We start from the raw sequence: 55,000 nt of genomic DNA, 5'->3' as shown, positions 1-55,000 counted from the left end.
CGTCATCCGCGCTCTCCTTCAGGGGTTTCTTCAACAGGACCAGACGCCGTGGGCGCCTGCTGGTGCAGCTGGGCGGCGAGCTCCGCCAGCTCCTGCGGGAGCCTGGTGGACTCGCTGCGGCCCAGGCCCGCCATCTCGACGACGGTCACGCCGTCCTTGCCGGTCACCGCGCGGACCCAGATCCGCCGGCGCTGGATGAACAGCGATCCGGCCAGGCCCGCGATGGCGGCGATCGCACCCGTGAGGGCGAGGCCGCTGCCGGGCTGATGGGTGACGGAGAAGGTGGCCCAGCGCTCGATGCCCTCGAACTTCACGGTGCCCGCGCCACCCGGCAGGGTCATCGTGTCGCCGGGCGCCAGCTTCTGCTTGAACTGCTGGCCCGACTCGTCCTTGAAGGGCTCCATCTTGGTGGTGGTGAGCCGGTAGACGTTCTGCGGCAGGCCCGAGTCCACGCCGAGGCTGCCGTGCCAGGCGTTGAGCATGAGCTGCGGGTTCAGGAGGGCGGGGAACTGCGAGAACATCGTGCCCATGCCCTCACCGGCGAAGCTCGGCACGAAGACGGCGTTGAAGCCGAGCTGCTCCTTCTTCCCGTCCTTGTCCTTGTAGCCGTCGGTGACCTTGACGGCTCCGGTGGAGGTGAGGTTGGCGTCCTGCGGCAGCATCGGCACGGCGTCCTTGAAGATCACCTTGCCGGTGGAGTCGGTCACCGAGACGATCGGCGCGTAGCCGTGGCCGAGCAGGTAGACCTTGGAGCCGTCGACCTCCAGGGGCTTGTTGACCTGGATCTCACGCTTCTGCGGAGCGCCGTGGGCGCCGTCCGAGAAGGTGACGTACGCCTTGAAGTCGCGCGGGGTGCCCCGCTGCGGGCCGGTCATCTCGTACGTCGCGTCGAACCGGTCCAACGTGAAGCTGAACGGCGGCAGGTCGTCCGGCTCGAAGAGGGTGCCGGACTTGAAGTCGTCGTACTGGGTGAGCGTGTTCGAGAAGCCGGTGCCGCGCAGGACCAGTTTGCCGCCCTCGGACTTGAAGTACTGGCCCCAGGCGAAGGCCACCAGCATCACGATCAGCGCGACGTGGAAGATCAGGTTCCCGGCCTCGCGGAGGTAGCCCTTCTCCGCCGCGACGTGGCCCTCGCCGGCCTCGGTGCGGAAGCGGCTGCCGCGGAGCACCGTGCGCGCGTACGAGAGGACCTCGTCCGGAGTCTTGTCGGTGCGCCAGGTGGTGTGGGCGGGCAGCCGGTCGAGGCGCCGGGGGGCGGCCGGCGGGCGGCCGCGGAGCTGGCCGACGAACTGCCAGGAGCGCGGCACGATGCAGCCGATGAGCGAGATGAACAGCAGCAGGTAGATCGCGGAGAACCACACCGAGCTGTAGACGTCGAAGAGCTGGAGCTTCTCGGCGACGGTCACCCAGGAGGGGTTGTCACGCTTCCAGTCGACGACCTTCATCGCGTCGACGTTGTTCTGCGGGATGATCGACCCGGGGATGGCACCCAGGGACAGCAGGAAGAGCAGGATCAGCGCCACCCGCATGGAGGTGAGCTGCCGCCAGAACCAGCGGGCCCAGCCGATCACGCCGATGCCGACGGCCGGCCCGGTGGGGCTGTCCTCCAGCGGGGCGGTGGAGAGCTGGGCACCTGCTGCGGCGTCGGTGGGGTCCGCCTCGGCGGACGTGTCGGTGCTCGCTTTGTCTGTCGTACTCATGTGCCTTCAGTCCTCAGATCCCCACCGTGAAGCCTTGGGTCCCGCTCTGCCTGTCGCTGACGATGCTGTCCCACGAACCTGTGATGCGGAACTTCCGCATCGCCCACGAGATCACTTCTCCGCGAGGACCGGGTCGACCATCGACCGCAGCTGCTCGTCGTTGACCGGGGCCAGGGTGCGGGCGGCGATCTTGCCGTCCTTGTCGAGGACGATCGTGGAGGGGATGGCGTTGGGGTTGAGCGTGCCCTTGGGGAAGCGGAGCATCAGCTTCCCTGCGGGGTCGTAGAGGCTCGGGTAGGTGATCCCGTAGGTCTCTTCGAAGGCGATCGCGTTCTGTTTGCTGTTGTCGCGGGTGTTGATCCCGACGAACGCGACGTCCTTGCCGGCGTCGGCGTACTCCTTGGAGACCGTCGCGAAGTGGCCGGCCTCGGCGCGGCACGGCGGGCACCAGGAGCCCCACACGTTGAGGACCACGACCTTGCCCTTGAGCGTGGTGGTGTCCAGGGTCCCGTCGTCGACGGTCTCGCCGTCGAGCCCCGGGGCCTCGGCGCGCTCCTCCTTGGACACGGTGGAGATGCCGCTCGCACCCGTGACGTAGTTGCCGCCGGACCCGCTGACCGGCTTGCCGCCGTCAGGCCCCCCGCACGCCGACAGCGCGAGGGCGCCTGCCAGGGTCGCCACGGCCAGCAGGGTGGCACGGCCGCCGGTCGAGCGGCGGCTACTACGACGGATACGCGCGCGGCTAAGGCTCATGTGAAAAGTTTCGCATGAGCAATTCGCGGATCTTCCGCACCCCCCGGAGCGATGCCCGGGCCCTGGTCAGGCGCTGCTGCGCCGTCCCGTCAGGCGGCGGTCAGGTACGCGCTCCAGCCGCCGGCCGGTGACTGGCCCGGGCCGAGGCCCCGGAGCCTGGCGAGCACCTTGGGGTCCTGGACCTCCAGCCAGTCGGTGAACTGCCGGAAGGACACGAGCCGTACGTCCCTTTTGTCCGCCATGCCCTTGAGTGCCTCCTCGACGGCATCCATGTAGATGCCGCCGTTCCACTCCTCGAAGTGGTTGCCGATGAACAGGGGCGCCCGGTTGGTCTCGTAGGCCCGCCGGAAGCCGCCCAGGTAGGTGGCCGTGGCCTGGGTGCGCCAGCCCGGGTAGTTGGCGGGCACGCCCCTCGTCGTGCTCTTCGACTGGTTGGCGAGGATGTTGTAGTCCATCGAGAGGACCTCGAAGGAGTGCCCGGGGAACGGCAGGGACTGCAGCGGCAGGTCCCAGATGCCGGACCTGCGCACCGGCCAGACCTGGAGGCCGCCGGGCGAGCTGGAGTCGTAGCTCCAGCCCAGCCGCTCGGCCGTCGGCAGCAGGCCGTCCCGGCCGAGGAGGCAGGGGGTGCGGGCGCCCTTCAGCTCCTTGGCGTAGTCGAAGGGCAGGGGTTCGAGGTCGGTGAATCCGGTGTTCGTGCGCCAGTTGGTGACGAAGGACACGGCCTGGTCGATCTCACTGTGCCAGTCGTCCGGCGTCCACCTGCCAACCGAGCCGGAGCCCGCGCAGAAGTGACCGTTGAAGTGCGTGCCTATCTCGTGCCCGTCGAGCCAGGCCTGGCGCACGTACGTGAGGGTGGAGCGGACGTTCTCGTCCTTGAGGTAGCCGATGTCCGAGGCCCCGACGGGGTTGTTCGGCGGCCGGTAGAGGTGCCGCTTCGACTCGGGCAGCAGATAGATGCCCGAGAGGAAGAAGGTCATGGCCGCGCCGTGGTCCTTGGCTAGCTTGAGGAAGCGCGGGAAGAGACCGTTGCCGATCTCCCCCGCGCCGTCCCAGCTGAAGACGACGAACTGCGGCGGGGTCTCGCCCGGCTGCAGCGGCACGGGCGCGTCCGGCTGGTTCGGCTGCGGGCCGGTGTCGGCGGTGGAGCCGTCACCGATGGGCCTGGCCGCCGGCTTCTCGCCGGGCTTCGGGTTCTTCGGGTTCCTGGCGGGTCCGGGAGCGCCGGGACCGGACGTGTCCGATGAGCCGCAGCCCGCGATTCCCATCGCGGCGGCCGCACCGAGTCCCAGTCCCAGCAACCCCCTCCGACTGACTCCCCTGATGTCGCGCATGTCACCGTCCCCACTGTCGACCACCCATACCGACCCGAAATCCATATAAACGGACAATCAGATCGGACATGCGAGCTGACACGGTGATTCCCGCGCGACTTGTATTTAGTTGGGCCGAACCGTAACGGCCTGTAACAGTCGGTCGATCAAGACCCGATCAGGGAACGGCACCCGGCTCGGGCGCTCAGGGACTCAGGCGCCGAACGCCTTGGACGCACCCTTCACCGGCTTGGCCCCGGCCAGCAGATGGGCCGGGACCAGATCCCGGGCCGGCTCGCTGTAGCCCACCGACACCAGCTTGTCGCCCTGGAAGGTGAAGGAGGTCATCGAGGCGAGCGTGCACTGCCGGCGCCGCGGGTCGTGCCACAGCCGGCGCTTCTCCGCGAAGCTGCGCACGATCCAGATCGGCAGCTGGTGGCTGACCGCCACCGCCTCACGGCCGCGGGCCGCGTCGCGCGCCGCCTCCAGCGCACTCATCATCCGGACCACCTGCTCGACGTACGGCTCGCCCCAGGACGGCTTGAACGGGTTCGTCAGGTGCTTCCAGTTGCCGGGCTTGCGCAGCGCGCCGTCACCGACACCGAAGGTCTTGCCCTCGAAGACGTTCTCCGCCTCCAGCAGCCGCGCATCCGTCGCCAGGTCCAGGCCGTGGACCTTGGCGATCGGCTCCGCCGTCTCCTGCGCGCGCTCCAGCGGGGAGGACACCACGTAGGCGATGTCCCGGCCCTTGAGGTGCTCGGCGACCCGGTCCGCCATCTGCCGGCCCAGCTCGGAGAGGTGGTAGCCGTCACGGCGCCCGTAGAGCACACCCTCGGGGTTGTGCACCTCACCGTGGCGCACCAGGTGCACGACGGTGAGCTCGGGGGTGGCGGGGGTGGCGGGCGTGGCGCTGCTGCTCATGCGGTGGCCTCCGCGGCGGCTCGGGCGGCGGCCGGCAGCGCCGCCGCGATGCGCTCGATCGCCTTCTCGTCGTGGGCGGTGGAGACGAACCAGGACTCGAAGGCGGACGGCGGCAGGTAGACGCCCTGCGCCAGCATCGAGTGGAAGAACCCGTTGAAACGGAAGCTCTCCTGCTTCTTGGCGTCGTCGTAGTTGCGCACCTCGTCCTCGGTGAAGAAGACGGAGAACATGTTGGACGCGGTCTGCAGCCGGTGCGCCACGCCCTCCTTGGTGAGCGCGCCGGTGACCAGGCCCTGGATCTCCTTCGAGACCGCGTCGACCTTCTCGTACGCGGCCGCGTCCAGCAGGCGCAGCTGCGCGAGACCGGCGGCGGTGGCGATGGGGTTACCGGAGAGCGTGCCGGCCTGGTAGACGGGACCGGCGGGGGCGAGGTGGCCCATGACGTCGGCGCGGCCACCGAAGGCCGCGGCGGGGAAGCCGCCGCCCATGACCTTGCCGAAGGTCATCAGGTCGGGCTTGACCCCGTCGACCCCGTACCAGCCGGCGCGCGAGGTCCGGAAGCCGGTCATGACCTCGTCGGAGATGTAGAGCGCGCCGTTCTCCCGGCAGAGGTCCGCGAGCCCCTGGTTGAAGCCGTCGGCAGGGGTTACCACGCCCATGTTGCCGGGCGCGGCCTCGGTGATCACACAGGCGATCTCGCCGGGGTGCGCGGCGAACGCCGCCCGCACCGCTTCGAGGTCGTTGTAGGGGAGGACGATCGTGTCGCCGGCCTGCGCGCCCGTCACACCGGGGGTGTCGGGAAGCGCGAAAGTCGCCAGACCGGAACCGGCGGCGGCCAGCAGCGCGTCCACGTGACCGTGGTAGCAGCCGGCGAACTTCACGACCTTGGCGCGACCGGTGAAGCCGCGGGCCAGCCGGATCGCCGACATGGTCGCCTCGGTGCCGGAGGAGACCAGGCGGACCTGCTCCACGGGTTCGATGCGCGCGACGATCTCCTCGGCCAGCGCCACCTCTCCCTCACCGGGCGTACCGAAGGAGGTACCGCGGGCGACGGCCGCCTGGACGGCCTCGATCACCTCGGGGTGCGAATGGCCGAGGATCATCGGCCCCCACGAGCACACGAGGTCGACGTACTCACGACCGTCGGCGTCGGTGAGGTACGGACCGGTCCCGGACACCATGAACCGGGGCGTACCGCCCACGGCGCGGAAGGCGCGCACGGGAGAGTTCACGCCGCCGGGGGTCACGAGGGAGGCGCGCTCGAAGAGCGTCTGCGAAACTGGGGCTTCATACGGGTACGGGTAGCTCACACCAGCCATGGTCTCAGAGGCCGCGACAGACTTGCGGACGGGCGTTTCACCGCGTCGCCGCGGGGGAGGTCACTGCCATGATGATCAGGCTGCGTGGCGGGGGCCACGGGGCCGGGGCGAGCAAGACCAGTCGGGTGGAGATATGCAACGCGGTGGTGGACCGGGCGAGGGAACGGACGGCCTCGATCCGCAGCGCGCCCGCGAGGCCCGCCGCCGGGGCAAGCACCGCCGCCACGGCATGGAGGCGGCCGACGCCGTCCCCGGGCCGGCGGCCCCGTCCGAGGACCTGCCCAAGGGCCGCGGCATGGGAGTGACGTACAAGTACTTCGGCGCCCCCGACGGAGCCACGGCGGCCCGCGTCCCGGTCACGATGCGGCCGGAGGAGCTCGGCGGCGACGAGCTCGGCATGGGCGGCCTCTTCACCAAGATCAAGCCGGAAACGGTGGCCGCGATGGTCCTCACCGGCATCGAAGGCATACCCCTCCACAAGGTGCCCCCGCTGGAGCTGGTCGTCCTCCACCCCGACTACGCGGTGGTCAAGCTTCCGATGACCGTGGTCGACCCGCTGCGCGGAATCGGCGAGGAATCGGTGGGCGCGGCGGCCTTCATCTGGTCCACGGTCCCGGACCGCGGCGGCCCGAGCGACGCCTTCAACGTCTACCAGCTGCTCCACGAGTGGCAGGATTTCAGCCACCGCCTCCACGAGGCCGGACACCAGCCGTACTGCCTGGTCTGGCCCTGACCGGCAGCTCCCGGACGTCCGCGCGCAGCTCCCGCGACAGCGTCCACGCCTTCCCCGGCACCGACCACCCGGCGTCCAACGCGGTATGCCGGCGGGCCGGCTTCGAGTACCTGGGCGACGTCGACTTCGAGTACCCGCCCGGCGTGCCCCACCCGAGCTGCGACTGGCGCTACCGGGTGGGGCGTCCGCAGGGCGGCGTCACGCCGTCAGGATGATGCGGCCGCGGACCCCGGGCGTACCGAGGTGGGCGTGGGCCTTCGCGGCCTCGCCGAGCGGGAAGGTGTCCGCGACCCGCAGGGTCAGCGCGCCCGCGTCGACCAGGGCCACCAGGCGGGCCAGGTGCGCCCCGTCCGCCGCGACCTCCTGCTCCACGACCCGGACACCGCGCTCGGCGGCCGGGGCGTGGTTCGGGATCAGGCCCACGTAGACCCCGCCGTCGCGGACGGAGCCCAGCGCGGCCTCGCCCAGCACCGCCGCGTCCAGGACCCCGTCCACGGGCCCGGCCGGAGCCGCGCCGCGCGGGACGAACCCGGTCGCGCCCAGGGACCGTACGAACTCCTCGTCCTCGGCGCCCGCCAGGGCCGTCACCTCCAGGCCGGCCTGCACGGCGAGCTGGACGGCCAGCCCGCCGACGACGCCCGCGGCCCCGGTGATCAGCACCGACGAGCCGGGGGCGAGCCCCAGCAGGTCCACGGCGCGGGCGGCGGTGAGGCCGGCCAGCGGGAGCCCGGCCGCGGCCACCGCGTCCACGGTGACCGGGGCGGACGCGACGGCGGAGGCGTCGAGCACCACGTACTGCGCGTGCGTGCCCAGCGGCTTCACCGGCCCGTAGTGCAGTCCCACGACCCGGTCGCCGGTGTTGCGGCCGGTCACGCCGGCGCCGATCTCGTCGATCTCCCCGGACACGTCCCAGCCGAGGCCGAGCCGCTGCCCGGCGCCGCCGAAGATCCCGGCGCGGACCGCGCCGTCCACCGGGTTGAGCCCGGCGGCGGTGACCTTGACGCGGACCTGGCCGGCCGCGGGGCGGGGCACCGGGACCTCGGCCAGTTCGACCTGCTCCGGGCCGCCGAACCCGGTCACCACGGCCGCCAGCATGGTCTGCTCGCTCATCTTCATCTCTCCCTTTCGCCGATGCGCTCGTGCGCTCGCGCTCACTCGTCCACGTGTTCGCGCGTTTCCGATGAGCACTAACTTAAGGAGAGGTACTCTCTTTTCGTAAGTACGCACTCGAAGGTGCGTACCCGACCCGGAAGTGGGGTACCCATGGCCACCAGCACCGCCGCGGCCCGCCGCGAGGAAGCTCGTTTCGCCTATGACGCCTTCCTCAAGGAGTGCCCCACCGGCCAGCTCCTGTCCCGCATCAGCGACAAGTGGGTCGGCCTCATCGTCAGCGCCCTCGGCCAGGCCGAGGACCGCTCCATGCGCTACAGCGACCTCGGCCGCAAGATCCCCGGCGTCAGCCAGAAGATGCTCACCCAGACCCTCCGCTCCCTCGAACGCGACGGCCTCGTCACCCGCACCGTCACCCCCACCGTCCCCGCCCGCGTCGACTACCGGCTCACCGACCTCGGCAGCAGCCTCGGCTGCCTCCTGTCCTCCGTGAAGCTCTGGGCCGAAAACCACTTCGACGAGGTCAGCGCCCACCGCGACACCTACGACCAGGCCACGGCGACGTCATAATTCCGCCGCGGCCACCACCGCGGAAATGGCATGCTGAGCACGTGAACGGACCCGCCATTCAGCTCACCCTCGCCCCCGAACTGCGCCTCTTCGCCCCGCCCAGCCGGCGCGCCGAACGCGTACCGACCACCACCGACGGCGCCTCCAGCCTCGGCCACGTCGTCGAATCGGCCGGCGTCCCGCTCACCGAAGTCGGCCGCCTCCTCGTCGACGGCCACGAGGTACCCGTCTCCTACGTGCCCCAGGACGGCCAGAACGTCGAGGTGTACGGCGTCGAGCGGCCCCAACAGGTCCCCGGCGCCCCGCTCCGCTTCCTCCTCGACGTCCACCTCGGCACCCTCGCCCGCCGGCTGCGCCTGCTGGGCGTCGACGCCGCCTACGAGAACGAGGACATCGGCGACCCCGCCCTCGCCACCCGCTCCGCGGCCGAACGGCGCGTACTGCTCTCCCGCGACCGCGGACTGCTGCGCCGCCGCGAGCTGTTCGCCGGCGCGTACATCTACAGCGACAACCCCGACGAGCAACTGCGCGACGTACTGGGCCGGTTCGCGCCCACCCTCGCGCCGTGGACCCGCTGCACCGCCTGCAACGGCCCGCTCCACGAGGCCGACAAGGAGAGCGTCGGCGACCGCCTGGAACACGGCACGCACCGTTCCTACGACGTGTTCGCGCAGTGCACCGAGTGCGAGCGCGTCTACTGGCGCGGCGCCCACCACGCCCGCCTGGAACGGATCGTCGACGAGGCCCTCGTGGAGTTCGGCACCGCCTGAGCCGTGCCCGGGCGGAGGGGGCGGACGGACCCGGCGGGCGGACCCGGTCCGGTCGGATCCGGCGGTCGGACCGGACCGGGCGGACCGGACCGGGCGGACCGGACCGGGCGGACCCGGCGGGCGCGCCTAGAACGCGTAGGCGTCGCCCGTGTCCAGCGCCAGCACCACATGCTCGTTGTTGGCGTGGTTCCGGTCCATCGCACCGCCGTTCCACCACGTGTCGACCCGCACCGCCACCTCCGGCACCCGCTCCCGCAGCTCCAGCATCAGCCCGATGTGCCGCCCCCGCCCGTGCAGCGGCAGCGGCCCCGTCTCGCACACCACCTCGCGCAGACCCGCCCGCGCGCAGCCCTCCGACAGCTCCTGCCGGTCCGCGAGCTCCGCCGACAGCCGTACCCGCACCGTCGCGTTCGGCAGCGCGGCGGGCCCGTCGTTCTCCGGGACCAGCCAGATCCGCAGCCGCGCCCCGGACAGGGCCACCCGGCCGTGGTAGGCCACATCGGCCTCCGGCCCGTCCCCCGTCGATGCCTGCGCCGACCCGGGAACACCCGCGCCGAGCGCCAGCAAACCCGCCACCACCACACTTCGTACGGCACCACGGCGCACCGACACCACCTCCTCGCGCGGAGGCTAGCCACCGGCACCCCCGGCCGGTCGGACCATCACACGAACGAGGGCGCGCCCACCCCCATCTGCCGTGCGTACCTTTGAGCCATGCCGATCACCCTCCTGGCCCGCTCCGCCGCCCTCTTCCTCCTCGCCGCACTCCTGGAGATCGGCGGCGCCTGGCTCGTCTGGCAGGGCGTCCGCGCCCACAAGGGCTGGGCCTGGATCGGCGCCGGGGTGATCGCCCTCGGCCTCTACGGCTTCGTCGCCACCCTCCAGCCCCAGGGCGACTTCGCCCGCGTCCTCGCCGCCTACGGCGGAGTCTTCGTCGCCGGATCCCTCGTATGGGGCGTCGTCGCCGACGGCTACCGCCCCGACCGCTGGGACATCACCGGAGCCCTGGTCTGCCTCGCCGGCATGGCCGTGATCATGTACGCCCCGCGCGGCCGCTGAGCCGCGCCTATGCTGGCGGGTAATCGCCCGTACGAACGACCGAGGAGCCCGCACATGAGCACGGCCGCCACCCGAACCGCCGTAGTCACCGGCGCGAGCAGCGGCATCGGCGCGGCCACCGCCCGACAGCTCGCCGCAGCCGGCTACCACGTCGTCCTCACCGCCCGCCGCAAGGACCGCATCGAAGCCCTCGCCGCCGAGCTCACCGAGGCAGGCCACCAGGCCACCGCGCACGCCCTCGACGTCACCGACCGCACCGCCGTCGACGCCTTCGCCGCCTCCCTGGCCCGCTGTGACGTACTCGTGAACAACGCCGGCGGCGCCATCGGAGCCGAGCCCGTCGCCACCGGCGACCCCGCCGACTGGCGCACGATGTACGAGGTCAACGTCATCGGCACCCTCCACGTCACCCAGGCCCTGCTCCCCGCCCTCACCGCCTCCGGCGACGGCACCGTCGTGGTCCTCTCCTCCACCGCCGGCCACTCCACGTACGAGGGCGGAGCCGGCTACGTCGCCGCCAAGAACGGCGCCCGCGTCCTCGCCGAGACCCTGCGCCTGGAGATCGTCGGCCAGCCCGTACGCGTCATCGAGATCGCCCCGGGCATGGTCAAGACCGAGGAGTTCGCGAAGACCCGCTTCCGCGGCGACTCGGAGAAGGCCGAGAAGGTCTACGCGGGCGTCGCCGAACCCCTCTCCGCCGACGACGTGGCCGACACCATCACCTGGGCCGTGACCCGCCCCAGCCACGTCAACATCGACCTCCTGGTGGTCCGCCCCCGCGCCCAGGCCTCGAACACCAAGGTCCACCGCGAGCTCTAGGGGCAAGGCACCCCTGGTGCTGTGACCGGGAAGGTTCACCGGGTCACGACGCCCGGCACAGCACTAGAGAACCCCCGCCGCCTTCAGGTGCGGCATGAGGGCCGCCGGCTTCAACCCGGCGGCCCTCGCCGCGTCCAGAGCCCGCTGGAGGTCCGCCGCCAGCGTCGGCGTGAAGTGCAGCAGCACGATGTCCCCGGCCTGCAGCCGCGGCGTGGGCGGGGTCTCGCCCCAGGTGGTGAGATCGTGCGTCCAGGTGATCAGCGCCTTCACCCCGCACGCCTTGGCCGCGAGCCGCACGTCGTCGTTCACCGCCCCGTACGGCGGCCGCAGCAGCTTCGGCGTCCGCCCGAAGACCGCCTGGAGCTGCTCCCCGGCCCCGCAGACCTCGGCGTCCTTGCCGGCGGCGTCGAGCGTCGTGAGGTCCGGATGGTTGACGGTGTGGTTCTCGACGCCGACCCGCCCCTCCTCCGTGAGCCGGGTGAAGTACCCGGTGTCGTACGAGGCCGCCCCGGGCAGCAGGAACAACGAGGCGGGCACCCGCTTCTCCAGCAGGATCCGGGCCGCGGCCGGATCGTGGTTCCAGCCGTCGTCGATGGTGATGAAGACGACCTTCTCCCGGGTCGGCACATGCGACACGACGGGCGGCAGCCCCGCCTTCGCCTGGGCGGACCCGACGGCCCCGAGGGCCAGTGACAACGACGCGAGCGCGGCGGTCAGCACGCGGGATCTCCACATGCGGCACATTTTGGTCTAGACCAACTTGCGGGTCAATCCTCTTGCCCCAAACGGAAGTTGACGCCCCTCATCCCTGAGGCCCGTATGGGTGAATGCACACGGAATGTCGACGGCCACGGCTACGCTCCGAAAGCGTGGACCCCCAGAGGGAGGAAGCTATGACTGTGATGCAGCACGAGACCACGATCGCCGAGGCCGCCGATCGTCTCTCCAAGGAGCTTCCCGGACACCGAGTGGAGATTCTCCAGGGGAGGCTCACCGTGACACCACCCGCCGACGGAGCACACTCGGAGACACTGACCTGGCTCATCGAGGAGTTCGCGGCAGCCGGAGCCAGAAAGGCCGGACTGAAGTACCTCCAGACCATCGGTATCGCGCTGCCGACCGGACCGGACGATTTCGCCATCCCCGACTTCGCACTGGTCGAAGAGGACTACAAGAGCACCAGAACGGCATACAACTGCTACTCCCCCGAAGCCTTCCGCCTGATCATCGAGGTCACGTCGTCGAACTGGTCCGACGACATCGGCGTCAAGGTCGACAGCTACGCGAAGGCCGACATCCCGGTGTACGTCATCGCCGACCGCCACCACGACGAGGCCGTCCTCTGCTGCGACCCCCGCAACGGCGCCTACCGCGTGCGCCGGACCTACAAGCGAGGCGAGTCCATCCCCCTGCCCGAATCCATCGGAGTGTCGGTGGAACTCTCGGTGGACCTCCTCCTCGACGGCGACGAGCACTGACGCACGACGCGCGGGAGCCCGGACCGTCACCGGACGCTGTTGGCCAATTCGGGCTCTGCATGACGTCGGCTCCCACAGGTCCCGCCGCCCAGCAGCCCGAGGGGCCCGCTCCCAGGGGCTGGCCAGGTCCTGTCGGTGAGCCCTGCTAGCTTCCGGGCATGGCAGATTTCACGAACAGGCGGCAGATCACCTCGGTGGCGCAGCTCAATTCCATCCAGGCCGAGCAGGTCGTGCTCTGCGGTGCCGCCTACGACGATGAGGATCTCCCGGCTGACCGGCGCCTGTCCTCGGACCCCGAGGACGAGTCGGTGCTGAACTTCTGCGAGCTCTGGGACGTGGCGGCCGACGGGTCGCCCGTCTACGAGGCCTGGTTCTACCAGGCGGACAGCGGGTCGATTTTCCTGGCCGGGACCACCGAGATGGTCGCGCAGATCATCCAGTGCGGCCTGGAGTGCGCGGACGAGGAGCGCGAGCTGGAGCTCGGCACAGCCATGGTGAGGGCTGGCCTGCTGCCGCCAGGGGACTCTGCGTTCGAGCGGTTCCGCCGGGCCGCCGCCGAGACGCTGTAGGCCGTCGTTCCGTCCGGAGGCCGACACAGGCCCTGTTGCTTCGCCAACAACGTCTGACCTCAGGACCACCACCGGGTCTTCGGGTCAGACATCACGTAGAACCTGAATTGACCAACAGTGTGCCCGCAGGGTTCCGGGCCTTCCGCTGCTGCTTCGGCAAACCGCCGGCTCAGCCCTTGACGCAGATGACCTGCTTGAGCTTGGCCACGACCTGCACCAGGTCGGTCTGCTGGTCGATGACCTGCTCGATCGACTTGTACGCGCCCGGGATCTCGTCCACCACACCCGAGTCCTTGCGGCACTCGACACCCTTGGTCTGCTCTGCAAGGTCCCGCGCCGAGAACCGCTTCTTCGCCGCCGTCCGGCTCATCTTCCGGCCCGCTCCGTGCGAGGCCGAGTTGAAGGACTTCTCGTTGCCGAGCCCCTTCACGATGTACGAGCCCGTGCCCATGGAGCCCGGGATGATCCCGTAGTCACCGCTGCCGGCGCGGATCGCGCCCTTGCGGGTGACCAGTAGGTCCATGCCGTCGTACCGCTCCTCCGCCACGTAGTTGTGGTGGCAGCTGATCTCCCGGTCGAAGGAGACCTTCGCCTTCCGGAACTCCTTGCGGATGACCTCCTTGAACAGGCTCATCATCGCGGCGCGGTTGTACTTCGCGTACTCCTGAGCCCAGAAGAGGTCGTTGCGGTACGCCGCCATCTCGGGGGTCGCCGCGAGGAAGACCGCCAGGTCCCGGTCGACCAGGTTCTGGTTGTGCGCGAGGCCCCGGGCCACGCCGATGTGGTGCGCGGCGAGCTCGTTGCCGATGCCGCGGGAGCCTGAGTGCAGCATCAACCAGACCGAACCTGACTCATCAAGACAGAATTCGATGAAGTGATTGCCGCTTCCGAGCGTTCCGATCTGCTTCATGGCACGTTCGTGACGGAATTTGACCGAGTCGGCGAGGTAGTCGAACCGGCTCCAGAGGCCCTCGTACCCCTCCACCGAGAACCCGTACAGCCGCGACGGGTCCACCGCCTCGCGGTGCATCCCCGCCCCCACCGGAATCGCCCGCTCGATCTTCGACCGCAGCCCCGACAGGTCCCCCGGCAGGTCGTTCGCCGTCAGGGACGTCTTCACCGCCGACATTCCGCAGCCGATGTCCACGCCCACCGCCGCCGGGCAGACCGCGTCCTTCATGGCGATCACCGAGCCGACGGTGGCTCCCTTGCCGTAGTGAACGTCCGGCATGACGGCCAGGCCCTTGATCCAGGGGAGGGTGGCGACGTTGCGCAGCTGCTGCATCGCGCTGTCCTCGACCGACGCCGGGTCGGTCCACATCCGGATCGGGACCTTCGCCCCGGGTACCTCTACATACGACATAAGGAATCAATCCCCCGAAAATCACAGAAAAGTCAGAATGCGCAAAAGCCTCGCTCTTGATCCCAAATACGACAGGGGACCGGCGCCAGCACCAGCGTGTGCGATAGACATTGTGTCCAGCCGCGCCCAAGTCGCGGCAACGCATTTTCCTGACCGTCGGGGGGCCCGCCGGTCGAAGGGAGCCAGTGGACGTGCAGCGCAAGGCGGTACGGCGGCGAGTCCTGCCAGGCATCGCGATGCTCACCGCGCTCGCGGCCGGGGCGGCCGGCCTGACCGGGTGCACCAGCGGGAGCGAAGGCAGAAGCACCAGCGACTCGAAGGCCGGCGGCAGCTCCGCCGCGCCCGCCCAACCGGGGAAGTACCGCAGTCTGCCCGCGCCCTGCAAGGCCGGCGCCGACAGCAAGAAGCTCAAGGGCATGCTCCCGGCCGGGGACAGCCTCACTCCCGAGCAGCGCGACCAGATGTACGCCGGTGTCGCGGACGCCTCGTACGACGGCGACCGGCACGTCGGCTGCCGCTGGAACGGGCAGAGCCCCGAGGAGACACGGCTGCTGTCGGTCGCCTTCGAGCGCGTGGTCTCGTACGACCGGACCGCCGCCAGCGACGACGACAAGGCCAAGCAGGTCTACGTACGCCGGCTCACCGACGCGAAGCTGCCCTTCCCCGGCCCGGCCGCGAACCCCACCCCGACGGCGCCCACCCCGGCGGCCCCCACCCCCGCCGCGCCCACCCCGGCGGCCGCGGTCCAGGGCGCTCCCGCCTCCGGGACGCCCGCCTCCGGAACGCCGACGTCCCCCGGCGCGAGCCCGTCGGCGCCGGTCGAGCTCGGATCACGCGTCCTGGAGGACCTCGGCAGCGACGCCTTCCTGGAGGACAAGCTCAGTCCCGCCGGGGCCAGCGCCGCGCAGTCCCGCACCGTGCGCATTGTGTTCCGCACCTCGAACGTCATCGTCACCATCGAGTACAGCGTGCAGCCCGCGCTGCCCGGCACGGTCCCGCCCAGCACCGAAACCCAGGTCAAGGCACGGCAGTTGGCGCAGGCCCTGGCCGAGCGTTTCAGCGAATGAGCGGTGCGCGCCGTCCTCTCGCGTGACGGCGCGCACAGCAGGCGGGTACCGGGTCGGGCTACCGTTGCCCGGGTCCCGCGTCCGAAGAACAACCGACAAACGTACTGAAGGAACCATGCACCGATCAGCCTCGCGCCTCACCCGCGTTCTCGCCTGCGCAGCCGTCCCGGTGATCCTCACCGTCGCCGGGTGTTCGTCCGACTCGGGCAAGGACACGGGCTCGAACGGCGAGAAGAAGTCCGGTTCGTCCTCGTCCGCCAAGCCCAGCCCGAAGTCCTCCAAGACCCTGGAGAAGGCGGCCTTCGCCGTGCTCCCGGACCCGTGCAAGGCGCTCCAGACGCCGACGATAGACACGCTCGTCCCGGAGGCGAAGGACAAGAACGGGGCGGCGCCCAAGTCGAACGACGTGGCCACCCGCACCAGCTGCTCCTGGAACGGGCTGGACGAGGACGGCCTGAAGGGCTCGCAGTACCGCTGGCTCTCGCTCTCCTACTTCCGCTACGACTCCCAGGCCACCCTCGGCGACGCCAGCAAGCGTGCCGCGGAGCAGTACAACAAGGAGGTGGAGGCCGCGAAAACCGCCGAGGGTGCGCAGGACCCGAAGGCGGAGGCGGTGGCCGAGATCGGTGACCAGGGGACGTCGGTCGTCTACAAGGTGAAGAAGGACGGCAACGACCACTTCAACACGACGGTCGTGGCGCGTACCCAGAACGTGGTGGTCACGCTCGACTACAACGGTGCGGGGCTGGAGGGGGCCGCCGCGCCGGACCAGGCGAAGCTGCTCCAGGACGCGATCACGGCGGCCAAGGAGGCTGTGACCTCGGTGGGCGCGGCCAACAAGGCGCCGGCGGAGCAGTCGCAGTCCCCGCAGCCCCAGTAGGGACGGGTGCGGGTCGGGGCCTCCTGGAGCGCTGACATCCAGTCACCCGTACGCTGTGCCTGCCGCAGCTCCGTAAGGGCGCGGTAAGTACCCAGTACTGAGCATCAGCACGCTGCGCTCGGTATGTGCTCGACAAGGGGAGGGGATCGCGGGTGGCCGCGATGCAACTGACTCGTACGCACCGGATTCTCATAGGCGTGGTGGTCGCGGGTGCCGTGGTCATCGCGGGGATCGGGTTCGCGGGCTCGTACTCCGCGGTGCGTGCCCTCGCCCTGCAGAAGGGGTTCGGCAGCTTCTCGCTGGTGTTCCCGATAGGTATCGACGCGGGCATCTGTGTGCTGCTCGCGCTGGACCTGCTGCTGACGTGGCTCCGGATCCCGTTCCCCCTGCTGCGGCAGACGGCGTGGCTGCTGACGGCCGCGACGATCGCCTTCAACGGTGCGGCTTCGTGGCCGGATCCGCTGGGTGTCGGGATGCACGCGGTGATCCCGATGCTGTTCGTGGTGACGGTGGAGGCCGCCCGGCACGCCGTGGGCCGGATCGCGGACATCACCGCGGACCGGCACATGGAGGGCGTGCGCATCACGCGGTGGCTGCTGTCGCCGGTACCGACCTTCAAGCTGTGGCGCCGGATGAAGCTGTGGGAGCTGCGTTCCTACGAGCAGGCGGTCGGCATGGAGCAGGACCGGCTGATCTACCAGGCCCGGCTGCAGGCGCGGTACGGGCGTTCGTGGCGGCGGAAGGCTCCGGTGGAGGCGCTGATGCCGCTGAAGCTGGCCAAGATCGGTGTGCCGCTCGCGGAGACGACCGCGGAGGCGCTGGCGGCGACGGGGATCGAGCCGGCGGTGCTGCCGCCGGTGGAGCAGCAGGTCCTGCAGCAGTCCCAGCAGGAGCTGCAGCAGGCCCCGGCGCTGGCGCCCGCGCCCGGGCTCGCGCAGCAGGCCCAGCAGTCTCAGCAGGCCGCCCAGCAGGCCCAGCAGGCCCAGAACCCGGCCGGTGTTCCGGGTGTTCCCGGTGCTGTGCAGCACACCCCGCCGCCCTTCGCGGTGGATCCGACGGCCATGCCCGCGGCCCACAACAGCGCCTGGTTCGCCGCGCCGCTGGCGCCGCAGGCGGCGTACGAGGGCGGCTACAACCCCCAATACGTGGAGGGCCTGGAGCCGACCCCGGTCCTGCCCCCGATGGGTCCGGACGAGGAGCGGTCCGCGCAGCAGGAGGTGTCCATCCCGGCTCCGCGCCAGGAGGAGGCCCAGGCCGAGGGTCCCGAGACTCCTGACGAGGCCGAGTTCGCCGAGGCGGCGTACAAGGTGTTCTGCGCGCTGGTCGACGAGAAGCAGGACTACCCGTCGGCGGAGGCGCTCGACATACACCTGTCGGACGGTTACGGCGTGACCCACCCGCGCAGCGGTTCGCTGCTGCGCCGGATGATCCCGGCGTTCAAGCAGCGTTACCACAAGGACCGTGAGGCCGAGCACATCGCCTGACGGCCACGGACAGCGGGAAGGGCCCGCACCCCGAGGGGTGCGGGCCCTTCCGCGTGCCGGGCCGGACGGGCCGGCCGGCCGGGTCAGACGGCGAGCAGCTTGCGCACGCGGTCGGCGCCCACCGCCAGCAGCAGCGTGGGCAGGCGCGGCCCGGTCTCCCGGGTCACGAGGAGCCGGTAGAGCAGCGCGAAGAAGGTGCGCTGCGCGACCTTGAGTTCCGGCGTCGGCTTGGCGTCGGGTTCGAGGCCGGCCATGACCTTCGGGACTCCGTAGACGAGCGTGGTGAGCCCGTCCAGGGACCAGTGCGAGTCCAGTCCGTCGAGGAGCAGTCGCAGCGACTCGCGGCCCTCGTCGTCCAGGGACGACAGCAGCTCGGTGTCGGCGTCCTCGCGTACGAGGGTGCGCTGGTCGGCCGGGACCTGGGTGGTGATCCAGTTCTCGGCGCGGTCCAGGCGCGGCCGTACCTCGTCGAGGGAGGTCAGCGGCTGCGTCGGGTCGAGGTCGGTCAGGATGCGCAGGGTCTGCTCGTCGTGGCCGGCGGTGATGTCGGCGACGGAGGCGAGCGTCCGGTACGGGAGCGGGCGCGGGGTGCGCGGCAGCTCGGCGGCGGCGGTGCGCACGGCGCGGGTGTGCGCGGCCGCGTCGGCGGGCAGCACGGAGCCGTCGGCGACCTTGGCCTCCAGCTTGTCCCACTCGTCGTAGAGCCGCTGGATCTCCTGGTCGAAGGCGATCTTGAAGGACTGGTTGGGGCGGCGGCGGGCGTAGAGCCAGCGCAGCAGCTGCGGCTCCATGATCTTCAGCGCGTCGGCCGGGGTGGGGACCCCGCCCTTGCTGGAGGACATCTTGGCCATGCCGCTGATGCCGACGAACGCGTACATCGGTCCGATCGGCTGCTCGCCGCCGAAGATGTGCACGATCTGGCCGCCGACCTGGAAGGACGAGCCGGGCGAGGAGTGGTCGACGCCGGAGGGCTCGAAGATCACGCCCTCGTAGGCCCAGCGCATCGGCCAGTCGACCTTCCAGACCAGCTTGCCGCGGTTGAACTCGCTGAGCTTGACCGTCTCGGTGAACTCGTCCTCGGTGCAGACGTAGGTCATCTCGGTCGTCTCGTCGTCGTACGAGGTGACCTTGGTGAAGTCCTTGCCGCACTCGCCGCAGTACGGCTTGTACGGGAAGTACCCGCCCTCGCCGGTGCTGCCGTCGTCCTCGGCGGCCGCGCCGGAGCCCTCGGCGGCCTCCAGCTCGGCCTCGTCGACCTGCTTCTGCTGGGGCTTCTTGCCGCCCGGCTTCTGCTTGGTGCGGTACTGGTCGAGGACCGCGTCGATGTCGCCGCGGTGCTTCATCGCGAACAGCACCTGCTCGCGGTAGACGCCGTTCGTGTACTGCTCGGTCTGGCTGATCGGGTCGTACTCGACGCCCATCTCGGCCAGTGCCTCGACGAAGGCGGCCTTGAAGTGCTCGGCCCAGTTCGGGTACGCGGACCCGGCGGGGGCGGGCACGGCGGTCAGCGGCTTGCCGATGTGCTGGGCCCACGACTCGTCGATGCCGGGCACGCCCGCGGGCACCTTCCGGTACCGGTCGTAGTCGTCCCAGGAGATGAGGTGGCGGACCTCGATGCCCCGGCGGCGGATCTCGTCCGCGACCAGGTGCGGGGTCATGACCTCGCGGAGGTTGCCCAGGTGGATGGGGCCGGAGGGGGAGAGTCCGGACGCGACGACGACAGGTTTGCCGGGTGCTCGGCGCTCCGCCTCGGCGATGACCTCGTCCGCGAAACGGGAGACCCAGTCGGTCTCGGTGCTGCTCTGAGCCACGACACGTCCTTCTATCTCGAATGCTGGCTTCAGCCATTCTCCCAGACGGAACGGGTCGCTCTGAGGTTGCTTCCGCCCAGTGATATCCCGCGAAACGGATGGCGCCCGCGTGGGATACTCGGCACTTGTCGGAAGACCCAAGTACAGCCCACGTACAGAACCTCACAGGAACGGCAGCTCATGGCCTCGGTCCCTTCGCTCGCTTCGTCCGTCAACCAGCGCGTCGCCGACGCCCTTGCCTCCGCCCTGCCGGAGGCCGGTGGCGCGGACCCGCTGCTGCGACGAAGCGACCGGGCCGACTTCCAGGCCAACGGCATCCTGGCGCTCGCGAAGAAGGCGAAGGCCAACCCGCGCGAGCTGGCGACGACCGTGGTCGAGGGCATCCCGACCGGTGACCTGATCCAGGAGATCGAGGTCTCGGGTCCGGGCTTCCTCAACATCACCGTCACCGACAAGGCGATCATCGAGACCTTGGCGGCGCGTGCGCTCGACGACCGTCTCGGTGTGCCGCTCGCGGAGAACCCGGGCACCACGGTGATCGACTACGCGCAGCCGAACGTCGCCAAGGAGATGCACGTCGGGCACCTGCGGTCGGCCGTGATCGGTGCGGCGATGGTGGAGATCCTGGAGTTCACGGGCGAGAAGGTGGTCCGTCGCCACCACATCGGCGACTGGGGCACCCAGTTCGGCATGCTCATCCAGTACCTGCTGGAGCACCCGCACGAGCTGGACCACAAGTCCGACGAGGAGGTCTCCGGCGAGGAGGCCATGTCCAACCTCAACCGCCTGTACAAGGCCTCGCGCGGCCTCTTCGACTCCGACGAGGAGTTCAAGACGCGGGCCCGGGCGCGGGTGGTGGACCTCCAGGCGGGCGAGCCGGAGACGCTGGCCCTGTGGCAGCGGTTCGTGGACGAGTCGAAGATCTACTTCTACTCCGTCTTCAACAAGCTGGACATGGACATCCAGGACCCCGACGTGGTCGGCGAGTCCGGCTACAACGACATGCTGGTGGAGACCTGCAAGCTGCTGGAGGAGTCGGGCGTCGCCGTCCGCTCCAACGGCGCGCTCTGCGTCTTCTTCGACGACGTCAAGGGCCCGGACGGCAACCCGACCCCGCTGATCGTGCAGAAGTCGGACGGCGGTTTCGGCTACGCGGCGACCGACCTGTCGGCGATCCGCGACCGCGTGGCCAACCTGGGCGCGACCGAGCTGATCTACGTGGTCGACGCGCGGCAGTCCCTGCACTTCAAGATGGTCTTCGAGACGGCCCGCCGCGCAGGCTGGCTGAACGACGAGGTCAAGGCCGTGCAGCTGGCCTTCGGCACGGTCCTCGGCAAGGACGGCAAGCCGTTCAAGACCCGTGAGGGCGAGACGGTCCGGCTGGTGGACCTGCTGGACGAGGCCGTCGAGCGGGCAACGGCCGTCGTACGGGAGAAGGCCGAGAAGGTCGGCCTGACCGAGGCGGAAATCGTCGAGAACGGCCAGTACGTGGGCATCGGCGCGGTCAAGTACGCCGACCTGTCGACCTCTGCCGCGCGCGACTACAAGTTCGACCTGGACCAGATGGTCTCGCTGAACGGCGACACCTCCGTCTACCTCCAGTACGCGTACGCCCGGATCAAGTCGATCCTGCGCCGGGCCGGCGACCGCAAGCCGGTCGCGCACCCGGAGCTGGAGCTGGCCCCGGCCGAGCGGGCGCTGGGCCTGCACCTGGACCACTTCGGCGAGCTGATCGCCGAGGCGGCCGCGGACCACGCCCCGCACAAGGTGGCGGCGTACCTCTACCAGCTGTCCTCGCTGTTCACGACGTTCTACGAGCTGTGCCCGGTCGTGAAGCCTGAGCCGGAGCTCGTCGTGGGTGAGAACCGGCTGTTCCTGTGCGACCTGACGGCCCGCACGCTGACGAAGGGCATGTCCCTCCTCGGTATCCGCACTCCCGAGAAGCTCTGACCCTGCTCGATCCGCCCAACCCCCGCCAAATGCGTACGGCCCCGGCAGCTGCTGCCGGGGTCGTACGCATTTCGTGATCTCCGCGGCCGCCACAATCCAGCCACCCCCACTAACCTGATCGTGTTCAAAACTTAGTGGGGGGACACCCGTGAAGAGCATCAAGCGCATGGCCGCCGTGGCCGCGGTGGCCGTCGCCGGTCCGACCATCCTGACCGCGACGCCCGCGATGGCCGCCGACCAGCCGGCCGTCATCGTCCCGGACGTGGCACCGAAGGACGACGCCGCCGACGCCGGTACGCCGACCCCGGCCGTGCCGGACGCCCAGACCCCGGCCCCGGCGCCGGTCCCGGCACCTGCGCCCGCCGTCCCGGACGCCCAGGCGCCCGCGCCGCATCCGGCGCCCGTCGCCGAGAAGGCGGCGAAGGACACCAAGAGCGACGAGGACACGCAGGGCGCCGAGTCCGACGGGATCCTCATGGGCCCCGAGGTCACGGTCGCGGGCATCCCGAAGGACGGTTTCAAGGCCGACGGCGGCTGGACCCCGCTGAAGGTGACGGTCGACAACTCCGGCCACATCGCCGTCCCGAACTACACGCCGAGCGTGACCGTCTACGAGGAGGACGGCAAGTTCAAGCCCTCGCAGATCAAGGTCGAGTGGAAGACCGCCGGCGGAACCTGGCAGGCCGCCAAGCTCGTACAGGGCGAGGAGCTCGGCCCCGGCCTCCAGTACACCTTCGGGACGGCCCCGTCCGTCACCAAGAACGCCTCCTACACGGTCGACGTGCGGATCTCCTTCGCCGCCGACAGCCCGGTGGTGCCCTTCGACCTGGCCTCGGACGGCAAGAGCCGCGTCGGGAACCACGTCAACCACTCGCCCTCCACCTGGTACAGCACCCGGATCGCCGGTGCGGTCGGCGGACCCGAGGACCCGTTCGTCGAAGGCCCCGCGCTGACGGTGAACGGCGTACCGGAGAGCATCAAGGTGGGCGGTGACTGGACGAACCTGTCCGTCCACCTGGACAACGCCGGGAAGCAGACCCTGAAGGGCTTCAACGTCGGGCTGGTCCTGGCCCGTCCCGACTGGGTCAAGATGAAGCCCTCCCAGATCAAGGTCGAGGTCCTGAGCAAGGACAAGAACGGCAAGGCCGGCTGGCACGACGCCGAGGTCTGGTCCGAGGAGGAGAGCGTCTTCTTCGCCGTCGATCTCGCGGGCGGCCCGGTCGCGGCCGGCCAGAGCTTCGACGTCCAGGTCCGGATCCGCTTCGCCGCCGACGCGCCCCTCGGCGCCGTCAGCATCTTCTCCTGGGGCTCGTCCGACATCGACCCGGACACCCCGGCGCCGTGGGCGGACTCGCGTTCCAAGGCCCGCCTGACGAACCTCGTCGCCGCCTCCCCGGACACGGGCGAGAACGGCAACCAGCCGAAGCCGAACGGCGGCGCCAAGCCGATCACCGACACGACCGGCAACACGGGCACGACCGGCGCGACCGGCACGACCGGCACCACCGGTGGCGAGCTCGCCGCCACCGGCAGCGACCCGGCCACCACCTGGGCTCTCGGCGGCGCCGGCGTGGCCCTCGCGATGGGCGCCGCCCTGGTCGCGGGCACCGGCCGCCGCCGCCGCACCACCGCCTGAGGCACCGCTCGCGTTCACCCGTACGGCCCGGATCGGGCCGTACGGGCCGGGCAGCAGGACGGCCGGGCCGCCCCGTGGACCCGGACTCCCGGAGCGTCGGGGGACCGTACATATTTCGCAATCCTGTAGCCCTCTGCAAGCTCCTCCCGTCTCACTAACCTTGGCGCCTCCCAAGGGGTTTGGGGTGGCTCCGGTCTGATGTCCGGAGCCCGGGGAGGTATAGAGCATGCAGTTCAAGCGCATGGCCGTCGTGGCAGCAGCCGCGGTGGCCGGCCAGACGCTCCTGATGGCCGCACCGGCGGTGGCCGAGGAGCATCCGGCGGTGACCGTGCCGGACGCGGTACCCGCGGACACCGCCGGACCGGCGGGGGCAGCGCCGCAGGAACAGGCCGAGGACACCGGCCCACAGCAGCCCGCCGCGCAGGCGATGGCCGCACCGGCGGCGCCGGAAGCCCCGGAAGCACCCGCCGTCCCGGCCGCGTCCGAGCCACAGCCACAAACGCAGAGGCAGGGGCAGCCTCAGCAGCAGACACAGGCGCTGCCCGAGGCCGTCGAGGACGAGCAGGACACCGGGTCCGACCGGATCCTGATGGGGCCCGAGGTCACGGTCCAGGGCATCCCCGCGGACGGCTTCAAGGCCGACGGCAGCTGGACCCCGCTCACCGTGACCGTCGACAACTCGGGCCATGTCGCCGTGGCGGACTACACCCCGGTGCTGGGCGTCTCGCAGGCCGCCGGACAGTTCGGGCCCGCCCACATCAAGGTCGAGTACCGCACCGCGGGCGGGCCGTGGACGGCCGCCGGGCCGGCCCGGACCGCGGCCCCCACGCTCGGCTACGCCCTCGGCAGCGCCGCCGCGGTCCCCGTCGGCGAGGTCCGGACCATCGACGTCCGGATCAGCTTCGCCGCGGACACCCCCGTCGTCCCGTTCGACCTGACGGCGGACGGCACGGGCCGGGTGGGGACGGCCACCGGCAACTCCCCCACCTCCTCGTACGCGACCAGGATCGCGGGCGCGCCCGGTGGCGACGAGGACCCGCTACACACTGAAGGTCCCGCCCTGACGGTGAGCGGGGTCCCGGAATCGGTGCGCGCGGGCGGCGACTGGACGAACCTCTCCGTCCGCGTGGACAACGCGGGGAAGGGTGAGCTGGCCGCCTTCGACCTGGGACTGGTCCTGGCCCGGCCCGACTTCGTCTCCATGCAGGTCTCGCAGATCGCGGTCGAGGTCCTGCGGCCGGCCGCGGACGGACAGCCGGCGGCCTGGCAGTCCGTCGAGATCACCTCGGACGAGGACGGCTACTTCTTCGCGGGCGGGCTCGTGCGCGGCCCGATCGGCGCGGGTGCGGCCTTCGACGTCCCGGTCCGCGTCCGCTTCTCCGCCGACGCCCCGACCGGCTCGGTCTCCTTCTTCGGCTGGGGCACGTCCCAGGTCGACGCGGAAACACCCCCACCCTGGGCCGGCTCCCGCTCGAAGCGCCAACTCACCACCCTCCTGGCCCCGGCCACCACCCCGGGCGGGGAGACTCCGGGAGGAGGGACTCCCGGCGGGGAGACCCCCGGCGGCACACCGGGCGGAGGCACGCCCGGAGGCGGCACCCCAGGCGCGGAGACCCCCGACGGCGGCACACCGGGAGGCGGCACCCCGGGCGGGGAGACTCCGGGCGGCGGCACCCCAGGCGCGGAGACCCCCGGCGGCGGCACGCCCGGCGGAGGCACCCCAGGCGGGGAGGCTCCCGGCGGAGGCACCCCGGGCGGGGGAACTCCCGGCGGGGAAGCCCCCGGCGGAGGCACACCGGGAGGCGGCACCCCGGGCGGGGAGACTCCGGGCGGCGGCACCCCGGGCGGGGAGACTCCGGGCGGCGGCACCCCGGGCGGGGGAACTCCCGGCGGGGAGGCTCCCGGCGGGGGCACCCCAGGCGGGGAGACTCCAGGCGGAGGCACCCCCGGCGGGGAAGCCCCCGGCGGAGGCAATCCCGGCGGAGGCACCCCGGGCTCGGAAACTCCTGGCGGAGGCAATCCCGGCGGGGACACCCCAGCGGGAGGGACACCCGGCAGCGGAACCCCGGGCGGCACCCCCGCTGGGGAGACTCCCGGAGGGGGTACCCCGGGTGGTGCACCCGGGTTCAACGTGCCGCAGCCGAACGGCGGCATCGGCACCGGCACCGTCACAGTCCCCACCAGCGGGAGCGGAACCGCTCTCGCCGCCACCGGCGCCGACCCGGCCACCAGCTGGGCCCTCGGCGGGGCGGGGACTGCCCTGGCCCTGGGCGCAGCCCTGGTCGCCGGCACCGGCCGCCACCGCCGCCGTCACCGCACCGGCTGACGCCCCGCCCGCCCCCGTTTCACCCGTACGGCCCGATTCGGGCCGTACCAGCCGGGTAGGGGACGGCCCGTCCTTCCCCCACCCACCACCGGAGGCCTCCGTGCCCGACATGAACGGCCCCTACAAGCCCGGCACTCCCTGCTGGATCGACCTGATGGTCCCCGACCAGCAGGCCGCCCTCGACTTCTACTGCGACCTGTTCGGCTGGCAGGGAGAGATCGGCCCGGCCGAGCAGGGCGGCTACTCCGTCTGCACCCTCAAGGGCCGACCGGTCGCCGGCATCATGAAGGCGATGAACCCGGACGGCACCGTCCCGGACCCGATGCCGCCGACCGCGTGGACCACGTACCTGTCCACCGACGCCATCGACTCCACCCTCAAGGCCGCCACCGACGCCCACGGCACCGTCATGATGGGCCCGATGGACGTCATGGACCTCGGGCGGATGGCCGTCGTCGCCGACCCGACCGGTGCCGTGTTCGGCCTGTGGCAGCCCGGCTCCTTCGACGGCGCCGGCATCGTCAACGAGCACGGCGCCCTCATCTGGAACGAGCTGAGCACCAGCGACGTCCCTGCCGCCGCCGCGTTCTACTCCGCCATCCTGCCGATCACCACGGCCGCCTCGCACATGCCCGGCGCCGAGGGGTACACGGAGTTCAAGGCCTCCGGGCGCGTGGTGGGCGGAATGATGAACCTGGACCAGTCGCCGCCCGGCACTCCCCCGAACTGGCTGCCGTACTTCCAGGTCGACAGCGTCGACGACATCCAGGCCGCCGCCGTACGGGGCGGAGCCACCGTCCTCGCCCCCGCCTTCGACATGGTGGCGGGCCGCATGGCCGTCCTGGCCGACCCGCAGGGCGGCACCTTCGCGGTGATCACGTCGACGGTCACGGAGCAGCCCGCCTGATAAGACCTGGCGCGCAGGGAATGTTCCCCCTGTGCGCCTCCTCCTTCTGCGGAAGGATCCCGGACGCGAATGCCCCCCGACTGATTTCGGCAGTCGGGGGGCATTCGCTCAATTACCGTCCGCGCAACATTCTCCGACCGGAGCGCGCGGCGCTATCAGCATCACCCGAACCCTGGTCGAATCGGCAACCAAAGCCGACCGGACCGCGACCCCGAGAATTGCGCACGCCCTGACCTGATCGGATCAGATGGTCTCATTGGAGCTGGCCGGCAGGTAGAAGTTCCAGCTCCCCTGACCGTGGTGCTGCCCGTCCGGGGAGTTGCCCGAGGGACAGGCCCCGTTGTCGGGGCGACCGTTCCACCACATGGTGTAACAGTGGTTACAGAAGCGCCAGTTGTCCTGGAACGTGTTCACGTCGTTGGGGATGGGGGCGGCCATGGCAGCCTTCTTTCTGGAGTGGAGACGGCGCGAACCCCTACGCGATGAGCCCGATATGGCGAGCCTGCACATGTGGGGTCGCGATCCGAACAAGGGAATACTACTCACCGAATACCAGGAATTCGGGCGCATCACGTCACCGTGTCGGCGTTCTAGGTCGCCTCACGCGCTACCATTCACAGAGAAACGAATCTCTTGACGGTGGAATCCATTTCCACTTACACATTTCAGGAAAGATTATTCAGGGAAGAATCACGCGCGTCCGATTCGGAACTCGCACCAGACGACCTTCCCCGGGGTCCGGGGAAGCACCCCCCATTCGTCGGCGAGGGCGGCGACGAGGGTGAGGCCCCGACCGTGCGGCCGGTCGCCGATCCGCGTCAGTCCGGGCCCGCCGTCGTGCACCTCGATGCGGACGGTCGCATCCTCGAAGCCGAACAGCCGCAGCAGGTAACCGCGGCCGGGCGGGACGCCGTACCGCAGGGCGTTGGTGGCCAGCTCGCTCACGCAGAGCAACATCTCGTCGTGGCGCTCGGTCACCACCCACGCCTGCAAGGTGTCACGTGTGAACTGGCGCGCGGCTGCGACGGTTCGAGGTGAGCGCAGGTAGAGACGCTCGCGCATGAGCGCCGCCTGGAAAGTTGGATTCACCGGACGATCGTCGCGTTGCGTGACTAGCGTGTGGCTGAGCGCCGACCCGTACTCCTTCATGAGTACGGGTCCGCACGGGGTATTCCGCTTGCGTGGGTGGGGAGTTCGCTGTCATGCCACCGAGGAAACGAGTACGGCCGAACGCGACGACCATGAAGATGGTCGGCGCGATGGTGGCCGCAGCCCGCATCGCCAAGAACCTGACCCAGAAGCAGCTGGGCGAGCTGGTCCGCCTGGACGCGGAGACCATCGCGTCCATCGAGCAGGGCCGGCGGGCGCTGATGCCGAACGTCGCGGAGTTGATGGATCTGCACCTGGGGCTGCCGGGCCTGCTGACCGTTGCAGCGCTGGAACTACCTGACATCGACACGACACCGCCCTGGGCCGAGGAATACCTGGCCCTTGAGCTCAAAGCCATCACCTTGTCCTGGTACGAAGGCCAGCGCGTGCCCGGGCTGCTTCAAACGGAGGGCTACGCCCGGGCCCTCTTCAAGTGCCGTGTCCCGGCACACCCCGAGGAAACCGTTGAGGATCTGACCGCCCGCCGCATGGCTCGGCAGGAGATCCTGCACCGCAAGACACCACCGACCCTGAGCTTCGTCATCTGGGAGCCCGCCGTCCGCCACCGCATCGGCGGCCGAGAAGTACATGAGGAACTCCTGCGGCACTTGCTCGCCTGTACGGAACTTCCGGACGTCTCCATCCAGGTGATGCCGCTGGACCAGTCCGCCCACGCAGCCCTCGACGGTCCCTTCATCCTCCTGGAAACCCCCACCCACCAGCACCTCGGATACTCGGAGAGTCAGCGTGGCAGCAGGCTCATCTCAGACCCCGACGAGGTCAGCATCATGGCTCGCCGATATGCAATGCTGCGGACTCAGGCCCTCAACACCGTCCAGACACAGGGCCTGTTGGACCGCCTGCTAGGAGAGCTATGAGCACCGAACTGAAGTGGTTCAAGTCCAGCCACAGCGGCGGCGACGGCGACGCCTGCGTCGAGATTGCCCCCAGCCCGGCCACCATCCACGTCCGGGACTCGAAGGTCCAGGACGGCCCCGTCCTGGAGCTCGGTCCGGCGAGCTGGGCGGCGCTGACCTCCTGGCTTGCTCGATAGCCCACATGTACCCGACACAGCTGACGGAAGCCCGCATCGATGATGCGGGCAACATACTCGTCGCGCCTTCGACGTTGCAGGACAGCGACCTGGTCAGGGACTTCTTCGGGTCCGTGATCACACCGGAGGACCTCGCTTCCGGTGCGACCGACCTCGCGCGGAAGACCGTCTACCTGTGTGGCGACGTATCCGGGATCAGCTGTCGCCGACTGGAGGCGGCGGACCGGGTGTTCGTCGTCCGGGAGCTGTCGCGCGGCTACGCCGAGGAGGACGTCGACACGCCCTGGACCCTCGTCGGTGTCGGCCGAGTCCCGCTCCGGGTACACGGCGCCGGTGTGTACTACCGCCGCTTCTTCGACCTCGACGCCGATCACTTCGGACGGATACGCGCGGAGCACACCTTCCAGTCCCTGACGGAGTCCACCAAGCCCGGAACGGCCCATCGCAGCGGAATCTATCTGACGCCCGTCGAGCAGGACGGCGACGCACTGCATTTCCGCCTGCTCCGGTGCTCCACGAATCTCTCGGGGCCGACCGAGGGCTTTCGTACGACCGACACCCGCATCGTCGAGGCTCTGAATCGCGAGGCTGCCACCGTCTTCCGGGGCCAGGCACCGCTGAATCACGTCCTCGCGCAGATCTACCACAACACCCTTGCCACGGCGGAGCGCAAGCAGTCCAAGGCCAGGATTTCGGCCCATGCCGACAAGACCAAGGACATGCCCGTCAATGGTGTCATGGCCTTCTGCACCTTCTATGACGGGCTCGAAAGGCTGCAGCCCATGGCCGAAGACCCCTTCGACTACGGCGTGAAGCGTGCCAGCGGGCTGACCAGACTCCGCTTTCGCCTCAAGGAGCCGATCGGGGAAGGCGACGGGGGCGCGCTCACCCCGCAGTTCGCCCTGACGCTCTATCCCGGCTCCGTGTTCTTCATGCCGCTGTCCACCAACCGTCTGTACACGCACGAAATCCGGCCCTCGACACTGGACGCCGAGACCCTCCCGACCCGCCTGGGGTACGTGGTGCGCTGTTCGAGCGCCGAAGCCGTTCACAAGGACGGCCACACGTTCCTCAAAGCGGCCGGGGACCTGGTGAAGCTGGGGCCACCGACCCCAGAGGGCATGGACGAGCTGCGCAGGCTGTACGCCGAGGAGAACAGGACCTCGTCCTTCATCGACTACGGCGACGCATTCCTCTTCAGCATGAACACGGGAGACTATGTTGCCCCCCGCGTCTAGGATCTCGGATGAGATCGTCTCGCGCTCGTTGCCGGCCGAGCAGGATCTCTTCGCGGAGCTGTCCGCGTCGGCTCGTCTGGAAGCCGCGGGAAAGGGCCGGCACGGCGCCGTGCTCACCAGGATCGACGAGGCGGAGGGTGTGCCTCTCGTACGCACCACCACCCGATACAGCAGCCCGGCGCAGCGTTTCCGCGCGGTGCACGAACGGCTGGCGCAACAGATTCAAGAACATGCGGCGATCCCGGTCGGCTTCAACAACGCTCTCATCGAGAGCTACACGAATGCCTACAGAACCATGGGCAGCCATTCCGATCAGGCCCTGGATCTGGCCGACGAGTCCTGTATCGCCGTCTTCTCCTGCTACCGGCATCCCGAAGCGGGCCCACCACGGAAGCTGGTATTCGAATCAAAGGGCTCTGATGTCGACACGTTCGAGATCCCTCTCACCCACAACAGCGTCGTCGCGTTCTCCGTCGACTCGAATCGGCGGTTCAAGCACAAGATCGTGCTGGACACGCCCGTCCCCACGGTGGACAACCAATGGCTGGGCGTGACGTTTCGGACGTCGAAGACCTTCGTCCGGTTTCGCGACGGACATGCGTACCTGCCGCAGGGCGCACGCCTCACATCGGCCGATGACGAGCAGAGGCGCGAGTTCTACCGGCTACGGCGCCGCGAGAACGATGAGACGGATTTCGTCTATCCCCCGCTGACGTACACCGTCAGCGAGAGTGACCTACTGCCGCCCGCCTGACCTGACCTGGCCTGGCCTCAAGGGCGGCTCGCCACCAGCGCCGCCAGGCCGTCCAGGATGCGGTCCAGGCCGAAGCGGAACTGGAAGTCCGGCTCGCCGGAGCCGCTGAACGCGTCCGAGTCCAGCAGCCGCGTCACCGCAGGGTGGCTGTCCGGTCCGGTCATGACCCGCAGCGTGCGGACGTACTGGCCGAGCGCCTGTTCCGGGGCGACCCCGGACTTCACGATGGCGTCGATCATGTCGGCGGCCATCGTGGCCTCGTTCCGCACCAGGCCCCCGATCAGGATGATCGTCGAGAGCTTCTCGCTCTCCGCCAAACCCGTGCCGGCCATGGCGCCGAGGCCCCGGTCCATCCAGGCCAGCTGGTTCGGGGAGACGGGCGCGGCGGTGATCGGGATGCGCAGGATCCAGGAGTTGGCCATCAGGACGGCCCGCTGCGCGTAGGCCCAGTTCGTGAGCCGCTCGCGCCAGCCCCACCCCTCCGCCTCCGGCGGCAGCGGCGGCGGGGTGCCGACCCCCGCGTCCGACATGAGGACGTAGAGCTCCTCCTTGGCGGCGACGTACCGGTAGAGGGACATCGTCGAGACGCCCAGCTCCTTGGCCACCCGGCCCATGGAGACGGCGTCCATGCCCTCACCCGCGGCCAGCGTCACGGCCGCCTCCACGATCTTCGGCAGCGTGAGCGTGGGGCGCGGCCCCTTCCCCGGGCGTTCCCGCAGACCCCAGGCCATCTCCAGGCTCGCCGGGAGCCCGGTGCCGCTGTCCTCGTCGTCCTCGCCCGCCATGACCGCCCACTCCTCGATTGACCCCCATCCTAGTTCTGTGTATTACTTACACAGAAGAGCGTAAGGCATACGCAGAAACGGCGAAGGGAGCACCATCCCTCATGACCACGCACGCCTCCCACGACCACCTCGGCATCCACGCCACCGGCCTGACCAAGTCCTACGGAGACCTCCGCGTCCTCGACGGCATCGACCTCGCCGTCCCGCGCGGCAGCGTCCTCGCCCTCCTCGGCCCCAACGGCGCCGGCAAGACCACCACCGTCCGGATCCTCGCCACCCTCACCGCCGCCGACTCCGGCACCGCCCGCGTCGCCGGGCACGACACCGCCACCGCACGCTCCCGGGTCCGCGAACTCATAGCCCTCACCGGCCAGTTCGCCGCCGTCGACGAGCTACTGACCGGCACCGAGACCCTCCGCATGATGGGCCGCCTCGCCGGACTCTCCCCGCGCGCCGCCCGTACCCGTGCCGACGAGCTCCTTGCCCGGTTCGGCCTCACCGAAGCGGCCGGGCGCACCGCGAAGACGTACTCCGGCGGCATGCGCCGCCGCCTCGACCTCGCCGCCAGCCTCGTCTCCCGCCCCGAGGTGATCTTCCTGGACGAGCCGACCAACGGCCTCGACCCGCGCAGCCGCCAGGACCTCTGGGAGCTCGTACGGGAACTGCGCGCCGACGGAACCACCGTGCTGCTCACCACCCAGTACCTGGAGGAGGCCGACCGGCTCGCCGACCGCGTCGCCGTCCTCGCCGACGGCCGCATCGCCGCCGAGGGCACCCCGGCCGAGCTGAAGGCCCGGGTCGCGGGCCACCGGCTCGACCTGACCCTCACCACCGCCGCCGCCTACGAGGCCCTCGCCCCGCGCGCCGTCCACCTCGCCCCCGACGAGCTCACCCTCGGCCTGCCCACCGACGGCACCGCCGCCCACGTCCGGACCCTGCTCGACGAACTCGACCCGCACCGCACCGACATCGACCGCTTCGCCCTGCGCAGCGCCACCCTCGACGACGTCTTCCTCGCCCTGACGGGAGCCGCCCGATGACCGCCACGCCCGTGCGCGCCTTCGCCCTGACCGGCCGCAGCCTGCGCATCAGCAGCCGCCGGCCCGACGCGCTGATCGCCGCCCTGATGCTGCCCGTCATGCTGATGCTGATCTTCGTCTACTTCTTCGGCGGGGCCATCGACACCGGCACGGCGTACGTGACGTACGTGGTGCCCGGCGCCATGCTGCTGTGCGCGGGCTTCGGAGCGGCCTCCACCGCCGTCAGCGTCGCCGAGGACATGACGAACGGCGTCATCGACCGCTTCCGGTCCCTCGATGTCGGCGGCATCCCGATCCTCGCCGGGCACGTCGCGGCCTCGGTGGTGCGCAACCTGATCTCCACCACCCTGGTCCTCGCCGTCGCCCTCGCGATCGGCTTCCGCCCGCAGGCGGGCCCGGCCGCCTTCCTCGCCGCGGCCGGCCTGCTGCTGACGTACATCACGGCGATCTCGTGGCTGGCCGCCGCGCTCGGGCTGCTCGCCAGGACGCCGGAGGCGGCGGGCGGCTTCACCTTCCTGATGATGTTCCTGCCGTACCCGTCGAGCGCCTTCGTCCCCATCGACACCATGCCCGGCTGGCTCCACGGCTTCGCCGACCACCAGCCGCTGACCCCGGTGATCGAATCCCTGCGCGCACTGCTCCTGGCGCAGCCCGCGGGACACGCCCCCTGGGTGGCCCTGACCTGGTGCGCCGGCATCACGGCCGTGGCCATGACCCTGGCGGCAGTCCTCTTCCGCGGCAGAACCCGCTGACGGGCTCCGGTCGGAGCCCCTCAGCGGGCCTGTGAGCCTGCCGCTCAGCCATTGAGCGGGTAGGAATGGCGGCCCGTGGCCTCATCGATCTCGGCGTGGGCCTTCTGCAACATCTGCGACGCGAGATCCATGAGCGCACGAGCGCCCGCGATCTCTTCCCCGACCCTCAGCTGCTCCGGGTCGGAGGGATGACGCAAGGCATAGCCCCGCGCCTTGATCTCGGAGCCGTCCCCGAGCCTTACCAGGGCCGCCGCACTGGTGCGGTGGCCCTCCTCGGTGAATTCGAGCTCCACATGCCACCCGACGAGCGTGGCCATGGTGCATCACCTCCAGGGGGTCACCCTTCCCTCCAGGGTGCGCCTGGGGGGAGAGGAGCGCGAGCGGGGGCCGGGGACTTCGGGTGGGGGCGGGAGCTGCTCGGGCGGCATCAGGGATGCGTATGGGGGTTTCCCGTCAGTCTCATCGTCTCTCCATGTCGGGCCGGTCCCTCAAGGGCGCTCCTCCTTCGTCGTCGCGTCGCTGCGCGATGGCCTTCGGCCACCCTTGACCGACCGCCCCGCCCCGGAAAGTCGAAGACTGCCGGGAAACCCCCAAAGGAACGAGCCGGGTGTTCCTTTCCAGGGACGGGGCGGCCAGAGATGCGCGAGGAGATCCCCGGTGGGCACGACCGAGAGGCGGGGCCCATCACAGACCAGGGCCCGTGTCGGGGAGGCGCGTCCAATCGCTATGTGCTCCTGACGTCTTGGCGCCCGACGACCGTCCTGGGCTGGGCAGAGGCCGCCCCAGATCGCTACATGCTTCTCCACGACCGCGACCGACGGCCGTCAGGGGCTGAATGCTCGCTATTCCGTCGTGGAGCCGGGTCAACGCGAGCATCACCCCACAAGTCCATGCCCAAACAGGGGTAGTTGGGGCAAACGGTCGGCCATTCTGCCCACCCACGTGCCCTGCCCCGCATCCACGACGGAATAGCCGTCGTCCCACGCCTTTCCACCCCGGTCAGCCGTCAGACGCCCCCTATGAGGAGCGTCCAAGGCTCGTGGGCGGCCTATGTCCAGCCCAGGACGGTGGTCGGACGCTGAGACGTGAGGGGCGCGTGGCGATCGGGCGTGCTCCCCCCGACACGGGCCCTGGTCTCGATGGGCCCCGCCTCGGGGCCATGCCTTCGCGCCCGACCGGGTCGGGCATCTCTGACCGCCCCGTCCCTGGAAGGATCGACCGGCCCGTTCCTTTGGGGGTTTCCCGGCAGTCTTCGTATGTCCGGGGCGGGACGGTCGGTCAAGGGTGGAGCGCAGCGACATCGCGAAGCGACGCGACGTAGGAGCGCCCTTGAGGGACCGGCCCGAACCGGAGAGACGAAGACTGCCGGGAAACCCCCATACGCATCCCTGATGCCGCCCGAGCAGATCCCGCCCCCACCCGAGGCCCCCGCCCCCGAAGCCCTCCAGCCCTCAGCGCGTCTCGCGCAGCCAGCCCGCGACCTCGGTCGCCCAGTACGTGAGGATCGTGTCGGCGCCCGCCCGCTTGATGCCCAGCAGGGTCTCCAGGATCGCGCGGTCGCGCTCGATCCAGCCCTTCTCCGCCGCCGCCTCGATCATCGCGAACTCGCCGCTGATCTGGTACGCCGCCACCGGAACGTCCACCGCCTGCGCGACCCGGTACAGGATGTCGAGGTAGGGACCGGCCGGCTTGACCATCACCATGTCCGCGCCCTCCTCCAGGTCCAGGGCGAGCTCCCGCAGGGACTCCCGGGCGTTCGCCGGGTCCTGCTGGTACGTCTTGCGGTCGCCCTGCAGCGAGGAGGCGACGGCCTCGCGGAAGGGACCGTAGAAGGCGGACGTGTACTTCGCCGTGTAGGCGAGGATCGACACGTCCTCGTGCCCGGTCTCGTCGAGCGCGTCACGGATGACGCCGACCTGCCCGTCCATCATCCCGCTCGGCCCGACCACGTGGACGCCCGCGTCCGCCTGGACCTGAGCCATCTCGGCGTAGCGCTCCAGCGTCGCGTCGTTGTCGACGCGCCCGTGCTCGTCCAGCACACCGCAGTGGCCGTGGTCGGTGTACTCGTCCAGGCACAGGTCGGACATGATGACGAGGTCGTCGCCGACCTCCGCCTTCACGTCGCGGATCGCGACCTGCAGGATCCCGTCCGGCTCGGTGCCCGCCGTGCCCAGCGCGTCCTTGTTCTCGTCGGCCGGGACACCGAACAGCATGATCCCGGCGACCCCCGCCTCGACCGCCTCGACGGCGGCCTTCCGCAGCGTGTCCCGGGTGTGCTGCACGACGCCGGGCATCGCGGAGATCGCCAGGGGCTCGCTGATGCCCTCCCGGACGAAGGCCGGGAGGATCAGGTCCGAGGGGTGCAGCCGGTTCTCCGCGACCATCCGCCGCATCGCCGGGGTGGTGCGCAGCCGGCGGGGCCGCGAACCGGGGAAGGATCCGTACGCGCTCATCTTCAGTCGCCTCTTCGAGCATCGACAGCAGTCCGCACAAGGGTAGAGCCCGGGCCCCCGCTCCCGGGCTCCACCCGTGCAGCCGGCCGCCGGTCAGCCCTAGCCCTCCACCGACAGGTACGGGGCCAGCGCCCGCAGGAAGTCCGGTGCGTCGAACATCGCCGCGGCCGAGGCCACGCCCGTCGTCCGGGTGCGCCCGGACAGGATGCGCTCGACGGCCTCCACCGCCAGGGGCGCGGTGACCGCGTAGATGTCCTGGCCGTGTGCGGTGGCGCGGCGTTCGACGCCGCCCGCGCGGACCAGGACGTCGACGACGAAGGTCTGGTCCGACCGTCCGAGGTCGTCGACCGCCTCCGGCGCCGGCGTGTCCGCCCCGGCCAGGTCCCGCGCGGCCTCCACGGCCATGTACGTGCGCACCTCGGGCACGGCCACGTGGCTGGGCACGGTGACGACATCGGCCATGGTGAACTCCGCGATCACCGCTCGCCGGCCGAGCGGCTCGGGGAAGACCCAGTCCTGCTCCGACAGCTGGTCGTCGTGGTACTGCAGGGCGCCGTCCGTGAACCTCACCCGGCGGCCGCCGCGGCGCTCGTGGGAGACCGCGCCGGCCGTCCTGGTGCCCGCCGTGGGCTGCCAGCTGCTCAGCCCGTACGCGATGTGCACCTCGTCCGCCGCGGTCCGCTCACCCAAGGCCGCGCCGACCAGCAGGTCGCCCAGGCCCCCGTAGAAGGCCATGGCCGGCACCACGGGCACCTCCGCCTTGCGGGCCGCTTCCGCGTGGTCGGCGAACATCGCCGCGTTCGCCTCGATCTCCGCGGCGACGTCGACGTAGGGGATCCCCGCGCGCAGGGCCGCCTCGACGACCGGGCCGCCCGTCACCGCGAACGGTCCGGCGGCGTTGATGACGGCCGCCGCTCCGGCGAGAGCCCGGTCCAGGGAGGCCGGGTCGTCCACGGTGGCCGGGCGGACGAGGACGTCCGCGTCCCCGGCCGCCAGGGCCTCCAGCCGGGCCCCGTCCCGGCCGGAGACGACGGCGGCGATGCCGCGCCTGCGCAGCTCGGCGACGATGAAACGACCGGTGTGTCCCGTCGCCCCGTAGACCACCACCGCGCCGGCCGTACCCGTCCCGCGGTCCGTGCTGCCCACCGTGCTCATCGTTCTCCCCGTCCTCGTCGCCTCGGTGAACCCAGTCTCGGGGCGGGCCGTGCCCGAACGTGATGGTCCGGAACGACATCACCCGTACACTTTCGGACATGCCCACTGTCGCCCTGGCGGCCGCCGGCCACATGCTGCACTTCGAGCTGGCGGTGGCCTACGAGATCTTCGGCAATCCCCCGCTCGACGCCTCGCAGGGCTGGTACGACGTTCTGCTCTGCGGCCCAGGTCCGGTGCGCGTCGGCCCGTTCACCGTCGAGCCCGACCACGGCCTGGAGCGCCTGGTCCGGGCCGACACGGTGATCGTGCCCGCCTGCGCCGACGTGGACGAGCCGCCACCGCCCGAGCTGGTCGACGCCGTGCGCGAGGCCCACGCGGCGGGTGCCCGGGTCGCCTCCCTGTGCACCGGGGCCTTCGTGCTCGGCGCCGCGGGCCTGCTGGACGGGCGGCGGGCCACCACCCACTGGGCGCACGCCGCGGAGCTGAGCGCACGCCATCCGCTGGCCGAGGTGGACCCGGACGTGCTCTACACGGACAACGGGAGCGTGCTCACGGCCGCGGGCAAGGCAGCCGCCGTGGACCTGTGCCTGCACCTGATCCACCTCGACCACGGCGCCGCCGTCGCCAACTCCATCGCCCGCCGTCTGGTCATGGCGCCGCACCGGCCCGGCGGCCAGGCGCAGTTCGTGGCCACCCCGGTGCAGGTCACGGGCGGCGACCACCAGCTCGCCGGGCTGCTGGCCTGGGCCCAGCAACGGCTGGACCGGCCGCTGACCGTCACCGAGATGGCGCGCAGGGCCAGTACGAGCCCGCGCCACCTGGGCCGGCAGTTCCGGGCGGTCACCGGTCAGACCCCGCTGCAGTGGCTGCTGACCCAGCGCGTCCGCCGCGCGCAGGAGTTGCTGGAGGCCACCGACGAGACCGTCGAGGCGGTCGCCGTCGCCGCCGGCATGGGTACGGCGACGACGCTGCGCCGCCAGTTCAAGCGGGTCGTCGGCGTCCCGCCCGACAGCTACCGGCGCGCGTTCCGCAGCGCGAACCCCCGCTGACGGCCGCTACGTTCCGGGTCCGCGGCCGCCGCGTCGGGATCGGCTCCGGCCCGCAGCAGCGCCCGGGCGACCTCCTCGTCGAGGGCCGCCACCGCCGTGCACAGTACGGTCAGCCCGTGCGCGTCCACCGCGTCGGGGTTTCTCCCCGGCCCCAGCCGGGCGTGGACCTCCGGGAGGTCCCCCGCCCGCACCGCCGCCACCAGCCGCGCGTCCCGATCCGTCATCCGCTCCCCGTCTCCCGCTCCCGTCCGGCCGTGATCCTCGCGGGAGGGGGGAACGGCCGCACCACGGGATGACCGGGGCGGAGCGACGAAGGGGCCCGGGCGCGGAATCCCTCCGCACCCGGGCCCCTTCACCCGTTCCGTCGGCCGGAGTCCGGCCGGACCTAAGGCGCTCACGTCGTACGACGCCGCCGCGCTCCCGGCCGCCGCTCGCTCGGCCGGAACACCGTCTCGCCGGCCTCCTTGGCCGCCTCGCGGCGCGCCGCACCGTACTCGGCGAGGGCCTCCGCCAGCTTCGACACCGACGGCTCCGGGGACAGGACGTCCACGCGCAGCCCGTGCTCCTCCGCCGTCTTGGCCGTCGCCGGCCCGATACAGGCGATGACGGTCACGTTGTGCGGCTTCCCGGCGATCCCGACCAGGTTGCGGACGGTGGACGAGGACGTGAAGAGAACGGCGTCGAAGCCGCCGCCCTTGATCGCCTCGCGCGTGTCCGCCGGCGGCGGCGACGCCCGCACCGTCCGGTAGGCGGTGACGTCGTCGACCTCCCACCCGAGCTCGATCAGCCCGGCGACCAGCGTCTCGGTCGCGATGTCGGCCCGCGGCAGGAACACGCGGTCGATCGGGTCGAAGACCGGGTCGTACGGCGGCCAGTCCTCCAGCAGTCCGGCCGCGGACTGCTCACCGCTGGGCACCAGGTCCGGCTTCACGCCGAACTCCACGAGCGCGGCGGCGGTCTGCTCGCCCACCGCGGCGACCTTGATGCCCGCGAAGGCACGCGCGTCGAGCCCGTACTCCTCGAACTTCTCACGGACGGCCTTCACGGCGTTGACCGAGGTGAAGGCGATCCACTCGTAACGGCCCGTCACCAGGCCCTTCACCGCGCGCTCCATCTGCTGCGGGGTGCGCGGCGGCTCCACGGCGATGGTCGGCACCTCGTGGGGCACCGCGCCGTAGGAACGCAGCTGGTCGGAGAGCGAAGCGGCCTGCTCCTTGGTCCGAGGCACGAGCACCCGCCAGCCGAACAGCGGCTTCGACTCGAACCAGGACAGGTCCTCGCGCCGCGCGGCGGCGCTGTGCTCACCGACCACGGCTATGACGGGCCGGGCGCCCTCGGGCGAGGGGAGCACCTTGCCCTGCTTGAACACCTGGGCGATGGTGCCGAGCGTCGCGCACCAGGTCCGCTGCCGCGTGGTGGTACCGGCCACGGTCACCGTCAGCGGGGTGTCGGGCTTGCGCCCGGCGCTCACCAGCTCGGCGGCGGCCGCCGAGACGGTCTCCAGCGTCGCGGACACCACGAGGATGCCGTCGCTCGCGCCCACCTCGCTCCAGCAGCGCGCCGATGCGGTCCTCGCGTCGACGAACCGCACGTCCGCGCCCTGCTTGTCGCGCAGCGGGACACCGGCGTACGCGGGCACGCCCACCGCGGTCGCGACACCGGGCACCACCTCGAAGGGGATACCGGCGGTGGCGCAGACGAGCATCTCCTCGGCGGCGTTGCCGTCGAGCCCGGGGTCGCCCGTGACGGCACGCACGACCCGCCTGCCGGAGCGTGCGGCCTCCATGACAAGATTGGCCGCGTCCCGGATCACCGGGACCCCGGCGGCCGCTGACACTTCATCAGCAATCGTCAGCTGCGGCGTGTCGACGTTCGCCCGCGCATGAGTCCGTACGACCTCGAGCACCTCGGGCTCCGCGATCAGTACGTCCGCGGCGGCGAGCGCCTCGACGGCGCGCAGCGTCAGCAGACCCGGGTCGCCCGGGCCGGCACCGAGGAAGGTGACGCGTCCGTGGGCGGCGACGGCCGGATAGGCGGAGGTGGTCGGAATTGAGGGGTTCAAAGCGATCGCTCCCCCATCAGACCGGCCGCGCCCTTGGCCAGCATCTCGTCCGCGAGTTCGCGGCCGAGCGCCATGGCCTCGTCGTACGACTGGGGCACGGGACCGGTGGTGGACAGCTGCACCAGCGTCGTGCCGTCGAGGGTTCCGACGACGCCGCGCAGGCGCATTTCATTGACAATCTCCCCGTCGGCCAGCAGATCGGCGAACGCGCCCACGGGTGCGCTGCAGCCTGCCTCCAGGGTGGCGAGCAGGGAACGCTCGGCGGTCACGGCGGCCCGGGTGTGCGGGTCGTCGAGTTGACCGAGGGCGGCGACGAGGTCCGTGTCGGACGCGAGGCACTCCACGGCCAGGGCGCCCTGGCCGGGCGCCGGCAGGACGCTGTCGACGGACAGCAGGTCGGTCGCTTCGTCACCGCGGCCGATCCGGTTCAGACCGGCGGCGGCCAGCACGACGGCGTCGAGCTCACCGTCGTGGACGAAACCGATCCGGGTGTCGACGTTGCCGCGGATGGGCACCGTTTCGATCCGCTTGCCGAGCGACAGCGCCAGGTGGTTGAGCTGGGCGGTGCGCCGCGGCGAGCCGGTGCCGATACGGGCGCCGTCGGGCAGCTGCTCGAAGGTCAGGCCGTCCCGGGCGACGAGCGCGTCCCGCGCGTCCTCGCGGCGCGGCATGGCCGCGATCACGAGGTCGTCGGGCTGCGCGGTCGGCAGGTCCTTCAGCGAGTGCACGGCGAAGTCGACCTCTCCGCGCAGCAGCGCGTCGCGCAGGGCGGTGACGAACACGCCCGTCCCGCCGATCTGCGAGAGGTGCTCGCGCGAGACGTCGCCGTAGGTCGTGATCTCCACGAGCTCGACGGCCCGGCCGGTGACGGCCCGTACCGCGTCGGCGACGTGCCCCGACTGGGACATGGCCAGCTTGCTCCGCCGCGTACCGAGCCGCAGCGGCTGGTCGGGACGTGTGTTCATGATGCCCGTCCTGGGTCGTCGTCGTTCATCGGATCGGCCGCGTCCGCCCGGCTGACGGAAGCAACCGTCTGAGGGTCGAGGTCGAAGAGTTCGCGCAGCGCTTCCGCGTACCCGGCGCCGCCGGGCTCGCTCGCAAGCTGCTTGACGCGCACGGTCGGCGCGTGGAGCAGCTTGTCCACGACGCGGCGTACGGTCTGGGTCACCTCGGCGCGCTGCCGTTCGTCGAGGTCGGGCACGCGCCCGTCGAGCCGCGCCACTTCCATGGCCACGACCTCGGCCGCCATGGCGCGCAGGGCGACGACGGTGGGCGTGATGTGCGCGGCCCGCTGCGCCGCACCGAAGGCCGCCACTTCCTGGGCGACTATCCCGCGTACGGCGTCGACGTCGGCCGCCATCGGGGCGTCGGCGGACGCCTCCGCGAGCGACTCGATGTCCACCAGCCGTACGCCCGGGATCCGGTGCACGGCCGCGTCGATGTCCCTGGGCATGGCCAGGTCGAGCAGCGCGAGCCGGACGGCGGTCGGCTGGGCCTGCGTACGGGTGCTCCTGCGGGGCTGCCGCTGTGCGGCGGCCTCGCCCTGGTCGGCCCAGGTCCCGTGCAGTTCGAGGGAGTTGGCGTCGACGCCGGTCAGCGCGGAACGCCCATCCGGCCCGACGGGACACCCGTCGCCCTCGACAGCGGCAGCCATCGTCCGCACGGCCCCGGCGTCGGCCAGGCGGCCGCCGTCCCGCGCAGCAGCAACGAGCCGCGCAATGACAGCCGCATCCACCGATTCCAGCCCCGCCGGCACATCCAGCCCCGCCAGGGGGTACCTCCCAGCGGTAGCTGGGGGAGTTTGAGGCGCCGGGGCCGGGGCGGAGCCCCGCTCTTCCAGCCCCGCCGGCGTTTGAGGCGCGGGGTCTGGGGCGGAGTCCCAGGACACGGCGGCCAGCACGTCGTCAGCGCTCAGCACGAGCCCGGTCGCACCGGTGCACGAGACGACCACGTCGACTCGTGTCAGCTCATCCGCGACGCGAGCCATCGGCACGGCCACCGCCGCGACCCCGGTGCCCGAGGCAACCAGAATCTCCGCAAGCCGCTCCGCCCGGTCGGCGGTCCGGTTCGCCACGACGATCTCGGCGACCCCGACCCGCGCCAGCGTGGCCGCGGCCAGCGAGGACATCGACCCGGCGCCGATGACCAGCGCCCGCTTGCCCGCGGCCCACTCGGCCACCGGCGTCCGCACGGCGAGCTGCTCCAGCCCGAAGGTCACCAGCGACTGGCCGGCCCGGTCGATCCCGGTCTCGGAGTGCGCCCGCTTGCCGACCCGCAGGGCCTGCTGGAACAGGTCGTTGATCAGCCGCCCGGCGGTGTGGAGCTCCTGCCCCAGCGCCAGCGCGTCCTTGATCTGGCCGAGGATCTGCCCCTCGCCCACGACCATCGAGTCCAGGCCGCACGCCACCGAGAACAGGTGGTGCACCGCCCGGTCCTCGTAGTGCACGTACAGGTAGGGGGTGAGCTCCTCCAGCGCGACGCCGCTGTGCTGCGCGAGCAGCGTGGACAGCTCGGCGACACCGGCGTGGAACTTGTCCACGTCCGCGTACAGCTCGATCCGGTTGCAGGTGGCCAGCACGGTCGCCTCGGTCGCCGGTTCGGCGGCGAGGGTGTCGTGCAACAGCTTCACCTTGGCATCGGCGGACAGCGAGGCCCGCTCCAGCACGCTCACGGGTGCGCTGCGGTGGCTCAGCCCTACGACGAGCAGACTCATGCCGGCATCACCGCCGGCACGTCGCCCTCGGGCCCGCCCTTGCGCTGCTCGGCGGCGGTCCGCCCGGCCGGCGGCACCACGGCCGCGGCGGGGGCGGCGCCGCCCACGGAGGAGCCGCCGGCGGCAGCGGCGGCCGCTTCCTCACCGGCCTTGCGCTGCTCGTGGAAGGCGAGGATCTGGAGCTCGATGGAGAGGTCGACCTTGCGCACGTCCACGCCCTCGGGCACGGACAGCACGGTGGGCGCGAAGTTCAGGATGGAGGTGACACCGGCCGCGATCAGCCGCTCGCTGACCTGCTGGGCCGCGCCGGCCGGCGTCGCGATGACACCGATCGAGACGCCGTTCTCCTCGATGATCTTCTCCAGATCATCGGTGTGCTGGACGGGCATGCCGGCGACCGGCTTGCCGGCCATCGCCGGGTCGGCGTCGATCAGCGCGGCCACGCGGAACCCGCGCGACGCGAAGCCGCCGTAGTTGGCGAGGGCGGCGCCGAGGTTACCGATGCCGACGATGACGACCGGCCAGTCCTGGGTCAGGCCGAGCTCGCGGGAGATCTGGTAGACGAGGTACTCGACGTCGTAGCCGACGCCGCGGGTCCCGTAGGAACCGAGGTACGAGAAGTCCTTGCGCAGCTTCGCGGAGTTGACTCCGGCGGCGGCCGCGAGCTCCTCGGAGGACACCGTGGGCACCGATCGCTCGGAGAGCGCGGTGAGGGCGCGCAAGTACAGCGGAAGCCGGGCGACAGTGGCCTCGGGAATACCTCGGCTGCGCGTCGCCGGTCGGTGAGTTCGGCCAGTTGCCACGATGCTCCTGCGGGATGAGCGGGGCTGCAGGCGGCCACTTGTCCCAGGACCGCCCCGTCGACAGCAGGCTATGCCTTTGTGAACGCGTGCACAAAGATTGTGTCCGCTTTGTCCGACCAAAGTGACCGGGGTCACGCGACTCCGGCACGTAAAGCCGGAACCATCGGCACGTCGAACCCGTTCAAATCCCAAAGGGGGCAAAACCGTGCACACTCCTCACAGATACGCCCCCGAGACCCCATAAATCGCCCATGATGGTAACCGGGAAGAGGGTCAGGCCTCCAACGCCCGCCGGAGCCGGTCGGGGTTCACCCTCCAGAAGGTGTGCTGCTCGCCGTCCACGAGCACGACCGGAATCTGCTCCCAGTGCAGCCGATAGAGCTCCTCGTCCTGCGAGATGTCCTTCTTCTCCCACTGCGCCCCCGTCTCGGCGCACACCTTGGCGACCACCTCCTCCGCCTCGTCGCACAGGTGACACCCCGGCTTCCCGATGAGCGTCACCGTCCGCTCGCCGGGCTGCTTCTTTTCCTTACGGCGCAACAAAGGGCTCATGCCACCCATTCTCCCGCGCCCTCACGTAACAGCAGCGCCCCGAAGAGTTCACGCCTCCGCATCCCATCGGTTCGGGAACTCCCGAACACAGTGGCTATGCTCGCGTCATGGCCGCTCTCGGATGGCTCCCCCCTCGTCGGCGCTCCGCCACCGCACGCAGCGTGCTGGCGGGCGAGGCCTCGGCCGAGGCCGCCCGCAAGACCGCTCTGGCCGAGGCCCCGGCGTTCACCGAACCCGAAACGGAACCGGAAGCCCTCGCCGAAGAGGGCCCGGACCAGGCCCCGGACGAGCCCGTCTTCCCGGTCGCCGGCGACGATCTCGCCGCCGCCTTCTTCGACCTCGACAACACCGTCATGCAGGGCGCCGCGATCTTCCACTTCGGCCGCGGCCTCTACAAGCGCGAGTTCTTCCGGCGCCGCGAGCTCGCCCGCTTCGCCTGGCAGCAGGCGTGGTTCCGGCTCGCCGGGGTCGAGGACCCCGAGCACATGCAGGACGCCCGCGACAGCGCCCTGTCCATCGTCAAGGGCCACAAGGTCTCCGAGCTGATGGCGATCGGCGAGGAGATCTACGACGAGTACATGGCCGAGCGGATCTGGCCGGGCACCCGCGCCCTGGCCCAGGCCCACCTCGACGCCGGCCAGAAGGTGTGGCTGGTCACGGCCGCCCCCGTGGAGACGGCCACGATCATCGCCCGCCGCCTCGGCCTGACCGGGGCCCTGGGCACCGTCGCCGAGTCCGTGGACGGGATCTACACCGGCCGCCTGGTCGGCGAGCCCCTGCACGGCCCCGCGAAGGCGGAGGCGGTCCGCGCCCTGGCCGCCGCCGAGGGGCTCGACCTCGAACGCTGCGCCGCGTACAGCGATTCGCACAACGACATCCCGATGCTGTCACTGGTCGGACATCCGTACGCGATCAATCCCGACACAAAACTGCGCAAGCATGCCCGCACCAACGACTGGCGGCTGCGCGACTATCGGACCGGCCGCAAGGCCGTGAAGGTCGGCGTCCCGGCGGCCGCCGGCGTCGGCGCGATCGCGGGCGGCGCGGCCGCGGCCATCGCCCTGCACCGCCGCCGCAAGTAACAACGCCAGGCCCGGGGCCCACACACCCCGGGCCCGCCCGGACCACGGCCCGGCACCGGGCATTCGCTCACCCCTACCCGCGCCCCCCGCGCGGCACTCCGGCATGCCCGACTCGGTCGCGGAACCCCCTGGAAGCGTCCATTCCGCGTATCCAAGTGATCAAGAATCGATCACCAACTGCGACTGAATATGCCCTCGACACGCAACAGAAGTGTCGGAACCGGTGATTTGAGCAACTGGGTGTAGCGCTGCCTGTACGAAGCGTTATTCTCCTCAAACGCATGCCACCGGCCATCTGTCGCCACGACGGGTGAACGGTCCCGCACTGCACGTGATGGAAGCTCTGCCTCTGGGAGTCCCGTGTACCCACCTGTCGGGGTTGACGCCTCGGGCCTGGCTCAGCTGCGCGCGACGGTCCTCGACCACCTGCGCGGCTTCGTCCCCACCGCGTACGCCGTCCCCGCCTTCGCCGGCGCAGTCCCTGCCGGCTTCGGCCCGGCCGGTCCTTGCTATGCCCTGACCGACGGCGGCGCGACGGTGGGCAGACGAGGTCGGGCCGCCGGCGGCTCGAACGCCGCCGGCACCGGCACCCAGGCCACCACCCACCGCCGCCCCACCGCGGACAGCGACCAGGCCCGCATGATGGACCTGGTCGAACGCGCCCAGGCGGGCGAGGCCGAGGCCTTCGGCCGCCTCTACGACCAGTACAGCGACACGGTCTACCGGTACATCTACTACCGCGTCGGCGGTAAGGCGACCGCGGAGGACCTCACCAGCGAGACGTTCCTGCGCGCGCTGCGCCGGATCTCCACCTTCACCTGGCAGGGCCGCGACTTCGGCGCCTGGCTCGTGACGATCGCCCGCAACCTGGTGGCGGACCACTTCAAGTCCAGCCGCTTCCGGCTGGAGGTCACCACCGGCGAGATGCTCGACGCGAACGAGGTCGAGCGCAGCCCCGAGGACTCCGTCCTGGAGTCCCTCTCCAACGCGGCCCTGCTGGAGGCCGTGCGCAAGCTCAATCCGCAGCAGCAGGAGTGCGTGACCCTGCGCTTCCTGCAGGGCCTCTCGGTCGCCGAGACGGCCCGGGTGATGGGGAAGAACGAGGGCGCCATCAAGACGCTCCAGTACCGGGCGGTGCGCACCCTGGCCCGCCTTCTCCCCGAAGACGCCCGCTGACCCTCCGACACCACACAACCTCACATTCGGTGACCCCTCGATGACGCTGTGGTCAGATCATCCTTCGTCCGTAACCCAAGTGCCGCGACGCTCGTTGTGCGGAATGCAGGCTCCCTGTGGACACGCTTTGCCCGAAGCCGCTCACTCGAAAGTGTGGATGCGCTCAAGGAAGGCAACCTTCCGGACACCTTGGGGAGTCGATCGTCATGACGAGAGGAGGTGCCGCCAGTGATCGCGAACGTGACCCCGCACCGGCGGGCGAACGCCTTCGCCCAGGCCCTGGAGGATCGGACCCCGTCCGATCTTCCAGATCCGGACTCGGCGGCCGAGCAGTCCGAGGCACCTGCCGAACCTGCCGACCACGACCGGCTGTTGGCCCTGGCGAGCGTGCTCGGCGAAAGAATGCCGCGCCCAGTGCTGGACCCCGAGGTCAAGGTGGTGCAACGAGCCCAGCTCATTGCCGCCATGGAGACCATGGTGCTGGAGGAGAGGGCCGGGGGCGGTGCCGCCTCGGACCCTCAGGTGCCCGAACAGCGGACCGGCCGCGGCGCCCACCGGGCGACCCCGCTCCGGAAATTGCGGCCCCGCTCCCGCTGGTCCAAGGGCATCGCAGCGGGCGGCCTCACCGTGGGTGTGGCCGCAGGGGCCTTCAGCGGAGTGGCCGCTGCCAGTTCCGACGCCCTGCCCGGTGACCACCTCTACCCCGTGAAGCGGGGCATGGAGGACCTGAAGCTGGGGATGGCCGACGACGACTCGGACCGGGGCGAGCTCTATCTCGACCAGGCCTCGAACCGCCTGTCGGAAGCCCGTCGGCTGATGGAACGAGGCCGGCTGGGCGACCTGGACCACGAGTCCCTGGGCGCCATCCGCCGCGCCCTGGCGGGCGTGAAGCACGACGCGGAGGAAGGCCACCGCCTCCTCCAGGCCGCCTACGAACGGGACGGCTCGCTCGGCCCGATCCAGAAGCTGTCGTCGTTCTCCCGCTCCCACCGCGACGCGTGGGGCAAGCTCCGCGAGAAGCTCCCGGCACAGCTCACGGACGTGGGCGGTGAGGTGGAGTCGGTCTTCCAGGCCATAGACGAAGACGTGGCGCCGCTGCAGAGCCTGCTCCCCAAGCCACCGGAGCAGACCCGCGGCACCGGAGGCACCCCCGGCTCGTCCGCCAAGCCGGGCAGCACCCCCAGCGGCGGCGGCCACCCGTCCGCCCCGGCCGTCGGCACGCCGTCCGCGGGCAGCCCCGCGGCGCCGTCCCCCTCGGGCAGCTCCCGGCCCCCCGCCGGCGGCCTCCTCGGCGGTACGGGCGACCTGCTCAACCCGCCCGCGGGACAGTCGGCCCCGCCCCCCTCGGGCACGCCGCAGAACCCGAAGCCGGACATCACCATCCCGCCCCTGCTCCCGGGACTCCTCCCGGGCCTGGGCCTGGGCGCGGAGGACGCCGAGTAACAGGAAGGGCGGGGCTGCCTCGGCAGCCCCGCCCTTCCTGTTACGCCTCGTCAGAAGAACACGGACCGCCGCTGCACGAGCAGCTTGTACAGCGTGTGCTGGATCTGCTCCCGCACCTGGTCCGTGAGGTTGAACATCAGCATCGGGTCCTCCGCCGCCTCAGCGGCGTAGCCGTCCGTCGGGATCGGCTCCCCGAACTGGATCGTCCACTTCGTCGGCAACGGCACCGCACCCAGCGGCCCCAGCCACGGGAACGTCGGCGTGATCGGGAAGTACGGGACGCCCAGCAGCCGTGCCAGCGTCTTCGCGTTGCCGACCATGGGGTAGATCTCCTCCGCCCCCACGATCGAGCACGGCACGATCGGCGTGCCGGCCCGCAGCGCCGTCGACACGAACCCGCCGCGCCCGAACCGCTGCAGTTTGTACCGGTCCCCGAACGGCTTCCCTATCCCCTTGAAGCCCTCCGGCATCACACCGACCAGCTCCCCGGCCTCCAGCAGCCGCTGCGCGTCCTCCGCGCACGCCAGGGTGTGCCCCGCCTTACGGGCCAGCTCGTTGACCACCGGCAGCATGAACACCAGGTCCGCCGCCAGCAGTCGCAGGTGCCGCTCGGCCGGGTGGTGGTCGTGCACGGCGACCTGCAGCATCAGTCCGTCGAGCGGCAGCGTCCCGGAGTGGTTCGCCACGATCAGCGCGCCGCCCTCCGCCGGGATGTTCTCGATGCCCTTGACCTCGACCCGGAAGTACTTGTCGTACAGCGGCCGCATCAGGGACATCAGGACCTGGTCCGTCAGTTCCTTGTCGTAGCCGAAGTCGTCGACCTCGTAGTCCCCGGTGACCCGTCGCCGCAGGAACGCCAGCCCGCCGGCGATCCGCCGGTCCCAGCTGTCGCCGGGCGCCGCCGCGGGCGCCGGCTCGGGAGCCGCCGGCGGCTCCACCTCCGGCTCGGCCGCGGGCACCGCCCGCACCCGGCGGGGGATCCGCCGCCGGGGCCGGTCCTCGTCGAACGGAATGACCTTGGCGTCCGCCACTATCGCTTCGCTCCTTCAGCCGCGTAGGCGTCGTCCTCGAGCCCGTCGAGCCCGTCTGCGTCCAGCATGGCCGCCACCCGGTCCACGACCCGTCCGACCCGCTCCGGCGGCAGCAGACCGGTCCCCCGGCTCCGTGCGAAGTCCGCGAAGGTCTCAGCGGTCGTGTAGAGGGGTTCAAAGCCGAGCACCTCACGCATCTGCGTGGTCTCCACGACCCGGCCATGGGTGAGCAGCCTTATCTGCTCCGGCGAGAAGTCACTGGCCCCGACCGCCCGCAGCGCGGCGCCCACCCAGTTCAGCGCGGGCAGCAGCAGCGGCAGCGTGGGCCGCCCGAGCCGCCGCGAGCACTGCGACAGCAGCAGTACGCCGTCACCCGCGATGTTGAACGTCCCGCTGTTCAGGGTCCCGCGCCTGGGCTCCCGCGCCGCCAGCCGCAGCACTTCGAGGACGTCGTCCTCGTGGACGAACTGCAGCCGCGGGTCGTACCCCAGCACGGTCGGCATCACCGGGATCGAGAAGTACTCGGCGAGCGCCGAGTCCGCGAAGGGCCCCAGGATGTTCGCGAACCGCAGGACGCACACCGCGACGTCCGGCCGTCTGCGCGCGAAGCCCCGTACGTAGCCCTCGACCTCGGCGGCGTCCTTGGCGAAGCCGCCCGCCGGGAGGGATTTCGGCTCGGTGGTCTCGGTGAAGACGGCCGGGTCCCGGGGGGTGCCGCCGTAGACGCTGGTGCTCGACTTCACCACGAGCCGTCGTACTGTCGGCGACTTCTGGCAGGCTCCGAGGAGCTGCATGGTGCCGATGACGTTCGTTTCCTTGACGGTGCTGTGCGCACCGCCCGTTCCCGCACTGCCTCCGGTGACCGCAAGATGGACCACCGTGTCCACGGCGTGCTCGGCCAGCACTCTGGCGATCGCCGACTGTCTGATGTCCGTACGGACGAACTCGGCCGATCCGAGCCGGTGCGGCGGTGTCATCGCGTCCACCGCGATCACCCGCTCGACGTCCGGGTCACGCTGGATCCGGCGCACGAAGCGGCCGCCCAACTGCCGGGCAGCCCCGGTGACGAGTACGACCTTCCCCACGAGCTCAGCGCCTCCCTCGAAGAAGTCCCCCGGCTGCACCGCAGCCCCTCCACCAGGATGGTGGAGGGGCTGCGGAGAACACGTACAGCTGCCGTTTACTTCTTGTTACGGCGCTGGACGCGGGTGCGCTTGAGCAGCTTGCGGTGCTTCTTCTTAGCCATCCGCTTGCGCCGCTTCTTGATAACAGAGCCCACGACTACCCTCGCTCACTTCTCTTCACTGGTGCGGGGCGTCTGGGCCCACACGACCTACGTCGGCCTAGCCTACCCGCCCGAGCTCTGAGCTTGTAATCCGAGCGCTTCCGCGTCGTAGCCAGGGGCGTCCCGAGCCTCAGTCTCAGGCCGACTCCACCCCCACATAGGACTCTCGGAGGTACTCGTGGACCGCGTTCTCGGGGACCCGGAAGGACCGGCCCACCCGGATTGCGGGCAGATGACCGTTGTGCACCAGCCGGTACACGGTCATCTTCGACACTCGCATCACCGAGGCGACCTCCGCCACGGTCAGGAACTGAACCTCACTGAGAGGCCTCTCGCCAGCAGCCATGACACACCTTGACCTTCCGCGCATGACGGGCACCGGCTTCCCCTCCGGTTACTCCTCGTCGTCGCACGCTCACTCCCCAGAGTAGGGGCGCGTGATACGAGTGGGGAAGAGGAGCTACGGCCACTCCTGCCGTCCCGTCAGACTCGCGCGGCCGAGCACGTACCGCGTGAGCGGTCGGTAGTAATCCGCTCGCACCGCGTCATCAAGTGGAACGGCCACCGAGACCCGCCCCTCGGCCTCTCCGACGAACAGCGCGGGATCATCCGTATCCGCCAACCCGATGGCCTCCACACCGAGCTGACCTGCACCGCAGACCCACCCGTGGTCCCCCACCACCAGCTCCGGCAGCGGCCCGCCGGCCTCCGCGAGAGCCCCCAGGGCCACCCGAACCGGCAGCGGCGAATGGGTGTGCACGCCGGTGGCACTCCCCGGCACCCGCACGCCGGGTTCCCGCACCAGTGCGACCCCCCGTACGTATTCGATGCTGTACGTGCGTACGCCGAACCGGGTCGCCATGTCGACACTCACCCCCTGCGCCGGAGTGAGGACAACACATCCCGCCGCCGACAACGCCTCCGCCAAACCGGCGTAGAAGCCCAGGAGTCGATGCGGATGGCCCGTCCCGAACAACACCGGCGACCGCGCCCTCGCCGCCTCGCACAGCCGCCCCGCGAAGGCTTCCAGCGCGGCCACCGTCCGCTCCGGATCGATCACGTCCAGCCCGCTGACGTGCGCCGGATCCGCCGAGACCCCGCACTTGTCCGCCATCAGCCTCAGCAGGTCACCCTCGCCCCACGCCCACTCCGGATCCAGCCCCAGCATCACCCGCGGATCCCGCGCCGCGAACAGCCGGTAACTGCGCAGGCTCTCCTCCCGGGAGGTGGCGACGGGCCCGGCCAACCGGGCGGCCAGCAGATGCGCACGCAGCGCGCCGGTGCTCAACACCCTCCGATGCTGCCCCAACGCATCTGGCGGTTCATCAATTCCACCGAACAGCCCCACAGTTGGCGTAACGATGCATCAACTTCGCCGCCGCAGTCCCGGCCGCACGCTCAGGTCAGCATGCCGCGCAGCGGGAACACCGCCCGCCGCGTGGCCAGAACGGCCTGATCCGTCCGGTCCGCCGGGTCGTAGCCCGCGTCCCAATCCGGCCACGACGGGGTCCGCCCGTCCGTCATCCGGGACGGCGCCAACTGCCGCGTCCGCGCGTACACCTCGTCCCGCCACGAAGCGGGCACCGCCGACTCGGGATCCACCGGCCGGTGCGCGGCGATCCCCACCAGATGCGTCCACGACCGCGGAACGACGTCCACCACCGCGTACCCGCCCCCGCCCAGCGCCAGCCACCGCCCGTCCGCGTACTCGTGGGCGAGCCGGTGACAGGCCTCCTGGACGGCCCGCTGCGCGTCCAGCGAGACCGCCAGGTGCGCCAGCGGGTCCTCGAAGTGCGTATCGGCCCCGTGCTGGGTCACCAGCACCTGCGGCCGGAAGTCCGCCAGCAGCTCCGGCACGACCGCGTGGAAGGCCCGCAGCCAGCCCGCGTCGCCCGTCCCGGCGGGCAGCGCGATGTTCACCGCCGACCCCTCCGCCCCCGGACCGCCGGTCTCCTCGGGCCAGCCGGTCTGCGGGAACAGCGTCCGCGGATGCTCGTGCATCGAGATGGTCAGCACCCGCGGGTCGTCCCAGAAGGCCGCCTGCACACCGTCCCCGTGGTGCACGTCCACGTCCACGTACGCGACCCGCTCGGCCCCCAGCTCCAGCAGCCGCGCCACCGCCAGCGAAGCGTCGTTGTAGACGCAGAAACCGGCCGCCCCGCCCGGCATCGCGTGGTGCAGCCCGCCGGCGAAGTTCACCGCGTGCTCGGCCTCACCGTGCCAGAGCGCCTCCGCGGCCGCCACCGACTGCCCGGCGATCAGCGCGGAGGCTTCGTGCATCCCGTGGAAGGCGGGATCGTCCAGGGTCCCCAGCCCGTACGAACCGTCCGCGACCCCCGGGTCGGCGGACACCTCGCGCACCGCAGCCACGTAGTCCTCCCGGTGGACCAGCCGCAGCGTCGAATCCCCGGCCGCGGGCGCCGCCCGTACCTCCATCGCCCGGTCCAGCCCGAAGGCACGCACCAGGCCCATGGTCAGCGCCAGGCGCACCGGGTCCATCGGATGGCTCGGTCCGAAGTCATACCCCGTTACCGCCTCGTCCCACATCAACAGCCCGGTCACCGGCTCGCCGCTCATGCCGGACACCGTATCGGGCGCCCTCGGGGCCGAACGAGCGGGCTTGGAAGAGTGTCACCAGGACCAGCGCCATCGGCACCAGCATCGCGCCCCGGTAGCTCCAGGCGTCGCCGACCGCACCGACGAGCGGAGACCCGATCAGGAAGCCGACGTAGTTGAAGATGTTGAGCCGCGCGACGGCCGTGTCGGACGCCCCCGGGAACAGGCGTCCCGCGGCGGCGAAGGTCTGCGGCACGATCACGCACAGCCCGATCCCCAGCAGGGTGAAGCCGAGCATCCCCACCCACGCCCCGGGCGCCGCCGCCACCACGGCGAACCCGGCGGCCGCCACCAGCGTCCCGGCCCGCACCACGGCCGCCGCCCCGAACCGACGCACACCCAGGTCCCCCACGGCCCGCCCCACGAGGGTGGTCACCATGTACACGTTGTAGGGGACGGTCGCCATCTGCTCCGAGCTCCCGAGCACGTCCTGGAGGTACTTGGCACTCCAGTTCGCCACCGTCGAGTCACCGATGTACGCGCACGCCATCACCAGGCAGAGCGGCAGCAGCAGCTTGAAGCCGCCGGTCCCCAGTCCCTTCCCGCCGGTCTCCCCCCGGCCGGCCGTCCCGTCGACGTAGCGCCGGCTCCCCAGCAGCACCAGCGGCAGCAGCACGACCACGGCCGGCAGATAGCTGACGAAGAGGTTCAGCTCCCAGTGCGCCCCCGCCCACGCGGCCGACGCCCCGAGGATCCCGCCGAGGCTGTACGCGGCATGGAAGCCGAGCATGATGCTCCGCCCGTACGCCCGCTGCAGGCTGACCCCGAGCATGTTCATCGAGGCGTCCAGCGCACCCACCGACAGCCCGAACGCCCCCAGCGCCACCGCCACGTGCCACATCTGGCCGCCGGCTCCGACGCCCAGCAGGGACAGCAGCACCAGCGGCTGCGCCCATCGCAGTACGACGCTGGGCGCCACCCGCTTCACCAGGTGCTCGGTGGCTACGCTCGACGCCCCCGCGAGGACCGGCACGGCCGCGAGGAAGGCGGGCAGCAGGCCGTCGGATATCCCGTACCGGTCCTGGATGGCCGGGATCCGCGTCACGAGCAGCGCGAAGGCGACGCCTTGCACGAAGAAACTGAACCCCAGAGCGCCGCGGCCGCGCCGCAGCCGCACATCATCCGTCATGGCGCGTCAGCGTAGGGCCACGGGCTACCCGTGGGTAGAGAGATCACATACCCAGTCCGGCCTCCAGCCCGAGCATTCCGGTGAGCTGCTTCATGTCACCGAAGTGCCCGGTGGCCCCGGGGAGCCGGTCGGCGGGCAGCATCGCCGTGAACGCGTACACGTCCATGCCCGCGGCGACGGCGGCCTGGATGCCGAGCGGACTGTCCCCGACCACCACGCAGCGGGCGGGCTCCACGCCCATCTGCCGCGCCGCGTGCAGGTAGAGATCGGGAGCCGGCTTCCCCTGGCCCACGTCCTGCGCGCTGAAGATCCACTCCTCCTCGAACCAACCGTCGAGCCCGGCGACCCGATGCCCGGCCCGGATCCAGTCATGACTACCGGAGGAGGCCAGGCAATACCCGACCCCTTGTGCGGTCAGCGCTCCCAGCACCTCCTCCACGCCGGGGACGGGCTTCAGCTCCTGCTCGAACGCGGCGAGGGTCCGCGCGTGCAGGGTCTCGTCGAAGTCGGCCGGCAGCTGCTGCCCGGTCCGCTCGACGACGAGGTCGTGCACCCGCGCCACGGCGGCCCCCATGTAGTCGCGGACCGAATCCTCGTAGGTGGTCGGGTGCCCCAGCTCGGTCAGGTACCCGGCGAGGATGCTGTTGGCGAGCGGCTCGCTGTCCACCAGCACGCCGTCGTTGTCGAAGATGACGAGGTCGTAGCCCATACCCCCACAGTACGAACTAAAGGGACGCAGGGCCCGTCTCGCCGGGCCGCCGACGACGCGTCACCGGGCTGCTGCGGCCATTCGGACGACAGCCGGAAGACCGCGAGCAGGGTCGTCGACCCCAGAACGCAGAAAAGCCCCGCACCATAAGGTGCGGGGCTTTCCCACAATGATTGTTCGGCGGCGTCCTACTCTCCCACAGGGTCCCCCCTGCAGTACCATCGGCGCTGAAAGGCTTAGCTTCCGGGTTCGGAATGTAACCGGGCGTTTCCCTAACGCTATGACCACCGAAACACTATGAAATTTGAACGCTGGCATGAACACAGCTGTTCGTTATTTCAGAACTAACACAGTGGACGCGAGCAACTGAGGACAAGCCCTCGGCCTATTAGTACCAGTCAGCTTCACCCGTTACCGGGCTTCCACATCTGG

Annotated in this window: 55 protein-coding genes and 1 rRNA gene (1 of these 56 cut by a window edge); 24 read left to right on the top strand and 32 right to left on the bottom strand. The window is 70.8% G+C overall.

The genetic code is table 11. From position 1 onward, the window contains the following. From ccsB to hemL, 6 genes are all read right to left on the bottom strand, one after another. Positions 1–6: the start of a c-type cytochrome biogenesis protein CcsB gene (gene ccsB / locus ACZ573_RS00280; protein WP_471297333.1), read on the bottom strand. 1,092 nt of this gene lie to the left of the window's left edge; only the first 6 of its 1,098 coding nucleotides appear in the window; its start codon is at positions 4–6; its stop codon lies off the left edge, out of view. Then, complete coding sequence (resB, locus tag ACZ573_RS00275; protein WP_471297331.1) at positions 3–1,700, bottom strand: cytochrome c biogenesis protein ResB; 1,698 nt, start codon at positions 1,698–1,700, stop codon at positions 3–5. The genes ccsB and resB overlap by 4 nt, the downstream gene beginning before the upstream one ends. 111 nt (positions 1,701–1,811) lie before the next feature. After that, a complete protein-coding gene (locus tag ACZ573_RS00270; protein WP_471297329.1) occupies positions 1,812–2,453 on the bottom strand; it encodes a TlpA family protein disulfide reductase in 642 nt (213 codons plus the stop codon). A gap of 89 nt (positions 2,454–2,542) precedes the next feature. Then, positions 2,543–3,778 (bottom strand): polysaccharide deacetylase family protein, encoded by a 1,236-nt coding sequence (locus ACZ573_RS00265; protein ID WP_471298973.1) that lies wholly within the window; start codon positions 3,776–3,778, stop codon positions 2,543–2,545. A 201-nt stretch (positions 3,779–3,979) separates the two neighbouring features. Beyond that, the gene (locus tag ACZ573_RS00260; RefSeq protein WP_390801313.1) at positions 3,980–4,687 is read right to left on the bottom strand and encodes a histidine phosphatase family protein; all 708 of its coding nucleotides are present in this window, start codon (positions 4,685–4,687) and stop codon (positions 3,980–3,982) included. Continuing rightward, positions 4,684–6,006 (bottom strand): glutamate-1-semialdehyde 2,1-aminomutase, encoded by a 1,323-nt coding sequence (hemL, locus tag ACZ573_RS00255; RefSeq protein ID WP_471297327.1) that lies wholly within the window; start codon positions 6,004–6,006, stop codon positions 4,684–4,686. The genes ACZ573_RS00260 and hemL overlap by 4 nt, the downstream gene beginning before the upstream one ends. Before the next feature lie 133 nt (positions 6,007–6,139). On the opposite strand from hemL, the gene ACZ573_RS00250 reads away from it, so the two are divergent. Next, entirely contained in the window at positions 6,140–6,739 is a 600-nt protein-coding gene (locus ACZ573_RS00250) for a hypothetical protein (RefSeq protein WP_471297325.1), read from the top strand. Between the two features lie 198 nt (positions 6,740–6,937). On the opposite strand, the gene ACZ573_RS00245 is transcribed toward ACZ573_RS00250, so the two are convergent. Then, a complete protein-coding gene (locus ACZ573_RS00245; protein WP_471298970.1) occupies positions 6,938–7,834 on the bottom strand; it encodes an NADP-dependent oxidoreductase in 897 nt (298 codons plus the stop codon). A 168-nt stretch (positions 7,835–8,002) separates the two neighbouring features. Between ACZ573_RS00245 and ACZ573_RS00240 the strand changes: the two genes are divergently transcribed. Next, positions 8,003–8,419, top strand: a complete 417-nt coding sequence (locus ACZ573_RS00240; protein WP_471297324.1) for a winged helix-turn-helix transcriptional regulator — start codon at positions 8,003–8,005, stop codon at positions 8,417–8,419. 41 nt (positions 8,420–8,460) lie between these two features. After that, entirely contained in the window at positions 8,461–9,189 is a 729-nt protein-coding gene (locus tag ACZ573_RS00235) for a Mut7-C RNAse domain-containing protein (protein ID WP_471297322.1), read from the top strand. Positions 9,190–9,315: 126 nt separating this feature from the next. Here ACZ573_RS00235 and ACZ573_RS00230 read toward each other — a convergent pair whose 3' ends face one another. Then, positions 9,316–9,795 (bottom strand): hypothetical protein, encoded by a 480-nt coding sequence (locus ACZ573_RS00230; RefSeq protein ID WP_471297320.1) that lies wholly within the window; start codon positions 9,793–9,795, stop codon positions 9,316–9,318. A gap of 108 nt (positions 9,796–9,903) precedes the next feature. Between ACZ573_RS00230 and ACZ573_RS00225 the strand changes: the two genes are divergently transcribed. Both ACZ573_RS00225 and ACZ573_RS00220 read left to right on the top strand, forming a co-directional pair. Then, the gene (locus ACZ573_RS00225; RefSeq protein WP_030757909.1) at positions 9,904–10,248 is read left to right on the top strand and encodes a YnfA family protein; all 345 of its coding nucleotides are present in this window, start codon (positions 9,904–9,906) and stop codon (positions 10,246–10,248) included. A 54-nt stretch (positions 10,249–10,302) separates the two neighbouring features. After that, positions 10,303–11,067, top strand: a complete 765-nt coding sequence (locus tag ACZ573_RS00220; RefSeq protein WP_471297318.1) for an SDR family NAD(P)-dependent oxidoreductase — start codon at positions 10,303–10,305, stop codon at positions 11,065–11,067. Positions 11,068–11,130: 63 nt separating this feature from the next. Here ACZ573_RS00220 and ACZ573_RS00215 read toward each other — a convergent pair whose 3' ends face one another. Then, positions 11,131–11,802: a polysaccharide deacetylase family protein gene (locus tag ACZ573_RS00215; protein WP_471297316.1), complete on the bottom strand. Its 672-nt coding sequence runs from the start codon at positions 11,800–11,802 to the stop codon at positions 11,131–11,133. Positions 11,803–11,960: 158 nt separating this feature from the next. Between ACZ573_RS00215 and ACZ573_RS00210 the strand changes: the two genes are divergently transcribed. Both ACZ573_RS00210 and ACZ573_RS00205 read left to right on the top strand, forming a co-directional pair. Beyond that, the gene (locus tag ACZ573_RS00210; protein WP_471297314.1) at positions 11,961–12,545 is read left to right on the top strand and encodes a Uma2 family endonuclease; all 585 of its coding nucleotides are present in this window, start codon (positions 11,961–11,963) and stop codon (positions 12,543–12,545) included. Between the two features lie 158 nt (positions 12,546–12,703). Continuing rightward, positions 12,704–13,114 (top strand): hypothetical protein, encoded by a 411-nt coding sequence (locus ACZ573_RS00205; RefSeq protein WP_471297312.1) that lies wholly within the window; start codon positions 12,704–12,706, stop codon positions 13,112–13,114. Positions 13,115–13,283: 169 nt separating this feature from the next. Here ACZ573_RS00205 and ACZ573_RS00200 read toward each other — a convergent pair whose 3' ends face one another. Beyond that, positions 13,284–14,477: an RtcB family protein gene (locus tag ACZ573_RS00200; RefSeq protein ID WP_471297310.1), complete on the bottom strand. Its 1,194-nt coding sequence runs from the start codon at positions 14,475–14,477 to the stop codon at positions 13,284–13,286. A gap of 191 nt (positions 14,478–14,668) precedes the next feature. On the opposite strand from ACZ573_RS00200, the gene ACZ573_RS00195 reads away from it, so the two are divergent. The 3 genes from ACZ573_RS00195 (at position 14,669) to ACZ573_RS00185 (ending at position 17,908) form a co-directional block, all read left to right on the top strand. Then, positions 14,669–15,544, top strand: a complete 876-nt coding sequence (locus tag ACZ573_RS00195) for a DUF3558 domain-containing protein (protein WP_471297308.1) — start codon at positions 14,669–14,671, stop codon at positions 15,542–15,544. Positions 15,545–15,659: 115 nt separating this feature from the next. Beyond that, on the top strand, positions 15,660–16,424 hold the full coding sequence (locus tag ACZ573_RS00190; protein WP_471297306.1) for a DUF3558 family protein: 765 nt from the start codon (positions 15,660–15,662) through the stop codon (positions 16,422–16,424). Between the two features lie 161 nt (positions 16,425–16,585). Beyond that, positions 16,586–17,908: a DUF2637 domain-containing protein gene (locus ACZ573_RS00185; protein WP_471297304.1), complete on the top strand. Its 1,323-nt coding sequence runs from the start codon at positions 16,586–16,588 to the stop codon at positions 17,906–17,908. A gap of 83 nt (positions 17,909–17,991) precedes the next feature. Here the strand turns inward: ACZ573_RS00185 and lysS are convergent, their stop codons facing one another. After that, a complete protein-coding gene (gene lysS, locus ACZ573_RS00180) occupies positions 17,992–19,719 on the bottom strand; it encodes a lysine--tRNA ligase (protein ID WP_471297302.1) in 1,728 nt (575 codons plus the stop codon). Positions 19,720–19,899: 180 nt separating this feature from the next. Here lysS and argS point away from each other — a divergent pair, with 180 nt between their 5' ends. From argS to ACZ573_RS00160, 4 genes are all read left to right on the top strand, one after another. After that, positions 19,900–21,669 (top strand): arginine--tRNA ligase, encoded by a 1,770-nt coding sequence (gene argS, locus ACZ573_RS00175; RefSeq protein ID WP_471297300.1) that lies wholly within the window; start codon positions 19,900–19,902, stop codon positions 21,667–21,669. A gap of 148 nt (positions 21,670–21,817) precedes the next feature. Next, the gene (locus ACZ573_RS00170; RefSeq protein ID WP_471297298.1) at positions 21,818–23,305 is read left to right on the top strand and encodes a hypothetical protein; all 1,488 of its coding nucleotides are present in this window, start codon (positions 21,818–21,820) and stop codon (positions 23,303–23,305) included. Between the two features lie 226 nt (positions 23,306–23,531). Beyond that, on the top strand, positions 23,532–25,631 hold the full coding sequence (locus ACZ573_RS00165) for a hypothetical protein (protein ID WP_471297296.1): 2,100 nt from the start codon (positions 23,532–23,534) through the stop codon (positions 25,629–25,631). Positions 25,632–25,740: 109 nt separating this feature from the next. Continuing rightward, positions 25,741–26,538 carry a VOC family protein gene (locus ACZ573_RS00160; protein ID WP_471298967.1) on the top strand — a complete coding sequence of 266 codons (798 nt, stop codon included), beginning with the start codon at positions 25,741–25,743 and terminating at the stop codon, positions 26,536–26,538. A 243-nt stretch (positions 26,539–26,781) separates the two neighbouring features. Here the strand turns inward: ACZ573_RS00160 and ACZ573_RS00155 are convergent, their stop codons facing one another. After that, positions 26,782–26,976, bottom strand: a complete 195-nt coding sequence (locus ACZ573_RS00155; RefSeq protein WP_471297294.1) for a hypothetical protein — start codon at positions 26,974–26,976, stop codon at positions 26,782–26,784. Positions 26,977–27,228: 252 nt separating this feature from the next. Beyond that, complete coding sequence (locus tag ACZ573_RS00150) at positions 27,229–27,627, bottom strand: ATP-binding protein (protein ID WP_471297292.1); 399 nt, start codon at positions 27,625–27,627, stop codon at positions 27,229–27,231. A gap of 152 nt (positions 27,628–27,779) precedes the next feature. On the opposite strand from ACZ573_RS00150, the gene ACZ573_RS00145 reads away from it, so the two are divergent. The 4 genes from ACZ573_RS00145 to ACZ573_RS00130 are packed head-to-tail and all read left to right on the top strand — an operon-like array spanning position 27,780 to position 30,733. Further along, the gene (locus ACZ573_RS00145) at positions 27,780–28,565 is read left to right on the top strand and encodes a helix-turn-helix domain-containing protein (RefSeq protein WP_390172282.1); all 786 of its coding nucleotides are present in this window, start codon (positions 27,780–27,782) and stop codon (positions 28,563–28,565) included. Next, complete coding sequence (locus tag ACZ573_RS00140) at positions 28,562–28,741, top strand: DUF397 domain-containing protein (RefSeq protein ID WP_471297290.1); 180 nt, start codon at positions 28,562–28,564, stop codon at positions 28,739–28,741. The genes ACZ573_RS00145 and ACZ573_RS00140 overlap by 4 nt, the downstream gene beginning before the upstream one ends. A gap of 5 nt (positions 28,742–28,746) precedes the next feature. Then, complete coding sequence (locus ACZ573_RS00135) at positions 28,747–29,979, top strand: hypothetical protein (RefSeq protein ID WP_471297288.1); 1,233 nt, start codon at positions 28,747–28,749, stop codon at positions 29,977–29,979. Then, a complete protein-coding gene (locus tag ACZ573_RS00130; RefSeq protein WP_471298966.1) occupies positions 29,963–30,733 on the top strand; it encodes an alpha-ketoglutarate-dependent dioxygenase AlkB in 771 nt (256 codons plus the stop codon). The genes ACZ573_RS00135 and ACZ573_RS00130 overlap by 17 nt, the downstream gene beginning before the upstream one ends. A gap of 17 nt (positions 30,734–30,750) precedes the next feature. Here the strand turns inward: ACZ573_RS00130 and ACZ573_RS00125 are convergent, their stop codons facing one another. Continuing rightward, positions 30,751–31,518: a TetR/AcrR family transcriptional regulator gene (locus ACZ573_RS00125; RefSeq protein ID WP_471297286.1), complete on the bottom strand. Its 768-nt coding sequence runs from the start codon at positions 31,516–31,518 to the stop codon at positions 30,751–30,753. Positions 31,519–31,619: 101 nt separating this feature from the next. Between ACZ573_RS00125 and ACZ573_RS00120 the strand changes: the two genes are divergently transcribed. Then, a complete protein-coding gene (locus ACZ573_RS00120; protein ID WP_471297284.1) occupies positions 31,620–32,558 on the top strand; it encodes an ABC transporter ATP-binding protein in 939 nt (312 codons plus the stop codon). Next, complete coding sequence (locus ACZ573_RS00115) at positions 32,555–33,310, top strand: ABC transporter permease (protein ID WP_471297282.1); 756 nt, start codon at positions 32,555–32,557, stop codon at positions 33,308–33,310. The genes ACZ573_RS00120 and ACZ573_RS00115 overlap by 4 nt, the downstream gene beginning before the upstream one ends. A gap of 44 nt (positions 33,311–33,354) precedes the next feature. On the opposite strand, the gene ACZ573_RS00110 is transcribed toward ACZ573_RS00115, so the two are convergent. From ACZ573_RS00110 to ACZ573_RS00100, 3 genes are all read right to left on the bottom strand, one after another. Further along, positions 33,355–33,627, bottom strand: a complete 273-nt coding sequence (locus ACZ573_RS00110) for a DUF1876 domain-containing protein (RefSeq protein ID WP_030721318.1) — start codon at positions 33,625–33,627, stop codon at positions 33,355–33,357. 1,134 nt (positions 33,628–34,761) lie between these two features. After that, complete coding sequence (hemB, locus tag ACZ573_RS00105) at positions 34,762–35,763, bottom strand: porphobilinogen synthase (RefSeq protein ID WP_030869723.1); 1,002 nt, start codon at positions 35,761–35,763, stop codon at positions 34,762–34,764. A 99-nt stretch (positions 35,764–35,862) separates the two neighbouring features. Next, positions 35,863–36,918: a saccharopine dehydrogenase NADP-binding domain-containing protein gene (locus ACZ573_RS00100; protein ID WP_471297280.1), complete on the bottom strand. Its 1,056-nt coding sequence runs from the start codon at positions 36,916–36,918 to the stop codon at positions 35,863–35,865. A gap of 98 nt (positions 36,919–37,016) precedes the next feature. On the opposite strand from ACZ573_RS00100, the gene ACZ573_RS00095 reads away from it, so the two are divergent. Then, positions 37,017–37,967, top strand: coding sequence for a GlxA family transcriptional regulator (locus ACZ573_RS00095; protein ID WP_471297278.1), 951 nt, complete (start codon positions 37,017–37,019; stop codon positions 37,965–37,967). On the opposite strand, the gene ACZ573_RS00090 is transcribed toward ACZ573_RS00095, so the two are convergent. The 6 genes from ACZ573_RS00090 to ACZ573_RS00065 all read right to left on the bottom strand — a co-directional run bounded on the left by ACZ573_RS00090 (position 37,931) and on the right by ACZ573_RS00065 (position 44,106). Beyond that, the gene (locus ACZ573_RS00090; RefSeq protein ID WP_471297276.1) at positions 37,931–38,191 is read right to left on the bottom strand and encodes a hypothetical protein; all 261 of its coding nucleotides are present in this window, start codon (positions 38,189–38,191) and stop codon (positions 37,931–37,933) included. The genes ACZ573_RS00095 and ACZ573_RS00090 overlap by 37 nt on opposite strands. A 170-nt stretch (positions 38,192–38,361) precedes the next feature. Beyond that, a complete protein-coding gene (locus tag ACZ573_RS00085) occupies positions 38,362–40,029 on the bottom strand; it encodes a bifunctional uroporphyrinogen-III C-methyltransferase/uroporphyrinogen-III synthase (protein ID WP_030722644.1) in 1,668 nt (555 codons plus the stop codon). Further along, entirely contained in the window at positions 40,026–40,994 is a 969-nt protein-coding gene (hemC, locus tag ACZ573_RS00080; protein WP_471297274.1) for a hydroxymethylbilane synthase, read from the bottom strand. The genes ACZ573_RS00085 and hemC overlap by 4 nt, the downstream gene beginning before the upstream one ends. Continuing rightward, positions 40,991–42,742 carry a glutamyl-tRNA reductase gene (locus tag ACZ573_RS00075; RefSeq protein WP_471297272.1) on the bottom strand — a complete coding sequence of 584 codons (1,752 nt, stop codon included), beginning with the start codon at positions 42,740–42,742 and terminating at the stop codon, positions 40,991–40,993. Before ACZ573_RS00075 ends, hemC begins: the two co-directional genes overlap by 4 nt. Next, positions 42,739–43,545: a redox-sensing transcriptional repressor Rex gene (locus tag ACZ573_RS00070; RefSeq protein WP_471297270.1), complete on the bottom strand. Its 807-nt coding sequence runs from the start codon at positions 43,543–43,545 to the stop codon at positions 42,739–42,741. The genes ACZ573_RS00075 and ACZ573_RS00070 overlap by 4 nt, the downstream gene beginning before the upstream one ends. Before the next feature lie 273 nt (positions 43,546–43,818). Next, positions 43,819–44,106, bottom strand: a complete 288-nt coding sequence (locus ACZ573_RS00065; protein WP_301368103.1) for a glutaredoxin family protein — start codon at positions 44,104–44,106, stop codon at positions 43,819–43,821. A gap of 98 nt (positions 44,107–44,204) precedes the next feature. On the opposite strand from ACZ573_RS00065, the gene ACZ573_RS00060 reads away from it, so the two are divergent. The 3 genes from ACZ573_RS00060 (at position 44,205) to ACZ573_RS00050 (ending at position 47,798) form a co-directional block, all read left to right on the top strand. Beyond that, entirely contained in the window at positions 44,205–45,179 is a 975-nt protein-coding gene (locus ACZ573_RS00060; protein ID WP_471297268.1) for an HAD family hydrolase, read from the top strand. Between the two features lie 360 nt (positions 45,180–45,539). Beyond that, entirely contained in the window at positions 45,540–46,355 is an 816-nt protein-coding gene (locus ACZ573_RS00055) for an ECF subfamily RNA polymerase sigma factor, BldN family (RefSeq protein WP_471297266.1), read from the top strand. Positions 46,356–46,583: 228 nt separating this feature from the next. Beyond that, the gene (locus ACZ573_RS00050; RefSeq protein WP_471297264.1) at positions 46,584–47,798 is read left to right on the top strand and encodes a DUF5667 domain-containing protein; all 1,215 of its coding nucleotides are present in this window, start codon (positions 46,584–46,586) and stop codon (positions 47,796–47,798) included. Between the two features lie 50 nt (positions 47,799–47,848). Here ACZ573_RS00050 and ACZ573_RS00045 read toward each other — a convergent pair whose 3' ends face one another. From ACZ573_RS00045 to rrf, 9 genes are all read right to left on the bottom strand, one after another. Continuing rightward, a complete protein-coding gene (locus ACZ573_RS00045; protein ID WP_471297262.1) occupies positions 47,849–48,829 on the bottom strand; it encodes a lysophospholipid acyltransferase family protein in 981 nt (326 codons plus the stop codon). After that, the gene (locus ACZ573_RS00040) at positions 48,829–49,914 is read right to left on the bottom strand and encodes an NAD-dependent epimerase/dehydratase family protein (RefSeq protein WP_351158059.1); all 1,086 of its coding nucleotides are present in this window, start codon (positions 49,912–49,914) and stop codon (positions 48,829–48,831) included. Before ACZ573_RS00040 ends, ACZ573_RS00045 begins: the two co-directional genes overlap by 1 nt. Positions 49,915–50,009: 95 nt before the next feature. Next, the gene (locus ACZ573_RS00035; protein ID WP_003948845.1) at positions 50,010–50,108 is read right to left on the bottom strand and encodes a 30S ribosomal protein bS22; all 99 of its coding nucleotides are present in this window, start codon (positions 50,106–50,108) and stop codon (positions 50,010–50,012) included. A 142-nt stretch (positions 50,109–50,250) separates the two neighbouring features. Next, positions 50,251–50,460, bottom strand: a complete 210-nt coding sequence (locus ACZ573_RS00030; RefSeq protein WP_008738568.1) for a helix-turn-helix domain-containing protein — start codon at positions 50,458–50,460, stop codon at positions 50,251–50,253. 114 nt (positions 50,461–50,574) lie between these two features. Beyond that, a complete protein-coding gene (locus tag ACZ573_RS00025) occupies positions 50,575–51,405 on the bottom strand; it encodes a phosphatase (RefSeq protein ID WP_471297260.1) in 831 nt (276 codons plus the stop codon). Positions 51,406–51,512: 107 nt separating this feature from the next. Then, the gene (locus tag ACZ573_RS00020) at positions 51,513–52,661 is read right to left on the bottom strand and encodes an acetoin utilization protein AcuC (RefSeq protein ID WP_471298964.1); all 1,149 of its coding nucleotides are present in this window, start codon (positions 52,659–52,661) and stop codon (positions 51,513–51,515) included. Further along, positions 52,633–53,859 (bottom strand): MFS transporter, encoded by a 1,227-nt coding sequence (locus ACZ573_RS00015; protein WP_471297258.1) that lies wholly within the window; start codon positions 53,857–53,859, stop codon positions 52,633–52,635. Before ACZ573_RS00015 ends, ACZ573_RS00020 begins: the two co-directional genes overlap by 29 nt. Positions 53,860–53,902: 43 nt before the next feature. After that, positions 53,903–54,568, bottom strand: coding sequence for an HAD family hydrolase (locus tag ACZ573_RS00010; protein ID WP_471297256.1), 666 nt, complete (start codon positions 54,566–54,568; stop codon positions 53,903–53,905). A gap of 175 nt (positions 54,569–54,743) precedes the next feature. Beyond that, a 5S ribosomal RNA gene (rrf, locus tag ACZ573_RS00005) occupies positions 54,744–54,860 on the bottom strand. Between the last annotated feature and the right edge of the window lie 140 nt (positions 54,861–55,000).

This window comes from Streptomyces sp. NPDC040545 (genome assembly GCF_055595065.1).
The sequence above is the reverse complement of the archived record's forward strand: the minus strand, read 5'-3'. Positions and strand labels throughout refer to the sequence as shown.

What these genes read in the sequence shown, in the direction of transcription:
- resB (WP_471297331.1), bottom strand. Translation starts at nt 1,700, where the DNA reads ATGAGTACGACAGACAAAGCGAGCACCGACACGTCCGCCGAGGCGGAC.
- ACZ573_RS00270 (WP_471297329.1), bottom strand. Translation starts at nt 2,453, where the DNA reads ATGAGCCTTAGCCGCGCGCGTATCCGTCGTAGTAGCCGCCGCTCGACC.
- ACZ573_RS00260 (WP_390801313.1), bottom strand. Translation starts at nt 4,687, where the DNA reads ATGAGCAGCAGCGCCACGCCCGCCACCCCCGCCACCCCCGAGCTCACC.
- hemL (WP_471297327.1), bottom strand. Translation starts at nt 6,006, where the DNA reads ATGGCTGGTGTGAGCTACCCGTACCCGTATGAAGCCCCAGTTTCGCAG.
- ACZ573_RS00250 (WP_471297325.1), top strand. Translation starts at nt 6,140, where the DNA reads ATGCAACGCGGTGGTGGACCGGGCGAGGGAACGGACGGCCTCGATCCG.
- ACZ573_RS00245 (WP_471298970.1), bottom strand. Translation starts at nt 7,834, where the DNA reads ATGCTGGCGGCCGTGGTGACCGGGTTCGGCGGCCCGGAGCAGGTCGAA.
- ACZ573_RS00240 (WP_471297324.1), top strand. Translation starts at nt 8,003, where the DNA reads ATGGCCACCAGCACCGCCGCGGCCCGCCGCGAGGAAGCTCGTTTCGCC.
- ACZ573_RS00225 (WP_030757909.1), top strand. Translation starts at nt 9,904, where the DNA reads ATGCCGATCACCCTCCTGGCCCGCTCCGCCGCCCTCTTCCTCCTCGCC.
- ACZ573_RS00220 (WP_471297318.1), top strand. Translation starts at nt 10,303, where the DNA reads ATGAGCACGGCCGCCACCCGAACCGCCGTAGTCACCGGCGCGAGCAGC.
- ACZ573_RS00215 (WP_471297316.1), bottom strand. Translation starts at nt 11,802, where the DNA reads ATGTGGAGATCCCGCGTGCTGACCGCCGCGCTCGCGTCGTTGTCACTG.
- ACZ573_RS00210 (WP_471297314.1), top strand. Translation starts at nt 11,961, where the DNA reads ATGACTGTGATGCAGCACGAGACCACGATCGCCGAGGCCGCCGATCGT.
- ACZ573_RS00205 (WP_471297312.1), top strand. Translation starts at nt 12,704, where the DNA reads ATGGCAGATTTCACGAACAGGCGGCAGATCACCTCGGTGGCGCAGCTC.
- ACZ573_RS00200 (WP_471297310.1), bottom strand. Translation starts at nt 14,477, where the DNA reads ATGTCGTATGTAGAGGTACCCGGGGCGAAGGTCCCGATCCGGATGTGG.
- ACZ573_RS00190 (WP_471297306.1), top strand. Translation starts at nt 15,660, where the DNA reads ATGCACCGATCAGCCTCGCGCCTCACCCGCGTTCTCGCCTGCGCAGCC.
- ACZ573_RS00185 (WP_471297304.1), top strand. Translation starts at nt 16,586, where the DNA reads ATGCAACTGACTCGTACGCACCGGATTCTCATAGGCGTGGTGGTCGCG.
- argS (WP_471297300.1), top strand. Translation starts at nt 19,900, where the DNA reads ATGGCCTCGGTCCCTTCGCTCGCTTCGTCCGTCAACCAGCGCGTCGCC.
- ACZ573_RS00165 (WP_471297296.1), top strand. Translation starts at nt 23,532, where the DNA reads ATGCAGTTCAAGCGCATGGCCGTCGTGGCAGCAGCCGCGGTGGCCGGC.
- ACZ573_RS00160 (WP_471298967.1), top strand. Translation starts at nt 25,741, where the DNA reads ATGAACGGCCCCTACAAGCCCGGCACTCCCTGCTGGATCGACCTGATG.
- ACZ573_RS00155 (WP_471297294.1), bottom strand. Translation starts at nt 26,976, where the DNA reads ATGGCCGCCCCCATCCCCAACGACGTGAACACGTTCCAGGACAACTGG.
- ACZ573_RS00145 (WP_390172282.1), top strand. Translation starts at nt 27,780, where the DNA reads ATGAAGATGGTCGGCGCGATGGTGGCCGCAGCCCGCATCGCCAAGAAC.
- ACZ573_RS00140 (WP_471297290.1), top strand. Translation starts at nt 28,562, where the DNA reads ATGAGCACCGAACTGAAGTGGTTCAAGTCCAGCCACAGCGGCGGCGAC.
- ACZ573_RS00135 (WP_471297288.1), top strand. Translation starts at nt 28,747, where the DNA reads ATGTACCCGACACAGCTGACGGAAGCCCGCATCGATGATGCGGGCAAC.
- ACZ573_RS00125 (WP_471297286.1), bottom strand. Translation starts at nt 31,518, where the DNA reads ATGGCGGGCGAGGACGACGAGGACAGCGGCACCGGGCTCCCGGCGAGC.
- ACZ573_RS00120 (WP_471297284.1), top strand. Translation starts at nt 31,620, where the DNA reads ATGACCACGCACGCCTCCCACGACCACCTCGGCATCCACGCCACCGGC.
- ACZ573_RS00115 (WP_471297282.1), top strand. Translation starts at nt 32,555, where the DNA reads ATGACCGCCACGCCCGTGCGCGCCTTCGCCCTGACCGGCCGCAGCCTG.
- ACZ573_RS00110 (WP_030721318.1), bottom strand. Translation starts at nt 33,627, where the DNA reads ATGGCCACGCTCGTCGGGTGGCATGTGGAGCTCGAATTCACCGAGGAG.
- hemB (WP_030869723.1), bottom strand. Translation starts at nt 35,763, where the DNA reads ATGAGCGCGTACGGATCCTTCCCCGGTTCGCGGCCCCGCCGGCTGCGC.
- ACZ573_RS00100 (WP_471297280.1), bottom strand. Translation starts at nt 36,918, where the DNA reads ATGAGCACGGTGGGCAGCACGGACCGCGGGACGGGTACGGCCGGCGCG.
- ACZ573_RS00095 (WP_471297278.1), top strand. Translation starts at nt 37,017, where the DNA reads ATGCCCACTGTCGCCCTGGCGGCCGCCGGCCACATGCTGCACTTCGAG.
- ACZ573_RS00090 (WP_471297276.1), bottom strand. Translation starts at nt 38,191, where the DNA reads ATGACGGATCGGGACGCGCGGCTGGTGGCGGCGGTGCGGGCGGGGGAC.
- hemC (WP_471297274.1), bottom strand. Translation starts at nt 40,994, where the DNA reads ATGAACACACGTCCCGACCAGCCGCTGCGGCTCGGTACGCGGCGGAGC.
- ACZ573_RS00075 (WP_471297272.1), bottom strand. Translation starts at nt 42,742, where the DNA reads ATGAGTCTGCTCGTCGTAGGGCTGAGCCACCGCAGCGCACCCGTGAGC.
- ACZ573_RS00065 (WP_301368103.1), bottom strand. Translation starts at nt 44,106, where the DNA reads ATGGGTGGCATGAGCCCTTTGTTGCGCCGTAAGGAAAAGAAGCAGCCC.
- ACZ573_RS00060 (WP_471297268.1), top strand. Translation starts at nt 44,205, where the DNA reads ATGGCCGCTCTCGGATGGCTCCCCCCTCGTCGGCGCTCCGCCACCGCA.
- ACZ573_RS00030 (WP_008738568.1), bottom strand. Translation starts at nt 50,460, where the DNA reads ATGGCTGCTGGCGAGAGGCCTCTCAGTGAGGTTCAGTTCCTGACCGTG.
- ACZ573_RS00020 (WP_471298964.1), bottom strand. Translation starts at nt 52,661, where the DNA reads ATGTGGGACGAGGCGGTAACGGGGTATGACTTCGGACCGAGCCATCCG.
- ACZ573_RS00015 (WP_471297258.1), bottom strand. Translation starts at nt 53,859, where the DNA reads ATGACGGATGATGTGCGGCTGCGGCGCGGCCGCGGCGCTCTGGGGTTC.
- ACZ573_RS00010 (WP_471297256.1), bottom strand. Translation starts at nt 54,568, where the DNA reads ATGGGCTACGACCTCGTCATCTTCGACAACGACGGCGTGCTGGTGGAC.